52 protein-coding genes and 2 tRNA genes (1 of these 54 only partly in view) are annotated in these 57339 nt (G+C 60.5%); 32 read left to right on the top strand and 22 right to left on the bottom strand.

Annotated features, from left to right (window positions below):
* The 5 genes in view from mltG to LPW29_RS00250 are tightly spaced (at most 35 nt apart) and all read left to right on the top strand, a layout consistent with a single transcriptional unit that may run on beyond the window.
* Positions 1 to 770: the 3' portion of an endolytic transglycosylase MltG gene (gene mltG / locus LPW29_RS00270; RefSeq protein WP_238626346.1), read on the top strand. It extends 238 nt beyond the left edge of the window; only the last 770 of its 1008 coding nucleotides appear in the window; its start codon lies off the left edge, out of view; the stop codon is at positions 768 to 770.
* A 19-nt stretch (positions 771 to 789) separates the two neighbouring features.
* Positions 790 to 1473 carry a dTMP kinase gene (tmk, locus tag LPW29_RS00265; RefSeq protein WP_238626345.1) on the top strand — a complete coding sequence of 228 codons (684 nt, stop codon included), beginning with the start codon at positions 790 to 792 and terminating at the stop codon, positions 1471 to 1473.
* Positions 1470 to 2456 (top strand): DNA polymerase III subunit delta', encoded by a 987-nt coding sequence (holB, locus tag LPW29_RS00260; protein ID WP_238626344.1) that lies wholly within the window; start codon positions 1470 to 1472, stop codon positions 2454 to 2456. The genes tmk and holB overlap by 4 nt, the downstream gene beginning before the upstream one ends.
* A 35-nt stretch (positions 2457 to 2491) precedes the next feature.
* Entirely contained in the window at positions 2492 to 2833 is a 342-nt protein-coding gene (locus LPW29_RS00255; RefSeq protein WP_090255360.1) for a PilZ domain-containing protein, read from the top strand.
* Between the two features lie 11 nt (positions 2834 to 2844).
* Entirely contained in the window at positions 2845 to 3660 is an 816-nt protein-coding gene (locus LPW29_RS00250; protein WP_238626343.1) for a TatD family hydrolase, read from the top strand.
* Between the two features lie 4 nt (positions 3661 to 3664).
* Here the strand turns inward: LPW29_RS00250 and LPW29_RS00245 are convergent, their stop codons facing one another.
* Together LPW29_RS00245 and LPW29_RS00240 are read right to left on the bottom strand one after the other, a co-directional pair.
* The gene (locus tag LPW29_RS00245) at positions 3665 to 4780 is read right to left on the bottom strand and encodes an aminotransferase class V-fold PLP-dependent enzyme (protein ID WP_238626342.1); all 1116 of its coding nucleotides are present in this window, start codon (positions 4778 to 4780) and stop codon (positions 3665 to 3667) included.
* A gap of 8 nt (positions 4781 to 4788) precedes the next feature.
* Positions 4789 to 7629 carry a UvrD-helicase domain-containing protein gene (locus LPW29_RS00240; protein WP_238626341.1) on the bottom strand — a complete coding sequence of 947 codons (2841 nt, stop codon included), beginning with the start codon at positions 7627 to 7629 and terminating at the stop codon, positions 4789 to 4791.
* A 369-nt stretch (positions 7630 to 7998) separates the two neighbouring features.
* Here LPW29_RS00240 and LPW29_RS00235 point away from each other — a divergent pair, with 369 nt between their 5' ends.
* The gene (locus tag LPW29_RS00235) at positions 7999 to 9363 is read left to right on the top strand and encodes a KamA family radical SAM protein (RefSeq protein WP_238626340.1); all 1365 of its coding nucleotides are present in this window, start codon (positions 7999 to 8001) and stop codon (positions 9361 to 9363) included.
* 88 nt (positions 9364 to 9451) lie between these two features.
* A complete protein-coding gene (locus LPW29_RS00230; protein ID WP_238626339.1) occupies positions 9452 to 10804 on the top strand; it encodes an adenosylmethionine--8-amino-7-oxononanoate transaminase in 1353 nt (450 codons plus the stop codon).
* 296 nt (positions 10805 to 11100) lie between these two features.
* Here the strand turns inward: LPW29_RS00230 and LPW29_RS00225 are convergent, their stop codons facing one another.
* A complete protein-coding gene (locus LPW29_RS00225; protein ID WP_238626338.1) occupies positions 11101 to 11877 on the bottom strand; it encodes an SDR family oxidoreductase in 777 nt (258 codons plus the stop codon).
* A 100-nt stretch (positions 11878 to 11977) separates the two neighbouring features.
* On the opposite strand from LPW29_RS00225, the gene LPW29_RS00220 reads away from it, so the two are divergent.
* Positions 11978 to 14302: an NADP-dependent malic enzyme gene (locus tag LPW29_RS00220; RefSeq protein ID WP_090255351.1), complete on the top strand. Its 2325-nt coding sequence runs from the start codon at positions 11978 to 11980 to the stop codon at positions 14300 to 14302.
* A 45-nt stretch (positions 14303 to 14347) separates the two neighbouring features.
* Here LPW29_RS00220 and LPW29_RS00215 read toward each other — a convergent pair whose 3' ends face one another.
* Positions 14348 to 15040: a DJ-1/PfpI family protein gene (locus LPW29_RS00215; protein WP_238626337.1), complete on the bottom strand. Its 693-nt coding sequence runs from the start codon at positions 15038 to 15040 to the stop codon at positions 14348 to 14350.
* A gap of 295 nt (positions 15041 to 15335) precedes the next feature.
* On the opposite strand from LPW29_RS00215, the gene LPW29_RS00210 reads away from it, so the two are divergent.
* The gene (locus LPW29_RS00210) at positions 15336 to 15722 is read left to right on the top strand and encodes a phasin family protein (protein WP_090255347.1); all 387 of its coding nucleotides are present in this window, start codon (positions 15336 to 15338) and stop codon (positions 15720 to 15722) included.
* 108 nt (positions 15723 to 15830) lie between these two features.
* On the opposite strand, the gene LPW29_RS00205 is transcribed toward LPW29_RS00210, so the two are convergent.
* On the bottom strand, positions 15831 to 16295 hold the full coding sequence (locus LPW29_RS00205) for a hypothetical protein (protein ID WP_238626336.1): 465 nt from the start codon (positions 16293 to 16295) through the stop codon (positions 15831 to 15833).
* On the bottom strand, positions 16265 to 16702 hold the full coding sequence (locus tag LPW29_RS00200; RefSeq protein ID WP_370642807.1) for an NAD(P)H-dependent oxidoreductase: 438 nt from the start codon (positions 16700 to 16702) through the stop codon (positions 16265 to 16267). Before LPW29_RS00200 ends, LPW29_RS00205 begins: the two co-directional genes overlap by 31 nt.
* Before the next feature lie 346 nt (positions 16703 to 17048).
* Here LPW29_RS00200 and LPW29_RS00195 point away from each other — a divergent pair, with 346 nt between their 5' ends.
* From LPW29_RS00195 to mnhG, 7 genes are all read left to right on the top strand, one after another.
* The gene (locus tag LPW29_RS00195) at positions 17049 to 19358 is read left to right on the top strand and encodes a putative monovalent cation/H+ antiporter subunit A (RefSeq protein WP_238626334.1); all 2310 of its coding nucleotides are present in this window, start codon (positions 17049 to 17051) and stop codon (positions 19356 to 19358) included.
* Complete coding sequence (locus LPW29_RS00190) at positions 19355 to 19819, top strand: Na+/H+ antiporter subunit B (protein WP_238626333.1); 465 nt, start codon at positions 19355 to 19357, stop codon at positions 19817 to 19819. Before LPW29_RS00195 ends, LPW29_RS00190 begins: the two co-directional genes overlap by 4 nt.
* Positions 19820 to 19969: 150 nt before the next feature.
* Positions 19970 to 20317: a Na+/H+ antiporter subunit C gene (locus LPW29_RS00185; protein ID WP_238626332.1), complete on the top strand. Its 348-nt coding sequence runs from the start codon at positions 19970 to 19972 to the stop codon at positions 20315 to 20317.
* Entirely contained in the window at positions 20314 to 21813 is a 1500-nt protein-coding gene (locus LPW29_RS00180; protein ID WP_238626331.1) for a Na+/H+ antiporter subunit D, read from the top strand. The genes LPW29_RS00185 and LPW29_RS00180 overlap by 4 nt, the downstream gene beginning before the upstream one ends.
* A complete protein-coding gene (locus LPW29_RS00175; RefSeq protein WP_238626330.1) occupies positions 21810 to 22286 on the top strand; it encodes a Na+/H+ antiporter subunit E in 477 nt (158 codons plus the stop codon). Before LPW29_RS00180 ends, LPW29_RS00175 begins: the two co-directional genes overlap by 4 nt.
* Positions 22287 to 22334: 48 nt before the next feature.
* Positions 22335 to 22610: a cation:proton antiporter gene (locus LPW29_RS00170; RefSeq protein ID WP_090255335.1), complete on the top strand. Its 276-nt coding sequence runs from the start codon at positions 22335 to 22337 to the stop codon at positions 22608 to 22610.
* A complete protein-coding gene (gene mnhG, locus LPW29_RS00165; RefSeq protein ID WP_238626329.1) occupies positions 22600 to 22998 on the top strand; it encodes a monovalent cation/H(+) antiporter subunit G in 399 nt (132 codons plus the stop codon). Before LPW29_RS00170 ends, mnhG begins: the two co-directional genes overlap by 11 nt.
* Before the next feature lie 59 nt (positions 22999 to 23057).
* Here the strand turns inward: mnhG and thiD are convergent, their stop codons facing one another.
* Positions 23058 to 23867 (bottom strand): bifunctional hydroxymethylpyrimidine kinase/phosphomethylpyrimidine kinase, encoded by an 810-nt coding sequence (thiD, locus tag LPW29_RS00160; protein WP_238626328.1) that lies wholly within the window; start codon positions 23865 to 23867, stop codon positions 23058 to 23060.
* A 206-nt stretch (positions 23868 to 24073) separates the two neighbouring features.
* Here thiD and LPW29_RS00155 point away from each other — a divergent pair, with 206 nt between their 5' ends.
* Together LPW29_RS00155 and LPW29_RS00150 are read left to right on the top strand one after the other, a co-directional pair.
* Positions 24074 to 25225 carry a transposase gene (locus LPW29_RS00155; protein WP_238626327.1) on the top strand — a complete coding sequence of 384 codons (1152 nt, stop codon included), beginning with the start codon at positions 24074 to 24076 and terminating at the stop codon, positions 25223 to 25225.
* 155 nt (positions 25226 to 25380) lie between these two features.
* Entirely contained in the window at positions 25381 to 25632 is a 252-nt protein-coding gene (locus LPW29_RS00150; protein WP_238626326.1) for a type II toxin-antitoxin system Phd/YefM family antitoxin, read from the top strand.
* A gap of 200 nt (positions 25633 to 25832) precedes the next feature.
* On the opposite strand, the gene LPW29_RS00145 is transcribed toward LPW29_RS00150, so the two are convergent.
* From LPW29_RS00145 to LPW29_RS00125, 5 genes are all read right to left on the bottom strand, one after another.
* Positions 25833 to 25909 (bottom strand) — tRNA-Val (locus LPW29_RS00145).
* Between the two features lie 216 nt (positions 25910 to 26125).
* A complete protein-coding gene (locus tag LPW29_RS00140) occupies positions 26126 to 26746 on the bottom strand; it encodes an ABC-type transport auxiliary lipoprotein family protein (RefSeq protein ID WP_238626325.1) in 621 nt (206 codons plus the stop codon).
* The gene (locus LPW29_RS00135) at positions 26746 to 27684 is read right to left on the bottom strand and encodes an MlaD family protein (protein WP_238626324.1); all 939 of its coding nucleotides are present in this window, start codon (positions 27682 to 27684) and stop codon (positions 26746 to 26748) included. Before LPW29_RS00135 ends, LPW29_RS00140 begins: the two co-directional genes overlap by 1 nt.
* A 2-nt stretch (positions 27685 to 27686) precedes the next feature.
* On the bottom strand, positions 27687 to 28487 hold the full coding sequence (locus LPW29_RS00130; RefSeq protein WP_238626323.1) for an ABC transporter ATP-binding protein: 801 nt from the start codon (positions 28485 to 28487) through the stop codon (positions 27687 to 27689).
* The gene (locus LPW29_RS00125) at positions 28484 to 29602 is read right to left on the bottom strand and encodes an ABC transporter permease (RefSeq protein WP_238626322.1); all 1119 of its coding nucleotides are present in this window, start codon (positions 29600 to 29602) and stop codon (positions 28484 to 28486) included. Before LPW29_RS00125 ends, LPW29_RS00130 begins: the two co-directional genes overlap by 4 nt.
* A 293-nt stretch (positions 29603 to 29895) precedes the next feature.
* Here LPW29_RS00125 and pufA point away from each other — a divergent pair, with 293 nt between their 5' ends.
* The 4 genes from pufA (at position 29896) to LPW29_RS00105 (ending at position 33062) form a co-directional block, all read left to right on the top strand.
* Complete coding sequence (pufA, locus tag LPW29_RS00120) at positions 29896 to 30105, top strand: light-harvesting antenna LH1, alpha subunit (RefSeq protein ID WP_238626321.1); 210 nt, start codon at positions 29896 to 29898, stop codon at positions 30103 to 30105.
* A gap of 57 nt (positions 30106 to 30162) precedes the next feature.
* Positions 30163 to 30300: a light-harvesting antenna LH1, beta subunit gene (gene pufB / locus LPW29_RS00115; protein WP_025281777.1), complete on the top strand. Its 138-nt coding sequence runs from the start codon at positions 30163 to 30165 to the stop codon at positions 30298 to 30300.
* A gap of 397 nt (positions 30301 to 30697) precedes the next feature.
* Complete coding sequence (locus tag LPW29_RS00110; RefSeq protein WP_238626320.1) at positions 30698 to 32191, top strand: SulP family inorganic anion transporter; 1494 nt, start codon at positions 30698 to 30700, stop codon at positions 32189 to 32191.
* Positions 32192 to 32210: 19 nt separating this feature from the next.
* A complete protein-coding gene (locus LPW29_RS00105; protein WP_238626319.1) occupies positions 32211 to 33062 on the top strand; it encodes a universal stress protein in 852 nt (283 codons plus the stop codon).
* Between the two features lie 16 nt (positions 33063 to 33078).
* Here the strand turns inward: LPW29_RS00105 and LPW29_RS00100 are convergent, their stop codons facing one another.
* From LPW29_RS00100 to LPW29_RS00080, 5 genes are all read right to left on the bottom strand, one after another.
* Positions 33079 to 33813, bottom strand: coding sequence for an LrgB family protein (locus LPW29_RS00100; RefSeq protein ID WP_238626318.1), 735 nt, complete (start codon positions 33811 to 33813; stop codon positions 33079 to 33081).
* Positions 33806 to 34174 (bottom strand): CidA/LrgA family protein, encoded by a 369-nt coding sequence (locus LPW29_RS00095; protein ID WP_238626317.1) that lies wholly within the window; start codon positions 34172 to 34174, stop codon positions 33806 to 33808. Before LPW29_RS00095 ends, LPW29_RS00100 begins: the two co-directional genes overlap by 8 nt.
* 168 nt (positions 34175 to 34342) lie before the next feature.
* Entirely contained in the window at positions 34343 to 34774 is a 432-nt protein-coding gene (locus LPW29_RS00090) for a DUF3617 domain-containing protein (protein ID WP_238626316.1), read from the bottom strand.
* 70 nt (positions 34775 to 34844) lie between these two features.
* Positions 34845 to 36143: an ATP-grasp domain-containing protein gene (locus LPW29_RS00085; protein WP_238626315.1), complete on the bottom strand. Its 1299-nt coding sequence runs from the start codon at positions 36141 to 36143 to the stop codon at positions 34845 to 34847.
* Between the two features lie 28 nt (positions 36144 to 36171).
* Positions 36172 to 38187 (bottom strand): CocE/NonD family hydrolase, encoded by a 2016-nt coding sequence (locus LPW29_RS00080; protein WP_238626314.1) that lies wholly within the window; start codon positions 38185 to 38187, stop codon positions 36172 to 36174.
* A 152-nt stretch (positions 38188 to 38339) separates the two neighbouring features.
* Between LPW29_RS00080 and LPW29_RS00075 the strand changes: the two genes are divergently transcribed.
* The 3 genes from LPW29_RS00075 to LPW29_RS00065 all read left to right on the top strand — a co-directional run bounded on the left by LPW29_RS00075 (position 38340) and on the right by LPW29_RS00065 (position 39911).
* The gene (locus LPW29_RS00075; protein WP_238626313.1) at positions 38340 to 38807 is read left to right on the top strand and encodes a CCDC90 family protein; all 468 of its coding nucleotides are present in this window, start codon (positions 38340 to 38342) and stop codon (positions 38805 to 38807) included.
* Between the two features lie 144 nt (positions 38808 to 38951).
* Complete coding sequence (locus LPW29_RS00070; protein ID WP_238626312.1) at positions 38952 to 39428, top strand: SRPBCC family protein; 477 nt, start codon at positions 38952 to 38954, stop codon at positions 39426 to 39428.
* A gap of 24 nt (positions 39429 to 39452) precedes the next feature.
* Positions 39453 to 39911, top strand: coding sequence for a PAS domain-containing protein (locus LPW29_RS00065; RefSeq protein ID WP_238626311.1), 459 nt, complete (start codon positions 39453 to 39455; stop codon positions 39909 to 39911).
* 183 nt (positions 39912 to 40094) lie between these two features.
* Here the strand turns inward: LPW29_RS00065 and LPW29_RS00060 are convergent, their stop codons facing one another.
* The 4 genes from LPW29_RS00060 to LPW29_RS00045 form a co-directional block, all read right to left on the bottom strand.
* Positions 40095 to 42653 carry a hybrid sensor histidine kinase/response regulator gene (locus LPW29_RS00060; RefSeq protein WP_238626310.1) on the bottom strand — a complete coding sequence of 853 codons (2559 nt, stop codon included), beginning with the start codon at positions 42651 to 42653 and terminating at the stop codon, positions 40095 to 40097.
* 55 nt (positions 42654 to 42708) lie between these two features.
* Complete coding sequence (locus LPW29_RS00055; protein WP_238626309.1) at positions 42709 to 44310, bottom strand: GGDEF domain-containing protein; 1602 nt, start codon at positions 44308 to 44310, stop codon at positions 42709 to 42711.
* Positions 44311 to 44321: 11 nt separating this feature from the next.
* Positions 44322 to 45476 carry a substrate-binding domain-containing protein gene (locus LPW29_RS00050; RefSeq protein ID WP_238626308.1) on the bottom strand — a complete coding sequence of 385 codons (1155 nt, stop codon included), beginning with the start codon at positions 45474 to 45476 and terminating at the stop codon, positions 44322 to 44324.
* Between the two features lie 109 nt (positions 45477 to 45585).
* On the bottom strand, positions 45586 to 47037 hold the full coding sequence (locus LPW29_RS00045; protein WP_238626307.1) for a TrkH family potassium uptake protein: 1452 nt from the start codon (positions 47035 to 47037) through the stop codon (positions 45586 to 45588).
* A 240-nt stretch (positions 47038 to 47277) separates the two neighbouring features.
* Between LPW29_RS00045 and LPW29_RS00040 the strand changes: the two genes are divergently transcribed.
* The 7 genes from LPW29_RS00040 (at position 47278) to LPW29_RS00010 (ending at position 56634) form a co-directional block, all read left to right on the top strand.
* Positions 47278 to 47769: a hypothetical protein gene (locus tag LPW29_RS00040; RefSeq protein WP_238626306.1), complete on the top strand. Its 492-nt coding sequence runs from the start codon at positions 47278 to 47280 to the stop codon at positions 47767 to 47769.
* A 58-nt stretch (positions 47770 to 47827) separates the two neighbouring features.
* Positions 47828 to 49264 carry a sodium:solute symporter family protein gene (locus LPW29_RS00035; protein WP_238626305.1) on the top strand — a complete coding sequence of 479 codons (1437 nt, stop codon included), beginning with the start codon at positions 47828 to 47830 and terminating at the stop codon, positions 49262 to 49264.
* A gap of 358 nt (positions 49265 to 49622) precedes the next feature.
* The gene (locus tag LPW29_RS00030) at positions 49623 to 52595 is read left to right on the top strand and encodes an EAL domain-containing protein (RefSeq protein WP_238626304.1); all 2973 of its coding nucleotides are present in this window, start codon (positions 49623 to 49625) and stop codon (positions 52593 to 52595) included.
* 93 nt (positions 52596 to 52688) lie between these two features.
* Positions 52689 to 52779 (top strand) — tRNA-Ser (locus LPW29_RS00025).
* Positions 52780 to 53033: 254 nt separating this feature from the next.
* Positions 53034 to 53342 carry a DUF485 domain-containing protein gene (locus tag LPW29_RS00020; protein ID WP_238626303.1) on the top strand — a complete coding sequence of 103 codons (309 nt, stop codon included), beginning with the start codon at positions 53034 to 53036 and terminating at the stop codon, positions 53340 to 53342.
* Positions 53343 to 53350: 8 nt separating this feature from the next.
* Positions 53351 to 54994, top strand: coding sequence for a cation acetate symporter (locus LPW29_RS00015; RefSeq protein WP_274520296.1), 1644 nt, complete (start codon positions 53351 to 53353; stop codon positions 54992 to 54994).
* Positions 54995 to 55059: 65 nt separating this feature from the next.
* The gene (locus LPW29_RS00010) at positions 55060 to 56634 is read left to right on the top strand and encodes a DUF945 family protein (RefSeq protein ID WP_238626302.1); all 1575 of its coding nucleotides are present in this window, start codon (positions 55060 to 55062) and stop codon (positions 56632 to 56634) included.
* A 106-nt stretch (positions 56635 to 56740) separates the two neighbouring features.
* Here LPW29_RS00010 and rraA read toward each other — a convergent pair whose 3' ends face one another.
* On the bottom strand, positions 56741 to 57232 hold the full coding sequence (gene rraA, locus LPW29_RS00005; RefSeq protein ID WP_238626301.1) for a ribonuclease E activity regulator RraA: 492 nt from the start codon (positions 57230 to 57232) through the stop codon (positions 56741 to 56743).
* Positions 57233 to 57339 lie beyond the last annotated feature (107 nt).

Genomic DNA, 57339 nt, shown 5'->3' with positions numbered 1-57339 from the left:
CTGGTGAATATTTGCTCACCCCGGATATGACGCCACCGGCGCTGTTGGCCCTGTTCATCCAGGGGCGCACCCTGCAGTACAGCCTGACCATTCCCGAGGGCTGGAACTTCCGTCAGATGATGCAAGCCGTCGCTGATCACGCGCACATCGAGAACACTCTGAATCCTGAAGATCATGAGGCCGTCATGGAGCACCTGGGTAAGCCGGGCGCTCATCCTGAGGGCTGGTTCTTCCCGGATACCTATCTCTTTCCTCGTGGCACCACGGATCTGGATTTTCTGCGTCGTGCCCACGAGCGCATGGAACATGCGCTGAATGTTGCCTGGGAGGGCAGGCAGGAAGATCTGCCACTGGAAACGCCGTATGAGGCCCTGATCCTGGCCTCCATTGTGGAGAAGGAGACCGGGCAGGCCGGGGAGCGCTCCAGGGTGGCGGCCGTCTTCGTGGAGCGCTTGCGTCGTGGGATGCGGTTGCAGACCGATCCCACGGTGATCTATGGCATTGAACAGTTTGATGGCCGTATCCGGCGCCGCGATCTGCGCCTGGATACCCCCTACAACACCTATACCCGGGATGGCCTGCCACCCACCCCCATCGCCCTGCCAGGAGCCGCTGCGCTGGAAGCCGTGGCTCATCCGGCGGACTCCAAGGCCTTGTTCTTCGTGTCCAGGGGGGACGGCACCCATCACTTCTCGGAGACTTATCGAGAACATCGCCAGGCCGTGATCAAATACCAGCTGGATGGCGATGCCAGTCGGTATGGCCGCTGATTCAGCAGGATTCATTGCATTGACCACCCAGTTTGATGATTCGACGCAAGCCGTGCCCGCGCGCGGAAAATTCATTTGCCTGGAAGGGATCGAGGGCGTGGGCAAGTCCACCCAGGTGCAGGCACTGGCGGACCACCTGACCCAGCGCGGGATCCCCGTGATGACCACCCGCGAGCCCGGCGGGACAGAGATCAGCGAGGCAGTACGGGGATTGCTGTTATCGCAGGATTACCCGCCCATGCATGAGGATACGGAGCTGTTGCTGGTGTTTGCTGCCCGGGCCGAGCATTTGCAGAAGCGCATCCTGCCCGCGCTTGAGACGGGCACCTGGGTGATCAGTGACCGCTTTACCGATGCCACCTATGCCTACCAGGGTGGGGGACGAGGTATTGAAGTACAGCGTATTGCGGCACTGGAGAGCTGGGTGCAGGGCGACTTCCGCCCAGACCTGACCTTGCTGCTGGATGCGGCGGTGGCCACCGGGCTGGCTCGGGCGGCCAAACGGGGGCAGGGGGACCGGTTTGAGCAGGAGACCCTGGCATTCTTCGAGCGGGTCCGTGGCATCTATCGCTCGCGGGTGCGGATGCAGCCCGAGCGTTACGCCGTCATCGATGCCGAGCAGCCCCTGGAGCAGGTGCGTGCCGATCTGATTGCCCGGGTGGATGCCCTGTTGGATGCCGGGTGGAACCGGGGGGGCGCATGACCGGGGCACCGTATCCCTGGTTGGCGCCGGCCTGGCGGGCACTCAGGGAGCAGGTCGAGGCCGGGCGCCTGGCCCATGGCCTGTTGTTCACGGGCCCTCAGGGCGTGGGTAAGCTGGAAATGGCCCGTCGCCTGGCTCAGGGGCTGTTGTGTACTACCCCGGATTCCGCGGGCGCCCCTTGTGGGCAATGCCATGGTTGTCACATGGTACGCGCCGCCTCTCATCCGGATCTCACCGAGTTGACCATCCCCGAGGGCAAGACCCGGATCCTGGTGGACCAGATTCGAGGCCTGGCTGGCTTCATGGGTCTGAGCCGCAGTCATGGGCGTTACCGGTTGGCCATCATTCATCCGGCCGATGCCATGAATGAAGCCTCGGCCAACAGCCTGCTCAAGACCCTGGAGGAACCGCCGGGGGAGGGCATCCTGATGCTTGTTACAGCCCATCCGGCACGCCTGCCCGCTACCATTCTCAGTCGTTGCCAGCAGATCAAATTGCCCATGCCGGACGTTGCCCTGGCCCGGGAATGGCTCGCCGGATCCGTGCCTGAGGCGTCGGTGGATACATTGTTGGCCCTGGGGCAGGGCTCGCCCCTGCGGGCCCGAAGCCTGGCCGAGGGGGAGGCCGTCGAAGAATGGCAGGCACAGCGGCGCGCCCTTCTGGATCTGCTGGCGGGCAGGCTGGCACTGGGGAGTCTGGTGGATCGACTCAAGGACGTGTCCATGAGCGAATGGGTGACCCGGCAGCAGATCCTGATCAGTGATGTGATCCGTTGGCACATGACAGGTGAGGATGGAGCACAAACCTCGGGCATTGCACCCCGTGAGGATTTGCAGGCCCTGGCAAAGGCGTTAGACTTGCAGGCATCGTTCCAGCTTCAGCAGCAGCTGTTGATCTGGCGCCAGGGGCTGGACTCCAACGTGAACACGGTGATGTTCCTGGAGGACATGCTGATCACCTGGCGGGATCTGGCCCGCTCCTGAACCCTCACGCACCGCGCTCAACCGGGGAGACCGTCGTGGCACCAGGGCAAGGTATCCTCTCGTTGTCCATCAAGGACAAGAACTCGTTGTATTCCGCTTATATGCCGTTTGTGAAGAATGGCGGCCTTTTCATCCCCACGCAAAAGCCCTACAAGCTGGGGGATGAGGTCTTCATGCTGCTCACCCTGATGGAGGAGCGTGAACGTCTGCCGGTGGCAGGCCGGATCATCTGGATCACGCCGCCGCGTGCCCAGGGTAACCGAACTCCCGGCATCGGCGTGCAGTTCAACGAACAGGACAACGGCGCCACCCGCAACAAGATTGAGGGTCTGCTGGGTGGCACCCTGCAGGCCGACCGTCCCACCCATACCATGTAGGATGCCGCACTTTGCTGATCGACTCCCATTGTCACCTGGACCGCATTGACCTCAAGCCCTTTGATGGCGACAGGGACCGCATGATGCAAGCGGCTGCCGAGGCAGGTGTGGATCACATGCTGTGCGTGTGCATCGATATGGACAATTACGCCCAGGTAAAGGAACTGGCCGCCCGTTATGAGCAGGTATCCTGCTCGGTGGGGGTCCATCCCAGTGCGCGGGAGGGGCATGAACCCAGCGAGGAGGAACTGGTGACCATGGCCAATGACCCGGGTGTGGTGGCCATCGGCGAGACGGGGCTGGACTATCACTATAATGAAGGGGATCTGGAGTGGCAGCGGGAGCGTTTCCGTCGCCATATACGTGCCGCCCGGGTCGCCGGCAAGCCGGTGATCATCCATACCCGGGACGCACGTCGGGATACCCTGGATATCCTGCAAGCGGAGGGCGTCCAGGACGCGGGCGGCGTGCTGCACTGTTTTACTGAGGATTGGAACATGGCCCGCGCTGGTCTGGACCTGGGCCTGTATGTGTCGTTTTCCGGTATTGTCACCTTTCGCAATGCCCAGATCCTGCGCGATGTGGCCCGCCAGGTTCCCGATGATCGCCTGCTGGTGGAGACCGATGCGCCCTATCTGGCACCGGTCCCCTACCGGGGCAAGACCAATCACCCGGCCTGGGTGCGTCATGTGGCCGAGTGTGTGGCAGAGGTGCGGGGCGTCACCCTGGAACGCGTGGCGGAACAGACTACAGCCAACTACTGTCGCCTGTTCGGCAAGCCCGAACATGGCATCCCCCGGTCGTTGCCTGGCGCCGGCGGAGGCTGAGAGCTCAGATCCCGCTTGCGCGCTCCACGGCCCGCTCCAGGTCACTGGTGCGGGTATGGAAATGCGGGGAGAACCGGATCCCGCCACCACGCAGTGCGCACAGGACACCTTCTTCCATCAGTCTCTGATAGGTCTGCTGGGCATCCATGCCCTGGCGTCCGAAGGTGACAATGCCCGCCCGACGATCCGCCTGCACCGGTGAATACACGTCAAACTTGCTGGCTCGTAGCAGGTCGATGAGGTATTCCACGTTGCGTGACAGGGCATCGGCCACGAACTCCATGCCTGTCTCCTCGAACAGTGACAGGCTGGCCTCCAGGGCATGGATGCCCAGCATGTTGGGGCTGCCGCATTCAAAGCGCCTGGCGGAGCGGGCCGGCTCCCAGTCCAGGCGATCAAAATTGCCCATGTCTTCCACCATGTGCCAGCCGAACTGTTGTAGCGTGAGTTGATCCCGCAGGCGTTCGGCGCAGTAGAACACGGCAATGCCTTCCGGGCCCAGAAGCCATTTGTGGGCATCGGCTGCCAGGAAATCCGCCTGGCAGGCCTGTACATCCAGGGGTAAGGCGCCCAGTTGCTGAATGGCATCCACGCAAAACAGCACGCCACGATTGTGACAGGCGTTGCCCAGACGGTTCAGGTCCATGCGCAGGCCGTTGGCATATTGCACGGCGCTCACGCTGAGCAGGCGAGTGCGCCGGTCCATGGCGCCCAGCAGGGCGGCCTCAGGGTCAGAAACCTTCGATAGGTCTACCAGACGGGTTTCCACCCCAGAACGTTCCAGGGACTGCCAGACGATGCGGTTGGAGGGAAACTCCTGAAGCGGGCAGACCACGTTCTCTCCCGATTGCCAGGGCAGGCCATGGGCCACCACGGACAGGGCCTCGGAGGTGTTCTTGAGCAGGCCGATGTCGTCCATGGACGGGGCATGGATCAGTCGCTGCAGTCGCTCCCGCAGGCGTTTTTCCACCTTGAGCCACTGCAGGTAATGGCGTGAACCCTGCTGCGTGTTCTCCACGGCAAAACTGGCCACGGCACGCTGGGTTCGCACAGGCCATGGGCCCACAGCGGCATGGTTCAGGTGCAGGATGTCTTTGGCCAGAGGGAATTCCGGGTGCATGTTCATCCTTATAAGGAGGTAGGAGTCGCCAGGCTTTCGATCAGCCCCCGCAGGCTTTTCAGATTGCCTTCAAGGGCCTCGGCGAAGCCAGGACGATATCGACCCTGCAGGCGCTCCTCGGCTTCCCAGGGCGTGCCCATGTCAGCGGGGCGAAACAGATCGTAATAGCCCCACCAGTGCTCTCCAAGCTTGATCTTCAGTCGGGGGTTGACGATGTAGTGACCACGCTGAATACGCAAGAAGAGCCGACGATTGTAGGGGTCGCTTCCCTTGACCTCATTCTTGGCCAGTATCGAGCTGATGTATTCCCGTCGCTTGCGCCTTGGTGGCAACACGCTGTCAGGCAGTCGATTGGCATGGCTGCTGAGTACGGGAGCCGTGAATACTCCTTCCCGCCAGGCTGCCGCAGGCCCCAGATAGCGATAGAACATGGTCCCTACAAGTAAAAGCAGGAAATGCTCCATCAAGTGCTGATCCAGCTTGATCAGCCGTCCCTCCATCTGCACGGACAAACTCTCGGGGACCAGTTGTGCATAGACCGAATCGAGGCGGCGATCCGGGTTCTTGTCGTTGAAAATCGCTTGTTCAAGGGCAAACTGCACCGGCAGAAAACCGTGATTGGCCACGGCATGCTTGTCTGCGCCCCGTTCCAGCAAGGCCTCCACCAAGGCATCGTTCTCCATCCGCGCGGCGACCATCAGTGGTGTGAGATTGAAGCGATCACGATGATCGACGCCGTAGCGATCCACTTCCCTGAGCACAGCTTGCGGCTTGCGGAAGGTATGGGCCTGAAAACGCTTCTGATACAGTTGCTGAACTGCCTTGGCCTCTCCCTGCTGTGCCGGCCGGAAGCCTGCCCGGGTCATGTCATTGAGACTGGGTAAATGGTGGTGCACGAGAGCATATTCGAAGACCTCGAGCCGCCGCTTCTTGTCGGGCTCAGCCATGGCCTGCTCGTGTAACTGTTCAAAACCTTCCCGATCCAGCGGGGTCCAGGGCACCTCCTGCTCTTGCAGCACGCGCTCGCGGATGTCCCGGGCCTGCTCCTCCTTCCCCTGCATCTCCAGGCGATGGGCCTCCTGCTGCCACTCCTGAACACTGGAGCGCTCGGCTTCCATATCGAGTTCGCCGGTGAAACGATCCAGTTGCAAAAGCTGCATCAAGGGGTGCTGCAACTCCGACTCGACGATATAGAGATTGCGCACACCGCGTGTGGTGGCCACATAGAGGGCATTGATGTAGAACTTGAACACCTCGAGCGACTTGTCACGCTTGTCCTTGGCGCGCGCATAGGGGAGCTCATCCCGCTCCAGGTCGGCCGCATCCACGCCTCGGGCGATCTCGCGGAAGGCGTCCGTCTCGGCGCTGATGAAGTTGTAGAGGACGATGCTGTCGTACTCCAGCCCCTTTGCCTCCTGGACCGAGAAGACCAGCGGCGTGTCAAACCACTCCCGGGCGGCGGGTTTCTGTTCGGGATGCATGACCAGCACGGCGCAGCGGGTGGAGTAGGCGGTGCGGCTGTTCAATTCGCGCTTGATGCCCGCATCGTCCGCAAGCAGCTGCAGGCGGCCCGAGCCCGCGCTGACGCAGCGCACCAGAAAGTTGCTCTCCCGGTCCACGGAACCAAACCGGGCATGCTTGAGCTTGAGGATTCGGTTGGCCACCTCGGTCACCACCGCTGTATTGCGGTAATTGGCATGCAGGATGCGGATGACCTCGTGGGGGCCGGAAAGCGCGCGTTCTTCGAAGAACAGGGACTTGACCCGCGCCCAGGAGAAGAAATTGGGGTGGACAATCTGATTGGAGTCGCCACACAGAATGAATTGCCCCGCGTGGCGCAGTAGCTTGAGGATGAGATAGAGTTGGATGTTGGTGAGGTCCTGTACCTCATCGATGATGATGAAGTCGTAACGTGGCTCGGCCTTGTCGAGATACTGGTGGCTGACGATATTGGGGTCATACAGCCCGGCCTCGTCCAGAAAGCGCAGATACCCCTCAAAAAACCCGTAAACCTCGGCCCGCTCCTCCTCGGCGAAGATCGATTGCTTGACACCCAGTTCCAGATATTCCTCACGGCTCAGCCAGGGGTGCTCCTTCACCGGGCCGGTGATCACGCCGCGAATCTCCTCATAGACCTTCTGCGGATCCTTCAGACGGCTCTTGCCACGGTGGCGCTGAAACCACTGCTGGAAGTCGCGCATGGTGGCTTCGCGGCCCGTCGGCACCTGGATGGTCTCCAGCAGTTCCTGGAAAGAGAGGAACTCAACCTCCTGGTCTTCGTTCGTGTAACCGTGGGCGAAATACAGGTCGCGGGCATTGCGCACCAGGAAGGCGGAGAGACTCACGTAGAGGACATCGCCAATGGCCTGCTTCATTTTCTCCAGGGTCAAGGCCGTTTTGCCGCTGCCCGCGGAGCCGACCACCACGAGGGGAGGGTTGAGGTCGTAAACGGCCTCTTGATCCTCGTCGAAGGATATCGCCTTATCGAGAAGGTGGAACCGCTCCCGCTCGGGATGCACGTAGGTGAGCCGTGTCGCTTCCTCGAGCGCGGTTTCCGCCGTCTCCAGTGGCGGAATCCGATCCTCGTCAATGCTGGCACCGGCCAGGAATCGGGAACGATCGTAGGCGTGATTGGGGATGTGCTCCAGGATCAGGCAGACGGTCTCATCCCCATGGCGATGGAAACTGAACAGCAGGCGATCGCTCTTGTTCAGGCGCGCCCGAAACAGGTTGGTGCCCACCTTCTTGACATCGGCTTGGCCAAAACTGTCCGCTTCAAGTAAGGCGCGCAGTTTCTTGAAGCCCTTGATTCGATCGGTTTTCAGTTCGTTATAGATCAGAGTTCGCATGTCTTCCGTCGTCCTGCCTGTTGCAGCCCCCGCGGGTTGTCTGGTTCACCTCGTCAGGCACGTCTTTTCGGGATGTGCCCGGACGCGCTGGCGGTGTTTTAGACTACGCGCCTACAACGAGAGTGGCCATATGGCCGGCGAGGGAAAGCGGTGGTGGAACGGGTACTCTTTTGGGACGGTTTGCGTTTTTAGATGCGTGTTTGTTATATTCGAAAAGCTTTGCCCCCTTAGAATTTTGCCATCTAGGCCGCCTTCATGCGCGGTCTCCTCGGAGAGCAGGGCTGGCACGCCTGCGGCGCCCGTTCTTCGTCACGCTGGATCCAAGATTCCCTTTTGCATCTTGATCTGATCACAGAATCGGAGGCGTCTATGAATTCTGTCCTCAACTTTTATCGACACGAAGAATTGCGGGAGATCGAAGCCCGGGCCTTCAAAGTCTTCACCGACCGTAATCTTGACCAGATTCCGGCCCTGGATCGTCTGTCCGACGAGTGCCGCTTCGAGATGAAGGTGGTGGCCAGTGTTCTGCCGTTTCGTGTAAATGAGTACATCATAGAGGAATTGATCGACTGGGATCAGGTCCCCAATGACCCGATCTACCAATTGACCTTCCCGCAGCGCGACATGCTGGAGCCTGAAGCCTTTGATCGCATGGCCGAGTTGCATCGTCGCGGCGCTGATCGCACCGAGATCGTGGCCTTGGCACGCCAGCTGCGCGATGAATTGAACCCGCATCCGGCGGGGCAGATGGAGATGAACCGCCCGGAACTGGACGGGGAACCGCTGCAGGGTCTGCAGCATAAGTACCGCGAGACGGTGCTGTTCTTCCCCAGCCAGGGGCAGACCTGCCATGCCTACTGCACCTTCTGCTTCCGCTGGGCACAGTTCGTGGGTGACAAGAGTCTGCGCATTGCCTCCAATCAGGCCAGCGACATGCTGGGATATCTGCGTGTCAATCCCGAGGTGAGCGATATCCTGATCACCGGTGGCGACCCGATGGTGATGAAGACCAAGCATCTGGCCCAGTATCTGGAACCGTTGATGGGTCCCGAGTTTGAGCATGTGCAGACTGTGCGCATTGGCACCAAGGCGCTGACCTTCTGGCCCCATCGCTTTGTGAGTGACGCCGATGCCGACGATCTGGTCATGCTGCTGGAACGCCTGGTCAAGGCGGGCAAGCATGTCGCCATCATGGCGCATTACAATCATTGGCGGGAAATGGAAACCCCCATGGCGCGCGAGGCCATCCGTCGTCTGCGTGCCACCGGCGCTGAAATCCGCAGCCAGGGGCCGCTGCTGGCGCATATCAATGACGACCCGGCTGTATGGGCGCGCATCTGGGAGAACCAGGTACGCCTGGGCATCATTCCGTATTACATGTTTGCCGAGCGGGATACCGGTGCGCGTCGCTATTTCGAGGTGCCGTTGGCCCGTGCCTGGGAGATCTACCGGGATGCCATGAAGCAGGTGTCCGGCCTGGGTCGAACGGCCCGCGGACCTTCCATGAGTGCCGGCCCCGGTAAGGTGGAAATCCAGGGTGTGACCGAGATTCACGGTGAGAAGGTGTTCGTGCTGCGCTTCATCCAGGGCCGTAATCCGGAGTGGGTGCAGCGGCCGTTCTTTGCCCGTTATGATGAAGAGGCCACCTGGCTGCATCATCTCAAGCCGGCTTTTGGCGAAGAGAAGTTCTTCTTCGAGGAGGAGTACGAGGCCATGCAGGCGGGGGTGGCCTGATCCTTCGTCGACTTGATTGACTGGAGCAGGTGAGGGCAGGGCCGCGAGCAATCGCGGCCCTTTCTGGTTTTGGCACCATGGTGAGACGATGAATAACGAAAGCATCAAGCAGCGCGATCTGGCAGTGGTCTGGCATCCGTGTACGCAGATGAAGGATCACGAGCATCTCCCGTTGACCCCCATTCGGCGCGGGGAGGGGGTCAGGCTGGAGGATTTTGACGGGAATCATTACATCGATGCCGTCAGCTCCTGGTGGGTGAACCTGTTTGGCCATGCCAATCCAGTGATCAACCAGGCCATCCGGGACCAACTGGATCAACTGGAGCATGTGATCCTGGCTGGTTTCAGTCATGAGCCGGTGGTGAAGCTCTCCGAGCGCCTGGTGGAGATCACGCCCCCGGGCCTGAGTCGCTGTTTTTATGCGGACAGCGGTTCGGCGGCGGTGGAGGTAGCCCTGAAGATGAGCTTTCATTACTGGCTCAACACAGGGCAGGGGGGCAAGACGCGCTTCATCTGCCTGACCAACAGCTACCATGGTGAGACCCTGGGGGCCCTGGCGGTGGGCGATGTGCCGCTGTACAAGGCCACCTATGGTCCGCTGCTCATGGAGCCCATCCCGGTGGCTGCGCCGGACTGCTATGAGCGGGAACCGGGCGAGACCTGCGAGCAGGTGGCGGAGCGTCGCTTTCAGGCCATGGAGGAGACCCTGGCGCGCCATGCTCATGAGACCTGTGCGGTGATCGTCGAGCCGTTGGTGCAGTGTGCCGGCCATATGCGCATGTACCATCCCCGTTATCTGGAGTTGTTGCGTGAGGCCTGTGATCGGCATGGGGTGCACCTGATCGCCGATGAGATTGCGGTGGGTTTCGGGCGCACGGGGACGATGTTTGCCTGTGAGCAAGCAGACATCACGCCAGATTTCATGTGTTTGTCCAAAGGGCTGACCGGGGGGTACCTGCCGTTGTCGGTGGTGCTCACCAACGACACGGTGTATCAGGCCTTTTACGATGACTACACCAAGTTGAATGCCTTTCTGCATTCTCATTCCTACACGGCCAATCCGCTGGCCTGTACGGCGGCACTGGCGACGCTGGATCTGTTCGAGCGGGATGATGTGCTGGGAAACAACCGGCGCCTGGCGCAGGTGATTCGCGAGTCCCTGGCGCCGCTGGCGGATCATCCGCATGTGGCGGATGTGCGTCAGCATGGAATGATCGCGGCGGTGGAGATGGTCAAGGATAAAGCCACCCGGGCGCCGTATCCCTGGCAGGAGCGTCGTGGGCTGATTGCCTATCAGCATGCCCTGAAGCGTGGTGCCTTGCTGCGGCCGTTGGGGAATGTGGCTTACATGATGCCGCCCTATGTGATCACGGAGGATCAAATCCGGTTCCTGGCGCAGGTGATGGCTGAGGGGATTGATCTGGCAACTGCTGCTGATTGAGTGGTTTTGCCTGGTTGCCTCCGTGGGTGGCTTTGTTGGGGGTCGGGGTGGAGGTCACTCTCCGGGGGCAGATTCCTTACAGCGGGACGCCGTGAATACGTCCATGTAGGCTCTGCAGCCGCTTCCTGCGGCTGAAGCCCGCTTACAGGAATCCACCGCCGGAGAGTGACTGGACGCTGTGGGGGCGCTGTTTGCGGTGTGCCGCCGTCTATATTGGTTCGCATAATGTATATTATGTTAAATGCAGAAGCTGCGATATCAGCAAGTGCTGGGAGCGGTGTCCCTCATCAAACCCGCTATACCTGCCGCGTATCCTTCCAAAGCCGGGTCTGGGATTCGTTTTCGATATCCCATTCCTCTTGGGAGAATTGTTTGTCTCCCGTTTCCAGCAGGATCCAGCTCATGAAGTCGGCCACCCGCTCCGGTGGCTGGAGCTGACCTTCGGCCTTCAGGCGTCGGAACCGTTCCACACCCGGGAAACGTTGCGCGTCGGTCTCGCGGATCTGTGTCTGCATGGGGGTATCCACGACGCCCGGGCGAACGCTGCCCACGTGGATGCCCTGACTGACCCACTCCTCACGCAGGCATTGATACAGCATGTAGAGGGCCGCTTTTGAAGCGCAGTAACCGCCCCAACCAGGCAGACTGCGGTGGGCAGCCCCCGACGAGACCTGCAGGATTCGCCCATTCTTGGACAGGTATTGCAGCAGCGCTTGGGTGAGAAATAGCGGGCCTTCCACATTCACTGCCTGCTGGTAACGCCAATCGTCCAGGCTGACCTCATTCAAAGGGCCCACGGGATCCAGTACGGCGGCGTTATGAACCACCGCGTGAATGGTGCCTTGCGCGGCGGCTGCCAGGGTAACTGCGTCACGACCCGCCGGTGTGGCGACATCGGCCACGACCACTTCGATGGCCTCCGGTGCCTTGGCACGCGTTTCTTCCAGGGCCTCTGCCCGACGACCCACGGCGATCACTCGCCCCCCGCGACTCACCAGATCCCAGGTCAGGGCTCTGCCCATCCCGCTGCCCGCCCCGGTGATGACCGTCCAACCCTTTTTTCGTCCTGGCATGGCTGCCCCCTGTCGCGACTTGGATGCGGGAATGTCTGTAAATGCCCATAATACACTCACCATTGATCCACGATCCAAGCCCCGGAGACCCAAGGGAACCATGGATAAGACCTCGCTCGACCAGGCTGCACTCGATTACCACATCTACCCTACCCCCGGAAAGATCTCCGTGGTGCCCACCAAGGGGCTGACCAACCAACGGGATCTGGCCCTGGCCTACTCCCCCGGTGTGGCAGCGGCTTCCCGGGCCATTGCCGCTGATCCCAGCGAGGCCGGCAGACTGACCGCTCGGGCGAACCTGGTGGGCGTGGTCACCAATGGCACCGCAGTACTGGGTCTGGGGGCTGTGGGGCCCTTGGCTGCCAAGCCGGTCATGGAAGGCAAGGCGGTACTTTTCAAGAAATTTGCCAATATCGACGTGTTCGATATCGAGTTGAATGAGAACAACCCGGACAAGCTGGTGGACATTATTGCGGCCATGGAGCCCACCTTTGGGGGAATCAATCTGGAAGACATCAAGGCGCCGGAGTGTTTCTATATCGAAAGCCGTCTACGCGAGCGCATGAATATTCCGGTCTTCCACGACGATCAGCATGGCACCGCCATTGTTGTGGCAGCAGCGGTGATCAATGCCATGCAACTCTCGGGCAAGGATTTGAGCAACGTTAAACTGGTGACGTCCGGCGCCGGTGCCGCCGCCCTCGCCTGCCTGGATCTACTGGTCACCCTGGGGTTGCCTCTGAGCAACATCTGGGTCACTGACATTCATGGTGTGCTCTACAAGGGCCGCCCTGAAGAGATGGATACCATCAAGCAGCGTTATGCCCAGGCCACTGATGCCCGCGGCCTGGGTGAGGTGATGGAGGGTGCCGATATCTTTCTGGGGCTCTCCGCCGGAGGCGTCCTCAAAAAGGACATGGTGGCGCGGATGGCGCCCAACCCATTGATCATGGCCCTGGCCAACCCGGATCCCGAAATTCTTCCCGAGGAGGTTCTGGAGGTGCGCCAGGATGCCATGATGGCTACGGGCCGTTCTGATTATCCCAACCAGGTAAACAATGTCCTGTGTTTCCCCTTCATCTTCCGGGGGGCTCTGGATGTGGGGGCCCGCACCATCACGGATGAGATGAAGGTGGCGGCGGTCAAGGCCCTGGCGGAACTGGCTCGCGCCGAACCTTCCGAGGTGGTGGCCAAGGCTTACGGGGATGAAGGCCTGCGCTTCGGGCCCTCTTATCTGATCCCCAAACCCTTTGATCCCCGACTGATCGTCAAGATCGCCCCCATGGTGGCCAAAGCGGCCATGGATTCGGGGGTGGCCACGGCCCCCATCGAGGAGTTGTGGACCTATCGGGATCACCTGAATAATTTTGTTTATCAGTCCGGTTTTGTCATGAAGCCGGTGTTTGCAGCCGCCAAGGCCGCGCCGCGCCGGGTGATCTACCCGGAGGGCGAGGACGAGCGGGTGCTGCGGGCTGTGCAGACAGTGCTCGAGGAAGGACTGGCGCTGCCGGTGGTCATCGGTCGTCCCGAGGTGATTCAATCACGCATCGAGCGGATTGGCCTGCATTTGACGCCCGGGAAGGATTTCGAACTGATCAACCCCGATTCCGATCCCCGCTTCCGGGACTTCTGGTCGGATTATCACGGCATTATGGGGCGCCGTGGCGTGACACCCGATGTGGCCAAGCACCGCATCCGCAGCAACAACACCCTGATCGGCAGCATGCTGGTGCGCCACGGCGCGGCGGATGCCATGATCTGTGGTCTGGTGGGTCAGCATGCCTATCATCTCAAGCATGTCAGCGATGTCATTGGTCTGGCCCCGGAGGTGCGAAACTTCGCCACCATGAACCTGCTGATGCTGCCTCGTCGCACCCTGTTCATCTGTGATACCTATGTCAACGAGAATCCGGATGCCCAGACCCTGGCAGAGATTACCCTGATGGCTGCCGAAGAGGTGCGCAATTTCGGCCTGACCCCCAAGGTGGCTCTGGTTTCTCATTCCAATTTTGGCAGCGTGGAATCGGAAACCGCTCGCAAGATGAGCCGGGCCCGGGACATCCTGGAGCGCATGGACCCAAACCTGGAGGTGGACGGCGAGATGCATGCCGATGCTGCCCTCAAGGAGGAAATCCGCAGTCGCCTGTTCCAGCATTGTCGCCTCAAGGGCGAGGCCAACCTGCTGGTGATGCCCAATATGGATGCTGCCAACATTGCCTTCAATCTGCTCAAGGCCTCCAGTGGCGAGGGCGTCAGTGTGGGCCCGATCTTGCTCGGGGCTGCCCGTCCGGTGCATATCCTCACCGAAACGGCCTCAGTGCGCCGGCTGGTGAACATGACGGCCCTGGCGGTGGTGGATGCCAATCAGTACGAGAAGCGCGAGGGTGAGCGGCGCTACGACATCTCCCCTCAAAGACCCAGTTAGGATCACCGGGAGTTGAGGGGATTCGGCGGTGGTGCGCTTCAAACCCTACGAGGGGACATCCTGGATCTGCTGCGACCGTTCAGCGGCATCCTTGATGTCCTGCACCATCCTGCGTCGACTGTTTTCCGGGAAAGGATATTCCATGTAACGGGCAGCGGCGCGGGCCACCTCCTGGCCGTGGAAACGTAGCACCAGTTGCAGGGCCATATCGATGCCCGCGGAGATGCCCGCCGAGGTGATCACCGAGCCGGCATCCACCACGAATTCATCCTCCACCACCATGACATCCGGGAAATATTCTCGCATCCATTCCAGTGAGCGCCAGTGGGTGGTGGCGCGCAGCCCTTCCAGCAGACCCGCCTGCCCCAGCAGCATGGATCCGGTGCATACGCCGGCCAGCAGGGACAGCCCATCGGATTGCTCCCGTAACCACTCCATGAGACGAATGTTGCTGATTTCCCGGCGGGCTCCCCGCCCGCCAGGGACCACCAGGATATTCAGGTCCGGGCAATCGTCGAAATCATGATGGGGAACCACCATCATGCCCCCGGCCGTGGTGATCACCTGCTTGTGCTCCGCGATAAGGCGAATATCGAAGGGTGAGTCGGTTTCGGCCCGCCGGGCCTCGTCCAGGCGCGTGGTGGAGAACACCTCGAAAGGACCCGCAAAGTCCAGAACCTCTACCTGGTCATAGACCAGGATGCCGACAAGTGTGCTGGGTGTGCCTTTGTCGTTCATCAGCAGTTTCCTTGACTCTGCCCGTACCAGGATGGATCGAGGCCCGAGCATGACCGAAAAAATTTCGTTGAATCTACTACATTCAGGCAGGTTTTGGCTTCCATTCGATGCCCTGCCCACTTAATTCTAAGGTAAATCATGGGACTGCGGGTGTTGAGGGGGGCTCGAGTGAAAGCGTCGCCTCTGTTTCCTAGCGACTTGCCTTGTTGCGCTGCACAAAAATATGCGCTATGCTGCAACGCAATAAGGTCAGGAATTCACCTCACCTTAAACAAAGAACGACAGGAGATTTGCCATGTATAACGATATCTTTGTCAGTGCCCAAGAGCAGTTTGACAAGCTGGCGGCTCCGGCACGCAAGTTCAACAACGTCACCCTGGACCATATGGCCAAGTTGGTGGACTACCAGATCAGCATGTTCCGCAGCTATTCCGAAGTCGCCATCGAACAGATGCGCGCCATGCAGACCGTCAGCGACTCACAGAGCCTTCAGGCCTATGTGAACGCCCAGGGCGAAGCCGCCAAGTCTCTGAGCGAGAAGGTCGCCAAGGACACCACCGAGCTGGTTGAACTGCAGCGCGGTTATGCCGAAGAAGTGCAGAAGCTGGGTGAAGAGAGCGTTGCCACGGTGTCCAATCTGGATGTGACCAAGAAGGGCACCGCCAGCCGCAAGAGCGCCTGAGCCTCTGAAGGCTGACTGATCCGACGCCTGCCAGGCGTTGGCAGCAAAAAAAACGCCCCCACTCGGGCTTTCCGGGTGGGGGCGTTTTTTTTGCGTCATGACCGCTGGCTAGCGTGCCGGCATCGGACTGCCACTGCTGCGATGCATCTGGAAAAACACGCCTTCCCAGAGAGTGATCAGCGTGTCCTCATCCTTGATGAAAAGAATGCTGCCCCGCTCCATCGGGTTGTCGTGGCAGGTGATGTCGATGCGGGTGATATTGTCATCCAGCAACCCCACCTGACCTGGTTCCATCCCGAAATCTTCTGTAAACCTCTCGACATCAAGTGATTGGTGCTCATAGCTGGGCTTCAGGCACTGCATGTCGTGAAAACGGGCGATGTGACGTGTGTAGACAGCGCGGGCACCCAGCATGCGCTCAGCCTCTTCCGGGGACATTTCGGCGGTCTCCGGTGCGGAAAAGTTGTCCACGTCCCACACGCCATGGTGGCGGGCATCCCCATCGTGACGATCACAGGCCCCCAGGATCAGCAGCAGCCCCATCAACCCCAGGAACTTAAAACGTGGAAACATTTTTTTTTCAGTAACCTGCACGCCCTTGTTTCTCCATTTTGTGAAGCCATTTCTGTCTTGCTGCATCGTTCATCCCCCAGTTCATTGACGGCAACCCCCGGACGGAAGGCCTGCTCAAGAAACCCCTTGAGTAATGCGGGCATGGTACCCATCCAGATCGGATAAATGAACACCAGGTGTTCGGCATTGGCCAGGGCCGTTTGCGCCCGGGCAATGTCGCTGGGAACCGGTCCACCATGAAACTCTGCCTGACTGCGCAGCAAGGGGAACTCCAATTGTGCCACGTTGATGACCTCTATCGCATGTCCTGATGTCGCGGCGCCCTGAAGGTAGGCATCGGCCAGCTTGTGGCAAAAATGTCCGCCCGCCGGGTCTGGATGCCCCTGGATCAACGTGATGTGTTTCACCTGAGCCACGCCCCTGGTTGTCTTGTTGCTGAAGATTAGCAGACACGAGGTGTTCCACGTGGCACTCTTCCGATGGGATGGCAATGGCAGCGCTAAGTCGATGAAAAATAGCCTTCAGGAGTGCTATCCGAGCTTTTGGTTGAGAGTTGCTCCCCAAGTCCCTTATCCTCCGTGAATTTGTTCTCAATCAATTTCTGTATTTTCGCCATAAGTTACTTGTTTTTATGAAGGATTAAGGTTTCTTTTACAACTGACACGTTGATGAGTCGCACCGATGCCAGGGAACATTTGTCCCAGGCCGAGCGTCTCAAGGAACAACTGTCAGGGCGACTTGGGGGAAATGGGGGTGCTGCTTGCCGTCCTATCCGGATTCGTGATTGCTGCGGTTGCACCGTGGGTGCATCGAGGGCTGGGTCGCCACGGGGGCTGGGTGTTGGCCACCTTGCCTGCGACGTTGTTCGTCTACTTCGTTTCTTTTCTGCCTGGCCTGGGAGAGGCCGAAGGTGGACGGGTCATCCTGGAATACGACTGGATTCCCAATCTCGGCATCCAGCTTTCCTTTCTCGTCGACGGCCTCAGCCTGCTCTTTGCCCTCCTGATTTCGGGGATCGGTTTCTTCGTCGTGGCCTACGCCGGGCGTTATCTGGAAGGCCATCGGGACCTGGGGCGCTTTTATGTCCTGATCCTTGCCTTCATGGCCTCCATGCTGGGGCTGGTGCTGTCCAGCAACCTGATCTCCCTGTTCGTGTTCTGGGAGCTCACCAGCATCACGTCCTATCTGCTCATCGGCTACAACCATGAGGACGCCAAGGCCCGCAAGTCGGCCTTGCAGGGGCTGTTCGTCACCGTGGCCGGCGGGCTGGCCCTGCTCACCGGACTGATCATGATGGCCCTGGTGGGGGGCAGCTACGAGCTGCACGAGCTTCTCACCTCCGGGGACATCTTCCGCGAGCATGACTGGTATCTGGGCATCCTGCTCCTGGTGCTGCTGGGGTGCTTCACCAAGTCGGCTCAGTATCCATTCCATTTCTGGTTGCCCAATGCCATGGCGGCACCGACCCCGGTCTCCGCCTACCTGCACTCCGCCACCATGGTCAAGGCCGGAGTGTATCTCATGGCCCGTCTGAACCCGTCCCTGGGCGGTACCGAGGCGTGGATGCTGCTGCTGGGACTGTTTGGAGCCGTCACCATGTTCGTCGGGGTATTCCTGTCGCTACGCTCCACCGGCATCAAGCAGCTCCTGGCCTACTCCACGGTCATGGCCCTGGGCACTCTCACCATGCTCATCGGTGTCGGTAGCGAGACCGCCATGCTGGCGGCGATGGCCTTCCTGCTGGCTCACTCTCTCTACAAGGGGGCGCTGTTCCTGGTGGCGGGCATCCTGGATCATGAGGCGGGCTGCAAAGACATCCTCCAGACCGGGGGGTTGCGCCGGGCGCTGCCGGTGACCACGGCCTTTGCCGGTCTGGCCGCCCTGTCCCTGGCGGGTGTGCTGCCTGCGTTGGGCTTCGTGGCCAAGGAATTGCTGTTCGAAGCAGTGCTGGAGGCACCGGCACTGGCCGGATTGCTCAGTATCCTGGCTGTGGTATCCGCCATGATGGTGGTGGCCGTGGCGGCCATCATCGGCATTCGGCCCTGGTATGGCCCCCGGGCCGATACGCCCAAAAGGCCGGCCCATGAGGCGCCGCCGGCCCTCCTGTCAGGCCCGGTGGTCCTGGCCTCCCTGGGACTCCTGTTCGGGTTGGGTGCCGGGTGGGTGGACCAGGGTCTGATCTCCTGGGCCGCGGCGGCAGTCTATGGCGCGCCGATATCGCCCTATCTGTCGCTCTGGCACGGCTTCAACCTGCCTCTGCTGCTGAGTGGGGTGAGTCTGGCGCTGGGCCTGCTGCTGTATCTCAACTGGGAACGCTTCCGCCGGTTCACCGGGTTCATGGAGGTGGTCAATCGCTACGGACCGGAGGCCGCTTACGAGAAGTCCATGTCCGGCATGGTGTGGCTGTCCGAGTGGCAGACCCGGGTGCTGCAGAACGGGTATCTGCGCTATTACCTGCTCACCATCCTGGTCTCCACGGTGGGCCTGGTCATGGTGACCCTGTTCACGCGTACCGATGTGAACATCGACCTGGATCTATCCGGCATCCTGGTGCACGAGGCCTTCATCGTCGCGGTACTGCTGATGGCGGCCCTGGTGTCGGTGACCACCCGCTCGCGCCTGGGTGCCGTGGCGTCTCTAGGCGCGGTGGGTTTCTGTGTCGCCCTGATCTACGTGCTGTTCAGCGCCGCCGACGTGGGGATTACCCAGGTGCTGGTGGAGACCCTGACCGTCATCATGCTGGTTCTGGTGCTGTTCCGCTTGCCCGGCTTCCTGGGGCTGACGCCAATGGCTTTGCGTATCCGGGATGCCCTCATCGCTCTGGCCGTGGGGACCATGATGGCCGTGCTCAAGCTGGCCGCCAGCACTACTCAATATGCCGACAGCATTTCCGACTATTTCATCCAGGAAAGCCAGCCATCCGGCTACGGCCGTAATATCGTCAACGTCATCCTGGTGGATTTCCGCGCCCTGGATACCCTGGGTGAGATCGTGGTACTGGCCCTGGCTGCTGTCGGGGTCTATGCCATGATCAAGTTCCGTGCGGAGGACAAAAGAGCATGAACTCACAGTTCGCCCTGCAATCGCTGATCCTGCGCACGGCGGCCCATTTTCTGCTGCCGCTGCTCCTGGTCTTCTCTGTGTTCCTTCTCCTGCGTGGCCATAACGAGCCGGGTGGCGGGTTCATTGCCGGCCTGGTGGCGGCCTCCGCCGTTGCCCTGTACATGTTCGCTGTGGATGTCCGCAGTGCCAAGCGGGTATTGCGCTTTGAACCTCGAGATCTGATGGGCTGGGGTCTGCTGGTCGGGGTGATCTCCGGGGTGCCGGCCGTGTTTTTGGGTCAACCCTTCTTTACCTCCCAGTGGCTGGAATTGAAGCTGCCTCTGCTAGGGGAGCTCAAGGTAGGCACTCCATTGTTGTTCGATGTCGGGGTGTATCTGGTGGTGATCGGCGCGGTCCTGCTGATCCTGCTGTCTCTGGCTGAGGCCGAGGGGAAGACTGATCGCCACCACGGTGGTGGGTGACATTGAATCCCCCTTCCAGGGACCTCACGCACTCAAGGCGAATGACATGTTCTTGAAACGTCGTACCCAAAAGACGCGTCCGGAGCGCTTGAGCCCGCGGTCCGCACTCAGGAGTGCGGCTGCGGACGGGTGCTTCGTGGGAGATCGCCCATGGAAACATTGATGGCATTCACCGTGGGTGGCCTGTTCTCCGCCGCCATCTACATGATGCTGCGCCGCTCCATCGTCAAGCTGGTGATCGGTCTGGTGTTGCTATCCAACGCAGCCAACCTGTTGCTGTTCACCCAGGCTGGCTTGTTGCGCGGCGCCCCTCCTCTGGTGCCTGAAGGGGCCACTCAGCCGACGGGCGTGGTGGCAGACCCCCTGGCCCAGGCCCTGATCCTGACCGCTATCGTGATTGGTTTCGGAGTACTGGCCTTTGCGGTGGTGCTGATCCACCGTGCCTATGAGGTGGTCAAGGCCGATGATATGGACCAGATGAAGGATACAGACACATGAGGCTAGAGGTTGCCCTACCCGTCATCATTCCCCTGGTCTTCGGTGCCCTGACACTGACCCTCTGGCGCTGGCGGATCGCCCAGCGGGTGGTCACTGTGACTGGAACCGGTCTCATGCTGCTGTCTGCGCTGTGGTTGCTGGCGGCCACCTGGCAGGACGGTATCCTGGTCATGCACATGGGCAACTGGCAGGCCCCGTTTGGCATCGTGCTGGTATCGGATCTGCTGGGAGCCATCATGGTGTTGCTGGCGGGCATCAGTGGTTTTGCCACGGCGGTCTATTCCCTGACCTCCATGAGCAGGCGCCACGAGGCCTTCGGCTACTATCCGCTGCTGCACCTGCTGCTGGCAGGGGTGAACGGGGCCTTCCTCACGGGCGATATCTTCAACCTCTATGTGTGGTTCGAAGTGATGCTGGTGGCCTCTTTTGCCCTGCTGATCCTGGGGGGCGAGCGTGCGCAGATGGAAGGTGCCATCAAATACGTGACCCTGAACCTGGTCTCCTCGGCCATACTCCTGTCCGCCATCGGTCTCCTCTATGGCCTTACGGGCACCCTGAACATGGCGGATATTGCCGAAAAGCTCAGTGTCGCAGAGGATCCGGGTATTATTACCGTGATTGCCATGCTGTTCCTGGTGTCTTTCGGCATCAAGGCAGGGGCTTTCCCTTTCTTCTTCTGGTTGCCAGCCTCGTATCACACTCCGCAGGTGGCCGTCTCGGCCCTGTTCGCGGCCCTGCTGACCAAGGTGGGCGTCTATGCCCTGTTTCGGGTGTTTACCCTCATCTTCACACAGGACGTGGACTACACTCACGGCATTCTGTTGTGGGTAGCTGCCGCCACCATGCTGACAGGGGTGCTGGGTGCGGCGGCCCAGTATGAATTCCGGCGTATTCTCTCGTTCCACATCATCAGCCAGATCGGTTACATGATCATGGGACTGGCGCTGTTTACGCCCCTGGCGATCGTCGGCGGCGTCTTCTACATCATGCACCACATCCTCGTGAAGGCGAATTTGTTCCTGGTCAGTGGCCTGGTGTACCAGATCAAAGGTACCTACGAGCTCAAGGAGCTGGGTGGCATGTACCGTTCCCATCCCATGCTGGCCCTCCTGTTCCTGGTGCCAGCCCTCTCACTGGCTGGGATGCCGCCATTATCAGGCTTCTTTGCCAAGTTCATCCTTATCCGTGCTGGCGTGGAAGCTGAGGCCTGGTGGATCGTAGGTGTGGCTCTGGTAGTGGGTTTGCTGACCCTATACTCCATGATGAAGATCTGGGCCGAGGTGTTCTGGAAGGCTCAGCCGGAGGAGCATGCCAATCGTTCGGCCCATGGCAGTGCGGGTTCTGGCGTGCTCTATCTGACCATCACCGGGATGGCGGCATTGACGGTGTTCATTGGTCTGGGAGCGGAGCCCATCTACCGTTTGGCGGATGCGGCAGCCCACCAATTGCTAAATCCAAGTCTGTACATTGATGCAGTCCTGGGGGAACGGAAATGATCGGTCCGCTGACCTCGAACATTCTGCTGGCTCTGGTCTGGATGGGGCTTACCGGCAGCTTCACGGGTACCAACCTGTTCATTGGCCTGGTGCTGGGTTATCTGATTCTGGGCTCCGCCCTGCGGGATCAGGCCGATTTTTCCACCTATGCAGGCAAGATTCCCAAGGCGATTCGTTTCATCGGCTTTTTCATCAAGGAACTGATCCGCTCCAATCTCAAGGTGGCTTATGACGTGCTCACGCCGACGTATTACATGAAGCCGGGTGTGATCGCATTTCCGCTGGAGGCAAGGACGGATGGGGAAATCACCGTGGTTGCCAATCTGATTTCCCTGACCCCGGGCACCCTGAGCCTGGATGTATCCAGTGACCGTAAAGTGCTGTATATCCATGTGATGTACTTGGAGGACGAACAATCGGTCATTGAGAATATTCGCTACATGGAATATCGAGCCCTGGAGGTGCTGCGATGAGCCGCCCGGGGTCTGGCAAGCGTTCAAGTATTCGCAGCGAGGACCATCATGCTGGAGTTCTCTATTTTTATTGCCTATACGGTGCTGGGGGTTTCCTTGGTACTGATCTTCTTCCGCCTGGTACTGGGTCCCAGCCTGCCGGACCGGGTGGTGGCCCTGGAAATGCTGGCCACCCTGACGGTGGGCTTTATTGCGGTATACACCTTGTCCAGCGGGGTCACGGCCTTCCTGGATGTGGCTATGGTGTTGGCCCTGACGGCGTTTCTGGCTGCCGTGGGGTTTGCCCGTCTGATTGCCAAGGGGGGTAGCCAGGATGGTGACTGAACTGCTCATGGAGATCCTGATCAGTTTTTTCCTGCTGGCTGGAGTCGGTTTCATTTTCGTGGCGGCACTAGGATTGCTGAGGATGCCGGATCTGCCCATCCGGCTGCATGCCACCACCAAGGCCGGCGCCCTGGGCGGTGGACTTTTAATGATTGCCGTGGGGCTGGAATCCTTCGGAGATGTGGCGGTAGCGGCCAAGGCGGCGGCCATCATCGTGTTTCTGGTGCTCACCGGTCCGGTGGCGGCCCATCTGATCGGGCGTGCCGGTTATTTTGTTGGTGTTCCCATGTGGTCAGGTACCATCAAGGACGAGCTCAAGGGACGGTACGACCACAAGACCCACACCCTGATGTCTCCACCGGGACTGAGCAGAACCCGGGATGAGTAAAATGATTGAATCCTTTTCCGGCCCGCGCAGTGTTCAGCGTAGGTGGCTACACGCTCAGGCTACGGATATCTCACGTTGAAGCCGTGATTGACCGGGCCGGCCCCCTCCCCCAGTCGCCGGGCTGAACGCAAGCCCTCGAACAAGTATTTTTGTGCCTGCAGCACGGCCTCGCGAACCGTGAGCCCGTGGGCCAGGCCGGCCGCCACCGCACTGGCCAGGGTGCAACCCGTGCCATTGTTGCACCGGGTGTCCAGACGGATGCTCGTGAATACCTCCACGCCGTCGGCCGAGGCCAGGCAGTCGCTGATCATCTCACCCTGCTGGTGTCCACCCTTGAGCAGTACGTGCTCAGGTCCCAGTGCCCGCAATGCCATGGCCGCGTGACGCATGGCCTCCAATCCACGAATGGATTGACCCAGTAATACCTCTGCCTCGGGCAGATTGGGGGTAAGGATCTTCGCTCTGGGCAGCAAAACGGATCGCAGGTGGCTGACGGCATCATCACTGATTAACTGATCACCGCTCTTGGCTACCATGACCGGGTCCACGACCACATCCAGGCCTGGAGCCCGGGCCTTCAGTTCGGCCACCACGGCATCAATGACTGCCCGGTCCTGCAGCATACCGGTCTTGATGCAGTCCGCGCCGATGTCCTCTAGCACCACCTGCATCTGCTCACGGACAAACTCCACAGGAACGGGATGCACACCCTGCACCCTCAGGGTGTTCTGAGCTGTCAAGGCGGTGATTGCGGTGCTGGCATATCCGCCCAGCGCCATGATGGTCTTGAGGTCTGCCTGAATACCCGCCCCGCCCCCCGAGTCAGAGCCAGCCACAACCAGTACCCGTGCGTTGCCGAATCGATCCAAAGCAGTGCTCCTCAATAATATTCCTGGGGCCAGAATGGGATCCAAACCGCAAACGTAGACCCCCATGATTGCCCTGGCAAGGTTGACAGTATAGATTTTGTTTGAGTGTTTCAGGACGCAGCTTACGTCTCTATCCTGGTATTGATTTTTTATCATAGGACACCCACTTTGTTGACTCCGACCCACCACCCCACTAAGCTCTCCCCATGACCCAACCCCGCGCCTCCCAAATCTGCCTCGATGACACGCCCTGGTATCACGTGGTGTCCCGCTGCGTGCGCCGGGCGTTTCTCTGTGGCCAGGATTCAGTCACCGGCAACAACTATGAGCATCGGCGCGGGTGGATAGAGGATCGCGCCCTGGGGCTGGCCTCCGTGTTTGCCATTGATGTGGCCGCCTACGCAGTCATGAGCAACCACTACCATCTGGTGCTGCGGGTGGATGCTCAGCGGTCCAGGCACTGGGATGCCAGGGAGGTGCTGTCACGCTGGACGCGCCTGTTCAGCGGCCCGGAGGTGGTGCAGCGCTACCTGTCGGAGGCCCGGGAGACGCTTTCGGCGGCTGAGGTGGCGCGGGCCGAGGAATATGCCGATGAGTACCGCGGCCGGTTGCATGATCTTTCCTGGTTCATGCGGGTCTTGAACGAGTCCATTGCCCGCCGGGCAAACGCGGAAGACAAGGTCCGGGGGCGGTTCTGGGAGGGTCGCTTCAAGAGTCAGGCGCTGCTGGACGAACAGGCGTTGCTGGCGGCCATGAGTTATGTGGATCTGAATCCGGTTCGGGCGGGTGTGTGTGAGGGCCTGGAGGACAGCACGCACACCTCCATCGCTCGAAGATTGAGCCAACCTCAGGAAGAGACCACGGCCACCCAGGTGGGTGAGGCATTGCCCGAGCGCGAGGATGACCGCCCTCCCCTCCTTCACAAAACCAACACAGACGCCCCCACAGACCCTGCCATCATCAGTGGCATCTTCAATAGTGAGGTCCTGCGCGAGGAGCGTGTGCTGCGGTCGTTGCAGCCGGCCCCGCTGATGCCTTTTGACGGCACGGGCCGATTCGAGGCGGGTATTCCCTTCTCATGGCCGGATTATGTGGAACTCACGCAGACCCTGGGCCGCTGCGTTCACCCCACCAAACGGGGACGCATACCGGAAGGCAAACCGAAACTGCTGGCGCGCATGGGTATGGGAACTGAGGCCTTTATCGCGCACTCATTCGATCTGTTCCATTCCTTTGGCTCGGCCATCGGGGCACCGGCGAGCCTGGTGGATCTGGCGGCGCGAAGGCAGTGTCAGTACCTGCGGGGCATCCGGACGGCTCGGGATATGTTTGGGCAGGACCTTTTGGCAGCATCGTGACGACGGGGCACGCAGTAGCCCGTACAGGGAAACGATATGAGTGCCTTCCGCTTTTCACGGCCGAGGGCCGCTCCCGCGGGAATCTCTCCAGGGGTGACCACCCTTCAAAAAGACTAGACTCACTCAGTCTAGCTAAACAAGATGAGGATGCCCGCATGGATACGGTCAATATCCATGAAGCCAAAACCCAGCTCTCCCGACTTTTGGCGCGCGCAGCGATGGGGGAAACCGTGATCATTGCCAAGGCGGGCCACCCCATCGCCAAACTCACGCCCATCGACACTCCACCGGCCAGCAAAGCCCGTCGTCTTGGCTTTCTCAAGGGTGCCTTTCAGATTCCGAACGATTTCGACACCATGGGCAGCGACGAGATCGCCAAGATCTTCGATGGTGACGATCGGTCATGATTCTGTTACTGGATACGCACACCGCCGCCGTCATCTCCAACTGTTCCCGACCGCGGGTGCTGATCGTGATACTCGCCTGATGGACATCCATCTCATCCCCCTCTGCATACGGGATTACAGGGCCAGAATAACGGATTTAGCGCACACAAAAAGGCCCCATCCTTCAGTGGATGGGGCCTTTTTGTGTAAATACAGGAACGTGGTAGGCGCGATTGGACTCGAACCAACGACCCCTACCATGTCAAGGTAGTGCTCTAACCAGCTGAGCTACGCGCCTGTCGTGTTCGAGTGGGGCATTATACAGGCTGCCTGTCGGGTGTCAAATCCTTTTTCAAAAACTTGATTCATAAGCAATTTCTTGAACCAACGCGCCTTCCGCCCCACGCCAGCCTGGCCGACTGCCCCCCCCTTTTCCAGATCGCTGATGGCCGCCCGGTAAAGCCGTAGCCCATCTGTAGCCCATTTTGAAAATCGGGGGTCATCAGGAACCGACTTATTCACCCGGCGCCAACTGCCCCACCACCCAATCCACCACGTCCTGACTCAGGGCCTCCATGGCCTGGTTCATCGCATCCACCACTGCCTCGATATCTTCACTCTCGCTGGGCTGATGGAACTGGAAGCGCCGGTTGGCGAGGATATTGCGGCTGGCATCTTCCATGAGTTGCACATCCATGCGAACAACGGCCTTGGGGTGGCCAGTGGCCTCCGAGACATATTCACTCTGCAGGGCGCCCAGTTGCATCACCAGAGAGACTTGGCTGCGGGCAGGGCTGGAATCACTGATCACCGAAGCCACGCGGCCGTCCTGACGCAGGGCCTCTACCAGATAGGCCGCCACCAGGGACGGCGTGCGGTCTGCCCAGCGGGCACCCCCATAGAAGCTGATCTCCTTGCCGGTAGGCAACACGAGGATGCGGGAAGTGGTCAGCGGGAACGCTGCCTCGGGCGTTTCCACCCTGAGCACCGTGTCCTGCACCACCGCAGGCAACGGATCCTGCTCGGGGGGCGACAGAAGGAACACCCGTTGCGGTGTCTGTTCGGGCAACAGGGTGCAGCCGGACAACCCCAAAAGCCACAGGGACAGCACGAGCACAAGGAAGAGTCGGGACATCACGGGTTGAACTCCTGAATACTGTCCTGACCCAGCAGGAAGCGGGTGGGGTTGTCTTCGAGTCGACGGATCACGCGATTGAGATTGCTCAGGGTGCTTTCAAACTCTCGCAAGGCCGGATCCAGCTCACCAAATGACTGCAATCCCTGACCCAGCGAGTCTTCATGGGTGGCTAACAGGCCCTCCACACGCGTGGTGGTGGCCTCTAATGACTCCATGGTGCTGCGAGCATGCTTCAGTATCGCCTTGCCCTCCCCGCCCAGCAGGGTGTGGGCCTCATCACCCAGTCGTTGCAGGGATACCAGGGTCTGTTCAGCCTGCAGGCTGGCTTGTGAGATGGCCTTCATGGCCTCCACCAGGTCATCGCTCTGGCCCGCCAGGGCAGAGGTCACTTGCTCCACATCATCCAGGATACGCGTGACCGCATCGGCGTTGTGTGTGGAGACCAACCGATTGGCGTTGTGCAGCAACTGCCCCACGGCCTCAATGAGAGTCTCACTTTCATCCAGCAAGGTGTTCAGTGGCGAAGGATCCCCCTCAATCCGCGGCGGACTTGAGCGAGTGCCCTCCAGCTGGGGGCCGTCCGGCGTGCCGCCGTAGAGTTGCACGCTCATGGCGCCAGTGATGTTCACCAGCTTGAGCGTGGCCCGCGTGTCGGCATACACCGGAATCTCGCTGTCCACCCGAACCAGCACCCGTACTTCATTGGGATTATCAGGCGCCAGCCTCAGATTCACCACATCTCCGACACGGATGCCGCTGAACTGCACCATATTCCCCTCGGACAGGCCACTCACCGCCCGTGTGAAAATGATCTCGTAGTAATCATACTCCCGGTCGGAGGTGGCTTTGTGCAGCCACAGTCCGAATGCCAGCGCCCCCAGGAACGTGAGCAGGGTGAATAATCCGATCAGCACATGATGGGCTCGGGGTTCCATGATCAGCGATTCTCCAAAACATCCGCCGCCTTGCGGGCAGCCCGGCCACGAGGGCCATGGAAATAGTCACGAATCCATTCATCATCGGTGTTCTCCACCACCTCCAGACGATCCGCCACCAGCACCTTACGCTGCGAGATCACTGCCACTCGGTCACAACTGGTGTAAAGCGTGTCCAGGTCGTGGGTTACCAGAAACACGCTCAGCCCCAGGGCGTTGCGCAAGGTCATGATGAGCCGATCAAAAGCGGCGGCACCGATGGGGTCGAGCCCGGCAGTGGGTTCGTCTAGAAACAGAACCTCAGGATCCAGAGCCAGGGCCCGGGCCAGCGCGGCCCGCTTGACCATACCACCGGAGAGTTCGGCCGGATATTTAAGCGCAGCCTCACCCGGCAGTCCTGCCAAAGCCAGTTTGATCCGCGCCAGATATTCCGCATCCTTCCGGGACAGGTCCGCATGCTCCATCAACGGCAGGGCGATGTTCTCCTGCAGATTCAGCGAAGTGAATAGGGCGCCCCCCTGAAACAGTACGCCAAAGCGCCGCTCCAGCTGAGAGCGTTCCTGCTCGGGTAGGTTTTGCAGATCCTTCCCGAACACTTCGATGCAACCCGACGAGGGCCGCATGAGCCCGACAATGCTGCGCAGGAGCACCGACTTACCCGTTCCCGACCCGCCCACGACACCCAGGATTTCGCCACGGCGGATATCCAGGTCCAGCCCCTCATGCACCACCAGGCTGCCAAATCGGTTCTGCAGTCCTCGCACGCGGATCAGTGGGGTCTGTCTACCTGGATCGTCCGTCACCAGCCCATCTCCATGAAGAACAAGGCCGCCAGCGCGTCCATGAGAATGACAATAAAGATGGACTGCACAACGCTGGAGGTGGTGTGCTCACCCACGGATTGGGCGCTACCGCTCACCTTGAAACCCTCCAGGCAGCCAATCACGGCGATCAGAAAGGCGAATACCGGGGCCTTGGCCATCCCCACCAGGAAATGCTGGAGAGGAATATCCCGCTCCAGGATAGCGAAGAACTGGTTGAATGGGATATCCAGCGAGAGGCTGCAGACCACCGCTCCGCCCATGATGCCGCTCATCATGCCAATGAAGGTGAGCAGCGGCAGGGTGAACATCATGGCCATGACCCTGGGAACCACCAGCAGCTCCATGGGACTCAGTCCCTGGGTGCGAATGGCATCGATCTCCTCGTTGGCCTTCATGGAGCCAATCTGCGCGGTAAAGGCACTGGCGGTGCGACCTGCCAGGAGGATGGCGGCCAGCAACACGCCAAATTCCCGCAGGAAGGAATAGGCCACCAAGTCTACCGTGTAGATGGTCGCCCCGAACTCCTCAAGCACCGTGGCCCCCAAAAAGGCCACGACGGCACCCACCAGAAAGGTCAGCAGGGCCACAATGGGCACGGCATTGAAGCCTGTCTGGTGAAGATGCGCCACCAGGGCGGTCAAACGCCAGCGATGCGGGCGGGGTAGCAGGTGCAGGATGGTCACCAGCGTCATGCCGATGAAGCCCATGAGCATTCGCTGCTGATGCCACAGCGCCTCTACCCGCTCTCCCGTCCCGGCCAGAAAGTCGTGGATCGGTCGCCACGGGGGGGTGTCAGGTGGGCGGGTAGCTCCCATGGCGCGGGCCACCGTCTCCAGCAGCGCCTGTCGCTCACGGGGCAGATAATCCGCCTCGGAGGCCAATGCCTCCACACGCGCCGCCCCCAGCAATTCCACCAGCAGGGCGGCCCCGGCGGTGTCCAGATCCTCCAGGCCCTCCAGACTCACCGTGCCGTCGCCCCCCTTCCGAGCCGACTGCCTCACCTGGTCTCGCAGGTCACGGTAATGAGCCAGTACCCAGTTGCCCACGATTTGCAGGCGGTCTCCTTGCTGGTCGATGCGGCCGGGCGTGGACATCAGGCTGGACATTCCTGTGTGGGAGTCAGGGGGAGTGTGGGATGCTACATGACCGGCGCCCATGCATGTAACCGCGCTCGCAAGCCCTCTCAGGGAACAAACCTGATCCTGCTCAAGTTTCCCATCCATTCACGAAAGCGGTGTGTTCTGCCTCCTTGACATTAAACCCTGTCAACGTAGACTCACACCCAACACGACAGGCAGCCCGCTGGGACCAGCGACACCTGTCATGAAGTTTTCCATGCTCCGGGTCTTGGCGAGAGGCCTGGTTTTTAACCGAGAGGGTGATATCAATGAGCGAATACAGAGCAAGCAAGCCAAGCAACCCCAAGGACGACTGGAAGCTGTGGTTGGTCGTGAATCCTGGCACCTGGCTGATGCCCATCCTGATGGCCGTGCTGGTTGTCGCCCTGGCCGTGCATGCCTTCGTGTACGCCAACGACAACTACAACCCGCTGACCTATGATGCGTCCGCTGAAGTGGCTGCTGAGGCTTCCGAGTAATTCCGGGCTCTGAGCAAGTTCCAGTCTGACTTTCATCCTAATGAGAGGATATTTATCATGAACGACAGCATTTCCGGTCTGACCGAAGAGCAGGCAAAAGAATTCCACGAGCAGTTCAAGACCACCTTCACCGTGTTCATGGTGCTGGCTGCTGCTGCTCACTTCTTGGTGTACCTGTGGAGACCCTTCTACTAAGAAGGCGTTTTCCGCTGCACCACTGAAGTAGCGGTATCAAGCAGAGGGGGGCTGGCGCTGACCAGCCCCCCTCTGCTTTTTTGTGTCCGCGACTCGATTGCCCCCACCCTCAGGGCTTGACAAGCTGGCCAAAACCCTATGGCCTGTGTATGATCCCTGCCCTTTCCACACTGGCCTCCCCGCAGCGCCCCCCACAGGGCTGCTGATGGCTCGCTTGATTCCGGCCACACTCGGGCACCTGCTTGGGGCCACCGCCCCCGCGATATAACGCCCTTCAACTGCCGCTCCACCCAGCGCACTCCACAGATCCGATGCACGCATACGGGGGTGGATGACGTGATTTGGCAAGATCTAGGGCCAGCCGGCAACGAATTCGCGCAATCAAAGGACATCATTCATGAACCTCACCCGCATCAAGCAGGAATGGTTTTCCAATATACGCAGTGACATGCTCGCCGGCCTGGTGGTCGCCCTGGCCCTGATCCCGGAAGCCATCGCCTTTTCCATCATTGCCGGCGTGGATCCCAAGGTAGGGCTCTATGCCTCGTTCTGCATCGCCGTGGTCATCGCCTTCACCGGTGGGCGGCCTGGCATGATCTCCGCGGCCACCGCGGCCATGGCTCTGCTCATGGTCACGCTTGTCAAGGAACATGGGCTGGAATATCTCCTGGCAGCCACCCTCCTCACCGGTGTGCTGCAGATCATTGCGGGCTATCTGCAGGTGGGGCGCTACATGCGCTTTATTTCCAATTCGGTCATGACCGGGTTCGTCAACGCTCTGGCCATCATGATTTTCCTGGCACAACTTCCCGAGCTCACTGACGTCACCTGGCATGTTTACGTCTTGACCGCGCTGGGGCTGGGCATCATCTATCTGTTTCCCTACCTGACCCGCTCCATCCCTTCACCATTGGTCACCATCGTGGTGCTTACCTTGCTGGCCTGGCTGTTGAACCTGGATATTCGCACGGTCAGCGACATGGGCGAACTGCCCAACACCCTGCCCGTTTTCCTATGGCCCGAGGTTCCTTTGAACCTGGAAACCCTCTGGATCATCCTGCCCTATGCCCTGGCACTCACCGTGGTGGGCCTGCTGGAATCCATGATGACCCAGAACATCGTCGACGATCTCACCGACACCCGTACCGATAAGAACCGTGAGTGCAAGGGCCAGGGGATCTCCAACATCGTCGCCGGCAGCTTTGGCGGCATGGCGGGCTGCGCCATGATTGGGCAGTCTGTGATCAACATCAAATCCGGCGGACGAGGTCGACTGTCCACTTTGATGGCTGGTGTCTATCTGCTCGTGATGGTGGTCTTCCTCAGTCCCATCCTGGCCGTCATCCCCATGGCCGCACTGGTGGCAGTGATGATCATGGTATCCATCGGCACCTTCAGCTGGACCTCCATCAAAAACATGAAGGATCACCCGATGAGCACCAATATCGTCATGATCACCACCGTGGCGGTCACCGTGTTCACCCATAATCTGGCCATCGGCGTGCTCTCCGGTGTGTTGCTGGCGGCCCTCTTCTTTGCCAACAAGGTCAGCCAGTTCATGTTCGTGGGGGCCGACACAGACACCAGCCCGGACGAACACACATTGCACCGGACCTATCGTGTGTATGGGCAGGTCTTCTTTGCCTCCACGGAAAAGTTCATGCAAGCCTTTAATTTCCGGGAGGATCTGGATAAGGTGACCATCGATCTGTCCCGTGCACACTTTTGGGACATCAGTTCCGTGGCCGCACTGGACCGGGTGGTCATCAACTTCCGTCGTGAAGGTGCGGAGGTGGAAATCATCGGCATGAATGAAGCCACGAGCACCATCGTCGACCGTCACGCCGTACATGACAAGCCCGATGCCGCTGACCGGCTCATGGGCCACTAACTGCTGGAGGACGCCCTTTATGAACAAGGTCATTGCCTGTATCGATGGCTCGCGCTCGTCTTTGTCCGTATGTGATTACGCCGCCTGGGCCAGTCGACGCATGGACTCACCGCTCACCCTCCTGCATGTGATCCACAACCCACATGCCGATGCCCAGCGGGACCTGAGTGGAAACCTCAGCCTGGGCGGCCGCGAGGCCCTGCTGGAACAGATGGTGGAAGCTGAGGAGCAGCGCGGCAAACTGCTGCGGGAACAAGGACGGGCCATCCTTTCGGATGCCCTGGAGCGGGTTCGGGCCAACGGTGTAGCCGACCCCGGGAGCCTGTTGCGTAACGATGGCGTCACCGCTGCCCTCGATGATATCCAGAATGAGGCCCGCCTCGTGGTGGTGGGCAAGCAGGGCAAGGATGGCGACATGCTCAAGCAACACGTGGGAAGCCATCTGGAAAGCCTCATCCGCACCCTCAACCGGGGCGTACTGGTCTGCCCGCTGGAATACCGGCAGCCGGAGCGTTTCCTGATTGCCTACGACGGCAGCGCCACGGCGCACACTGCGGTGGAAAAGGTCTCGGAGAGCCCACTGCTCCAGGGACTGGGGGCGCACATACTGATGGTGGGTGAAGACACCCAGGACAACCGCTCGCGCCTGGATAATGCCCGCGGCACGCTGGCCCAGAAAGGCTTCGATGTGCGCGCGGAAATCCGCAGCGGCGATGTCACCGATTCCGTGTGTGCCTACTGCCAGGAACACGACATCCACTTGCTGGCCATGGGGGCCTATGGCCACTCGCGGCTCCGGCGCTGGTTCGTGGGCAGCACCACCACCAACATGATCATGCGGGCTTCGATTCCGTTGATTATTTTGCGGTAAGGGGCTCTCTCGACGGCTAGCCGTCGATCCGGATCGGTAGCCAGTTGACTGAGGCGGGTAGCAGGAAGGCTGTCATGATACCCGCCAAGGTCAGGCCCAGGCCGGCGAATGCGCCGGCCGTGGCGCTGATGCCGAAGGCCTGGGCCGTGCCGAAGCCGTGGGCCGATAATCCCATGGCAAACCCCTTGACCCGATCATCGCGGATGCGCAGCAAGCGGATCATCCAGGGAGCCAGGATGCAGCCGATCGCGCCCGTGAGCAACACCAGGGCCGCCGTGAGCGAAGGCAGGCCACCCAATTTCTCGGACACCCCCATGGCAATGGGCGAGGTGACCGACTTGGGTGCCAGGGAGAGCAATGTGACCCGCTCCGCCCCCATGAAATAGGCTATGGCCACGGCACTCAAGGCCGCCGTCGCCGCCCCCGCCAATCCCGACACCAACAGCGGCCACAGCAGGGCGCGTATCTGCTGACGATTCTCGTAAAGGGGAACGGCCAGTGCCACCGTGGCTGGCCCGAGCAGGAAATGGATGAACTGGGCACCGTCGAAGTAGGTGTCGTAGTCGGTACCGGTGAGCAACAGGATGGTGATGAGGATGCCCATGGAGATCAGCACCGGATGCAGCACGGGGCTGCCCCCCAGGCGTCTGTTGATCCACAGGCTTCCCTGGAACACCACCAGCGTCATGGTCAGCCATAGCAAAGGGCTGGCGGCCAGGAAGGCCCAGATATCCGTGATCTCGTCACCCATCTTCGGCACGTCGACCGCGCAGCCAGATCAGTCGACTGAGCAACAGCATGGTCACGCCCAGCGCCAGGGTGGTGCTCACCACCAGGCCCAGCAGGATCGACAGCCAGTCCTGGGCCACCAGGCCAAAATGGACCATCAGACCTACGCCGGCCGGCACGAACAACAGGGCCAGGTGACCCAATAGCGTGTGACTGGTCTGTCTGAGATGCTCGGGTACGCCACCACGAATCAACAGCGCCCCGAACAGGATCAACATCCCCAGCACCGGCCCCGGGAAGGGCAGATCCAGCCAGAGCACAATCACCTCACCCGCCAGTTGGCAGGTGAGCAGGATGATGATGGCGGTAATCAGCCCGGACAAGGGGTTGCACCATTCATGACTGGAGGTACACGTACGGGCCGTTCGGGAACGGCCCCAGCGGCGTCTCGAACTTCACCGAAGTCGGGTAAAAGGTTGTCCCCTGCATCGCGCGGGCGCTTCTCGAAGCGCCCCTACGACAAACCCCATGCGCATGGGCCGCTCTTCCCCTCATTCGCAGTCGCCGATGCGCTCGCCCGTGATTTCCGTGCGCATGACCAGCGGGCCCATGGGGCTCTCAAGGTTAGCCGTCATCTGGCCTTCCAGGCGATCCCCCATGAACTGCAGTTCAGCACGCATGTCCACTTCCATGCCCTCCTCCGTGCAGACCATGTCATAGGTCATGGTGGTGGAGGTCATGTCCATATTGGTGACTTCACAGTTGTCCTCCACCTGGAGGAAATCCGGCCCCCGGGCCACGTCCTCGGCAGTGATGCATTCCGTGCTGGTATGGGTCTGTTCCGGGAAGGGTGTATCCCCTTCCACGCCGGTCACGTTGGTGAATTCCCACTGCCCGGGTTGCAGATCCAGTTCGTCCGCCTGGGCCGCCAACGGGACCAACAAGACCATGGCGGTGGTCAGCATCAAGGGGCGGATGCGCATGAGCTTTCTCCGAAACATGAATGTCGGGCCATGGTAGCAGCGGGGCCGGACACTGACCACCAAGCCCTGCTCAGGTGATCACCGGATCCGGATCCTTTTCAATATCGAACTGCAACACCGCCAGTGCCTCGTCATACTTGTCCAGCATATCGGTCTGATCGCGCCCACCGATGAAGACATTGGCAATCTCGAAGCTGTACATGTCCTGCCCCTGCAGATCCTTGAGATGCTGCCCGGGCTTGACCGGGATCTTCACGTAGGTACCCGGTTGGCGCTGCCGAAGCTTTTCGATGGCCTTGATACTGGGCACCCGCACCACCTTGCCGCTCTCCACGGTGCGGAACATGAAGTGTCCAGCCACGTTGAATTGCCCCTTGCGCTCCATGGGCTTGGGCTTGCGACCCAGGGCGAGATCCACCATCACCGACAGGTGCGAGACGCCATGCACCTTTTCGAAAATGTCGGTGTGAGCCTGAGACACCCGTGGATTGATTTCCAGGAACCATACCTGGTCGGAGGTCTGATCGTAGAAGAATTCCGCATTGAAGGCCGAATTATCCAGCCCGAACTGCTGCACCACCATGCGGGTCACATCCATCATGCGATGCTGAATCTCCAGCGGCAGTGACGAGGGGTACTCATACCTGGCAAAGGAGGAACTGTCCTGCTCATGTACCGAATCCACCACCCCGTAGATGTGCACACGTCCATTGTGGCTGTACCCCTCCAGGGTACATTGCCAACCGCCGATAGGGCTTTCGGCCACGAAGCTCTCGGGCATTTCGGCAATCTCGGGCGGGGCACCGAAATGTCGCATCAGGTAAAGGAAGGGTTCGCCCATGAACCCCACCTTCTCCCGGCACAGGGGCATCACCGCCTTGAACTGGCGCTCGTCGTTGATCTGGAAGGCGAGATAGGAGCGGAACGACTTGATGGGTTTGATCCAGAACGGCGGTAATAAACCAAGACCTGCATAGGCCTCTTCATCAAAGGGATCAAAGGCCCGGAACTGGGGGATATGCTCCGGGATCACCTTGCGCTGTTCCAGGCGACTCCAATACTTGTTTTCACATTTGAGCACCGACTCCAGAGTGGGCCCGGGCAGGCCAAAGTGCTCGGCGAGGATGGGGGTCATCACCGTACCGGGAAAATCGTAATAGCTGGTGACCGCATCCACCGTGCCACCGAAAGCCTCCATGGTACGAGTGGCCTTATCGATCAGAAACTTGATGTCGTACTGATCCACATTGCGGATATCACTGATATCCAGGGCCGCATGAAACTCGCATTCCTTCGCCTGCGGCAAGCGCTCGAGCTTGTCCCGATTGAAGTCGTCCAGACCAATGATGAAGACATTTTTCTTGGGCACTGTTTGAATTCTCCAAAAAGCGTTGTGTTTACACCAGATCCCGGGGAACGGTCTCGTCCCAAGTCTTGGAAAAGACGCGCACATCCCCCTCATAGGCATCGAGTGTGGCGCGAATGACAAAGCGGGTCCGGGTCGAGGTGAGCACCGTACGCGTGACCGTGCGCACCTCCCAATCGCCGCGGCCGAAGTGGCGTTCGTGGGTCACTTCGCCTCGCAGGGTGTCGTAACGCTCGTTACTGTAGCTATAACGCTCATGGACCTGGCGCCCGAAACTCAGGTCGATATCATCCAGGCGAAGCCGGGGATCATTATTGACCACATCCAGGGCCACCTGGTTGGTGGCCAGGTTATGGATCACGTTCCATTCCCGATGGGCCGGAGCCAGTAAGGTGTTGGGCGGCGTGGGCGCCTGACGGGGCTGGCCCAGGCTGGGCAGGGCCGCGTCATCGGTATCGGAGCGACGCTCCGGCAAACGTAGACGGCAACCCCCGGTATGCAAGGTCAGCCTCACTGGCTCGGGCGCTGGCCACGCCAGAGGCCAATAGGAACTGGAAACGGCAACCCGAATGCGATGTCCGGCCCGGAAACGCTGAGCCACCTCGTTGAGGCGCACCGTGACAGGGTAAGGCCGACCGGGCTCCAACTCAGTTGGGTTTTCGTGGTTCTCGCGGTGGGTGAGGTTCAGGATGCCGAAGGTCACCCGTGTGGCCCGATCATCCGGCGCCAACTCCGAGATGCGCACCGCGACCATGGCCACGGGCTTGTCGGCACTGATTTCCAGATCCATCTCGGCCGCCCCCAGCATCTGTACATCCTCCTCCAAAGGCTGTGTATCAAACACCAGGGCGCCACCATCTTCCAGTCGCTGATCCGAAGGCAGATCGGTGATCTCCGCATAGGAACACCATTTGCCGGCAAACAGACCCACGCTCAGGGGGCTCTGAATGGTCACCGTATCCGACTCGCCCATGTCATCCTCCGCTGGGACAAGACGCCCATTATGGAGATGGTATTCCCGTGAGCGAATGGCCGGACTGGGCCAGTGCGGCTCAGCCACCCAGCCCCCCGTTGTCTCGGGCAACAAGGGGTTGCGACGGTCATGCATCCAGACTCGCAGCATGGGGTCCTGCTCCACCTGCCGGTCGATGCCCTTGAGCCAGTGATCCCACCAGCGCACGCATTCCCCCAGGAAGTCGATGGTGGGTCCTGGCCCCCCCATGTGAGGGTATTTATGGCCCCAGGGGCCCACCAGGCCACGACGCGGCCCCTTCAGATGACGCATGAGACGGAACACGGTATTGGAATAACCATCGGCCCATCCGCTGACCGCCATCACGGGGACCTGGATGGCGTCGTAGTCCTCGCACACCGAGGCATGACGCCAGAAGTCGTCGCGGCGTTGGTGCTGCAGCCAGTTGTGAATCCACAGACCACTGCCCTCAAGCCGCTCCAGCCACATATCGCGCCAGCGCTCCCCCACCACCAAGGGGTCGGGCGGGCAGGAGTTAAAGCCAAACATGGTGGAGGCCCAGGAAAGGTTATCAGTGAGCAGGCAACCGCCCATGTAGTGCACATCGTCAGCATAGCGGTCGTCCGAGGAGCACACGGAGATCACCGCGCCCAGTTCCGGCGGCTGCAATGCGGCCAATTGCAGCCCATTGAAGCCGCCCCAGGACAATCCGAACAACCCCACCTTACCGGAGCACCAGGGTTGAGCAGCAATCCAGCTCAGGATCTCCAGGCCATCATCCAGTTCCTGCTGCAGATACTCGTCGCGAAGGATGCCTTCGGAATCGCCGCTGCCGCGGATGTCCACCCGCACGCCAGCGAAGCCCTGAGCGGCAAAAAAACCATGGATTTCCGCATCCCGCAGCGCCTTATGGTCCCGCTTTCGGTAGGGAATGTATTCCAGTACCGCCGGCACGGGATGCGCCTCAGCATCTTCCGGCAACCAGATCTGCGCTGCCAGTCGGCAGCCGTCCGCCATGGTAATCCAGGTGTTTTCGATCACTCTGACGGGCTGATCGGAATCCGCGGTGCTCATAGAGGTGTCCTTTTGACAGATGGCGTATCGCAGGTCGTGTAATGGGTATCTTACCGTTCCTTCGGGCCCATGGCACTGCAGGCCCTCAGGCGATATGATCAGAGGCATCGACCACAACAGGCAGTCTGATCAGGAGCCAGGGAGGCCCAGCCATGTCCATGCTCGCATTCGATTCACATTCTCACGTCAAGCGCCTGATGGCCGCCGGCTTCACCGAGGCCCAGGCCGAAGCGCAAACGCAGGCCTTACTGGATCTGCTGGAGAATCGGCTTGTCACCAAGGATGACATCCGCCACCTGGCAACCAAGGATGACCTGCACGACCTGGAGTCGTCCCTGCGTCAGGACATAGGAACCCTGGAATCTTCCCTGCGCCAGGACATGACCACCCTGGAATCGTCCCTGCGCCAGGGCATGGCAGCAATGGAATCCTCCCTGCGCCGGGATCTCGCCAGCCGCGAGGATCTGAAGAACATGGATAGCGCGCTGCGAAAGGACATGGAAGGTGTCAAGATCGCCCTGCAGAAGGATATCCAACTGCTTTCCAACCGGCTCACAATCAAGTTGGGCAGCATTATGGTCGCCGGCATCACGATCCTTGCAGCCATGCAATTCATCTGATCCCCAGGAGAGAACTCAGGCAAGACTCTGGTAAGTGTCAATGTCCATGGCGCCGATCGCTGACCTTACAACCTAAGGGGGACGTGTCTATACTCGAAAGAGTTCAATCCACGGAAAAACCGCACAGCAGGAAAGGCGCCGCTTATGGTCAAAGCCCAATCCAGGACACTCATCAAACGTCCGCTGGAGCAGGTATTCAGTTTCATTGTGGATGATTTCATTCGCAACTACCCGCGCTGGTCACCCGAGGTCAAATCCCTGTGTGCACTCACCAGCGGTCCGCTGCGACCGGGTTGGACGGGACGTCAGGTGCGCGTGGACCAGGGGCGGCGTACCGAAACGGAGTTTCGTGTGGTCACACTGGAGCCCGGGGCACGAATCTCCTTTCGCGGCACCACCGACCCGTACCGCATCGACTACGAGTTCAAACCCCGCGATGGGCATACCGAACTCACCTTTACGTTTGAATTGGCCAAGTTGGGTTTCGCGATGCGGCCTTTCGAAAAGCTCATCCGCATTGCTGTACAGGAAGGTACCGACAGAACCGCACGAAACATCAAGGGTCTGGCCGAGACCGAGCTGGAACCCCTCAGCCCGACCCCACCTCCAAGCTGGAATTGATTCTCATACCGGAGCCACCGCACCATGCAGTTCACCGCTGAAAAAGACCCGGGCCTGATCCCGTCCGTGCTGGCCCAGATCCTGGACACCTGCGTCAACGGCGTAACCCTGTCGGACCCGGATCAACCGGACAATCCCATCGTTTATGCAAACTCGGTCTTCGAGCAGCTCACCGGCTACAACCAGGAGGAGATCCTGGGACGCAACTGCCGTTTCCTGCAGGGCGAGGAACATGATCAGCCGGGGCTTGACGAGATCCGCAAGGCCTTGGCTGAGCACCGGCAGGTAGAGGTCACCCTGCGCAATTACCGCAAGGACGGCTCACTGTTTCACAACCGCCTGAACATCCGCCCGCTGTTTGATTCCGAAGGACGCCTGATCTATTACCTGGGGGTGCAGTACGACGTCACCGACCTGATGGAAGCCCAGGCGGAGGTGGCCCGACTGGAAGGTCTGCTGAAGAAAGAATCTGGCCAGGCCTGACCCCTGCGCCAGAGCCCATCGCCGCCGATCGCCATGACTTTGAACTGGGCGGTGTACGCCCGGACCTATCTATTCATGGAGGCCAACCTGACCCGTCTGCCCGTCCCGGACTCAGGCCACCCGGAGATCATCGCCCGGTTCACTCTGGAGTAGAGAGAGGTTTGGAGTCGGGCGTGGCGAAGGTTACTCAAGCCATGTGTCCATCTCCGCCAGAAACCCTTCCATATCCAGCGGCTTGGTAAGATGCCCCTGAAAGCCCGCTTCACTGAGCTTGGCTGAATCCCGTTCCGAGGCATAGGCCGTCAGCGCCAGCACCGGAATGCCGGATGTCTCAGGGTGCTGTTTCAGGCAGTTGAGCACTTCAAAACCATCCATATGAGGCATATTGATATCCATGAGGATCAAATCCGGTTTTTGTGCGCGGGCCAGTTCCAGCCCTGTTCCCGAGGTGTGGGCGCTGATGATCCGGATGCTCCGACGCCGCCGTTTGAGGATCTGCTCCACCAGGTGGAGGTTGGAGGGATTGTCATCCACGTAGAGCACGGTACGGCTCACCTGATCCGTTGCCCCACTCTTCGGATCAGGGGCGCTCAACAGGGGGTGGGCCGACGAGATTTCCAGGATGTCATCGTCGGCCACGGGCAGCTCGATCCAGAAAGTGCTGCCCTCATCCGGAGTACTGGTCACGCCGATCTGCCCCCCCATGGCCTGGACCATGCTGCGGGACAACGACAGTCCGATGCCGGTCCCCTCCATCCCGGTGGCATCCGCCCCCAGCCGGTTGAAGGGCTCGAATAACTGGGCCTGTCGGGCCTCGCTGATTCCAGGACCGGTATCTTCAACACTGATACGCAACGTGGCGTCGGCCTCGTTCAGTTGATAGCCCAGTTGCACACGACCGCCATCCCGATTGTATTTCACCGCATTGGATAACAGGTTGATGAGCACCTGCTTGAGTCGCACCCGATCCGCTCTCATCCGGCGACCCGCGGCCTCTCCCATGTCCACAACGATACCCCGCTGATCCGCCAGGGGCATCACCAGGTGCACACATTCGTCCACCACCTCTTCCAGCCCGAGGTTCTCGGGGGATAAATCCATGCGCCCCGATTCCACCTTGGCCAGATCCAGCACCTGATTGATGAGGGCCAACAGATGCCGTCCTCCCTTGAGGATCTCCTCCAGATTTTCCTTCTGCTCCTCGCTCAGGCTGGGATCGGCTTCCAATAGTTGCGAGAAGCCCAGGATGGCATTCATGGGGGTACGTAACTCGTGGCTCATGGCGGACAGGAATTCCGATTTGGCCCGATTGGCGTGCTCGGCTTCGTCCTTGGCCTGGCGCATGGCCGTCTCGGCACGCTTGATCCCCGAGACATCCACGTGGCTTACCACCACATGTCTGGGATGCTCTGTCTCATGCTGCAGCGACGAGACCCGCAGGATGTAGTAATCATCCCCCATCTGATAGTCCGCCTCGTAGGCATCCCGGCTGCCCGAGAGGACTCCACGGATACCCTCAACGATCGGCCGAACGCCCTCCTCCCCCTCGGCAATGGCCCGATCACAGATCGCCAGGTAGTTCACGCCTTCCGCCACATGGCCGTCATCCCCTCCGTTCCGCCGGGCGAAATCCCGCCAGGCGCGGTTGACCGTAATGATCTCGCCGCGATAATCCAGCACGCAAATACTGGACCGGAGAGAATCAATGATGGACTGGGTAAAAAGTAGATCCTGTTGTTCGCGGTCGCGCAGTGCCTGTTCGGCGCGCTTACGCCGGGTGATGTCCCGATTGACCGCCCGACGCCCCAGGTATTCGCCCCCCTCGCCCACCACCGGCAGGCATTCATGCTCGATCCAGCGTTCCTCACCATTGCGATGATGGATGCGAAACTCCATCTGATGGCGTGGCAGCGAGGCACCATCCGCGGCGATTTCATCCATGTGGGACTGCCAGCGAGCAGCATCCTCGGGGGGCATGATCCGCTTGAGCAGATCCCGGTCCTTGAGGAAATCCTGCCGGGTGTAGCCACTCACGGTCTCGCAGCCGGGGGAAACGTACTTGAGGGTTCCATCGGCGCCATACCAGTAATCCCAATCCGGCGAATAGTCGGCGGCGATACGGTAGCGCCGCTCACTGGCACCGAGGGCCTGCAGGGCGGCCTCCAGACGGGCCTCTGCATCCTTGTGAACGCTCAGATCCACCAACACACAGGCGAAATCAGACTCCCGACCTTCGCGCCCCGGGAGCCGATGCACATGCAGATCCCCCGGAAAGACGCGTCCCTCCTGATGCCTGAGTTCGATGTCCCGGAGCACGGCCTCACCCTCGCGTCCCGCCTCCTGGAGGGTGCGATTCACTTGATCGAGCCCCTGCACATGGAACAGACGCCGTAGCAATTGTCCGCGCATCTGCTGGGTGGATAGGCCGAACTGTTCCACGGCCCGTTGGTTGGCATCCAGGATAATGCCGGCGGGGTCCACCACCAGGGCCGCCAGGGGCAGGCCGTGAAACAGGGCGGAGTAGCAGCCCTGAAGCTTCCATGAAGTCAGCTGACTCTCGCGCAGTTCAGCGTTCTGGGTTTCCAACTCCACCTGATAGGTACGCAGGGTCTCTGTGAGCCGAGCCAGGTCCACCTCGCCTGAAACGAGCATGCGCTCCGCCAGGTCGAAGTCGCCTGTCTTCAGGGCCTGTGCCGCCCGTTCCCTGACGCGCTTGTTCTGCCTGTCATCGGGTTCGTTCATGTGTGGATTGCCTTTTGCTGCCTTGCAGCATTCTGACACCTGCAAGCCCTCGGAGCTAGCTGGACTCGAAGAAATGGTAACGATTCCTGCCCGATGCCTTCGCCTGGTACATGGCCTGATCCGCATGCCGTAAAAGCGTATCCGGGTCGGCCTCATCCTGGGGATAAAACGTCACACCCACGCTGGCGGAAATCTCCAGTTGCTCACCTTCGATCATGACCGGCTCCGCCACCGCCTCCAGTAACCGGGAGAGGGCCTGATCCGCTTCTACCATGGTATGCAGGTTGTTGAAAAGAATGACGAATTCATCTCCACCCAGACGTGCCAGGGTATCGTCGACTCGCAGCAGCTTGCGCAGGCGTGCCGTGATCGCCAACAGCAGTTGATCCCCCATGGCGTGACCATGACGATCGTTGATGGGCTTGAAGCCGTCCAGATCCAGGTAGCAGATCGCCAGGGGCCCCCCATCGCGCCGACTTCGCGCGATGGCCTGCTCCATCCGGTCGGCCAGTAGACGTCGGTTGGGCACCCCGGTCAGCGGATCATAATGGGCAATCCTGTCCAGTTCCATCTGATGCTTGCCGATGCGCTCGATAAGGTCATTGAAAGCGCCAACCACCTGACCGAGTTCATCGTAACGATGCAGGCGGGGAACAGCCAAAGGACTGAATGGACCCGCGGGAGATTGCCGGGTCTGGATAGAGAGATCCCGCATGGGAATGGCAATGGATCGGGTGAGAAACACCAGCAATCCGCCCATCACCAGCAGAATGAGCACAGCAAGCATGGACACGGTACGGATCAGGATGGACGCATCCTGGCCGGCACCCGTCGTACTCATGACAATGCCGATATCCTCCACTACTTGATCCGGCTTGAGATGCCGCCAGGCCACGCGGCATGTATCCAGCATCACAATCTGTTCGGGATCGCCGATGGGAACCTCTTCCAGACGGGCAATTTGCAAGGCCGCCTCCGATGGACCGGGAAACAATTGCCCATCCAGGACCAGCCCCACGCCGGTCAGATTGGCCCGTGCCCGCATCTCCGTGAATACGGAAATCCGGTCCGAGAGCGCCACTAACCCGAGCAACTGTCCCACTGCCCGGCCCGACTCCGGATCCCTAAAACTCCCCTGAGTGACCAGCGCCATGATCGACTCCCCCTCCCCCGTCTCGACCACAACGAGACCGCTGGGGCTGGCCATGGTGGTATCCGCTTGCTGTGCAAGCCATCGCAGCAATGGACCACGATTCCGCAAGGCAAAACCACTCGCGACCCAGGGGACCTTACCCTCTCGGGCGATCACCAGGGCATCAAAAAGGCTGCGCCCCTGGAGGCGATCGTGAACGGTGAGCAGATGCATGGCCGTTTCAGGATCATCAGCATGCACTGCCTGGCGCAAGGCTGGAAATCTCAAAAGCTCGCTGGTCGCCCGCTCAGCGGATTCGATCTCCTTATCCAGGATCAGGGAGGCAATGGCGGCACTGCCATCAAAACTCCGATGCACCTCATGAAGGTTGGCCTGATGAGCCCCCTGAATGGTCAGCATCACCGCCAGGCCGGCAATCAGGATCATGGCCAGCCCCACAGCCAGGACGATGGTCCGGGTCAGGGTGGGGCGACAGAGCTGGGTTCTGAGCGCAGCGAACATCATCTCCGTAAGCCCTAGTGACTCGTCCAATCGGGCACGCCAGAGTAACGGAAGGCCCGCTGCATCAACTGTTCCAGTGCCTCGGGCGGGGTATCACGCGTGACCAGTTGCATCCCTCCTGAGTAAATCTGTGGTACGTCGTGCCCCAGGCCACGCACCTGGAGTGACACGGCCTCGGCCATGGCCACACCCGCGTCATCGTTCAAACGCATGACCGTTGCCGACAGGGCGCCTTCCTGGATGGCACGCAACTCCGCGCTACCGCCGCCCCAGCCGGTCACTTCCACGTCGGTCCGCCCCTCGGCGGCAAGAGTGCGTATCGAGGTGAGGGCCGTATCCGTGGTGCAGGCATAAATAAAGCTCAAATCAGGGTAGCGTGCCAGGGCATCCAGCGTCGCCTTCTCCGCAATATCCACATCCTGATCGGTCAGGTAGGTGTCCCGTAGTCGTGGTGCAGGCACTTCCATGAGGGATCGGGTCAGAAGATCCCCTCGAGCACGGCTGACATAGCCATCCGTGCCATAGAGCACCACAATCTCATCCCCTTCCTCAGCCTGGGCACGAATATGTTCCAGCAAAAGGCGCGAGCCTTGAAGATGATCGAATCCCACATACAAAAGCGGCTGAAGACCATTCCAGGCACGCACGGGTGTGGTGATGTTCTGCAGAATGATGTGGGGTCCGTCGACACCGGGGGTTCGCGCCAGCAATCGGTCAATCAAGGCCGTGTGCGTGGGGGTATCCAGGGTATAGACCAGGAAGTCCGGGCTCTCGGCCAGTGCTGCACGCAACTGCTCCGCCTGCAGGGCAGCCTGATCCCGCGTGGAGCCGCTGAAAAACACCTGCAGATCCAGAGGCAGATCCAGTTCGCGGGCTCGCCTCTCGAAGGCTACCAGGTTACGCCTCCAATAATCGGAAATCTCCAGTCCCGGATAGATCACGGACACCCTCACCGGGGCGTCCGGCCTCTGTTCGGCGGGTATCGGGATGCCAGGCCCAGTCACCCGGCGATCAAAGGCCTCCATCAACGGACGCTGCTCGGCATGCCGTTCCAGAAAGACCTCCATCGGCCAGTATTCGCGCAGATCCTGCGCGCCCGCGGACACCCCGACGCCCAACACCATCAGCGCCAGGCCACATCGCTCCAGGAAGCCTCTGCCCTTCTGCATCGAACACCTATCCCCGCAGGGTGACACGCCCCTATAGTAAAGCAACCCTACGCATTTGACAGACCACCAGGTCGGTCAAAGGGATCGGCTCAAGGCGCCCGACCCCGGCTCAGTGGCGCCAGAAAGCCGGCGTCAGCAGGACCAGCAGGGTAAAGACTTCCAGGCGACCCAGCAGCATGGCAAACATCAGCACCCATTTAGCCAGATCACTGATGGCTGCAAAATTCTCCGCCACCGCACCCAGACCCGGGCCCAGATTGGTGATGGTGGCCGCCACTGCCGAAAAGGCCGTCACCTGATCCAGGCCAGTCGCCATCAAGGTGAGCATCATCAGGGCAAACAGGGCAATGTAGGTAGCGAAAAAGCCCCACACCGCATCGATCACCCGATCCGGCACCGGCTTACCCCCCACCTTGATGGGGACCAGGGCCTGGGGATGCACCAGACGAATCACCTCCCGGTAGCCCTGCTTGATCAGCAACATGAAGCGTATCACCTTGATGCCACCGCCAGTGGACATGGCGCAGCCACCAATGAACGCGGCCATGACGAGAAGCACCGGCAGGAAGATTGGCCAGTTGGCGAAGTCATCCGTGGTGAACCCAGCCGTCGTACCGATGGAAACGGCCTGAAAGACGCCATGATGCAGGGCATCTCCCCACTGGTCGAAATGCTGCTGGATGACCAGGGTAACCACCACGACAACCATCAATATGCCCATGATACCCAGAAACCAGCGAACTTCAGGCTCTTTGAGATAATGGGTCAACGATCGAGTACGCCAGGCCATGAAGTGCATGGCAAAGTTGATGCCGGCAATGAGCATGAAGACCACGCAAATCATGGAGATCACCGGGCTGTCAAAGTGCCCGATGCTGGCGTCATGGGTGGAAAAACCACCGATGGCCACGGTGGAAAAGCTATGGCCGATGGCGTCGAAAGCGTTCATCCCCGCCAACCAGTAGGCCGAAGCACAAGCCACCGTGAGCGTCAGATAGATGTACCAGAGGGCCTTGGCCGTTTCAGCGATGCGAGGGGTGAGCTTGGTGTCCTTGACCGGTCCCGGGGTCTCGGCTCGGTAGAGCTGCATGCCCCCCACCCCGATCATGGGCAGGATGGCAACCGCCAGGACGATGATGCCCATTCCCCCCAGCCACTGCAGTTGCTGTCGATAGAAACGGATGGATTCCGGCAGGTCATCGATACCCACCAAAACCGTGGCGCCGGTGGTCGTGAGCCCGGACATACTCTCAAAGGCTGCATCGGTGAATGACACGGATGGGGCCTGAGACAGTGTGAGCGGCAAGGCGCCGGAAAGGCCCAGCACCGTCCAGAACAGCACCACAATGAGAAAACCATCCCGGGTACGCAGATCCTGACGGGACCGACACACCGGCAGCCAGAGCAACAGCCCCAGGGCCAGCAACACACCGAAAGACACGATAAACGGCAAAAGACCGCCGTCGTCATAGATCAGCGAGACGATGGCGGGAGGCAGCATGGTACCGCTGAAAAGCATCAGTAACAGCCCGACGACGCGCAGCACGGAGGCCCAATGCATGAAAAAACCCGGGTGGTGAACGGGCGCATAATGTACGCCACCGCAGCCGCCCGGGCAAAGGCAGTGGCACCACCGACCGAGGCATTTCGTCCGCCCGACGCGCTTGACCCCGGCTCAACTCACGACTAGGGTAAAAAAGCAAGACATCGTCCCAACCGACTTCAGGCAGGCCTGTTCAGGGCATGCGTGCAACAGCCCTGCCATGGCGTGACGGTCACCCGGTGGCCCAAGGAGCGTGACTTGCCCCGATCCCCTCAACATTTCGGTCCTGCCACGCCCGTCCTCCTGGCGGCCCTCTGTGGTGTGCTGACCCTGCTTCTCCCTCCCCTCCTGGCCAGCGCCCCAAAACCTGACCTGGAGAGCACTTCGGATCTGGCGCGAGCGGGCTATTATCAGCTGCGCTGGTCTCTGGATGAGGGGGAGGTGGATCGTTTCCGCCTGGAGGAGGCCACGGCCGATGATTTCTCCGACGCCCGGATCTTCTATGAGGGAGCCGATGGGGCCACGGTGATCAGTGGCCGCAGCAACGGGACCTTCCATTACCGAGTGCGGGCCCGGATGGAGGATGGGAGTCAGACCGAATGGAGTGACGCGCAACGCGTGAAGGTCAAGCACCATTCCATCGCTCAGGCCTTTGGGATCTTCACCCTGGGAGGCCTGGTCTTTGTGGCCACCGCCGGCATCATCGCCTTCGGCACTCGGGCCAACCGGATCCTCCCCGAGGACTCGTGACCCCGACCCGATTACATTCAGGGGCCGCCCGCTGGCGGGCCCGGCATGAGGAGCGCCTATGAGCATCCAGGAAACCGCCATCCTGGAGCCAGGAATCGCCTGGCTGCTGATTGCCCTGTTCACCGCACTGTATGTGGGGCTGGGCTGGTTTTTTGGCCGTAAGGATAAGGAGCTGGATCAGTTCGTCCTGGCCGGTCGCAAGGTGGGACTGGCTGTGGGAACCGCCACCGCCATGGCCACCTGGGTGACCAGCAACACCACCATGATGGCGCCCCAGCTGGCCTATCAGATGGGTATCTGGGGCATGGTGGGCTATTCCCTGGGTGCGGTCGGGCTGATCCTGTTTGCGCCCCTGGCCAAGCGCATCCGCACCCTCATGCCCCATGGCTACACCAGCGGAGACTTCGTGCGCCTGCGTTATGGCAACCTGGCCTGGCGGGTCTTTCTGGGCATTTCCATATTCTATAGTTTCGGCTGGCTGGTCAGCCTGGGCATGGCAGGCGGCGTGCTGACCCATGCCCTCTCCGGGATTCCCTATTGGCAGGGAATGAGTGTCATCCTGGCCGCCTGTGTGTCCTATACCCTCATTGGCGGTTTCCGGGCGGTCATCGGCACCGACTTCATTCAGTCCATCCTGATCCTCATTGGCCTGGTCATCCTGGCGTGGATGGTCATTGGCCGCATCGGCTTCGATGAGATCCACTTCAGCCTTGAGCGGGAACGCCCCGAACTACTCAGCCTCATGATGCCGGCGGCCATCATGTTCCTGTTCAATAACCTGCTGTTCGGCATGGGGGAAATCTTCCATTCCAATGTCTGGTGGACGCGTGCCTATTCGTTCCGCGAGGGCGTGGGTTTATGGGCCTACCTGCTGGCCGGCCTGTTCTGGGCCCCCATTCCCATTGTTGCTGGCTTCATTGCCCTGGCCGGTCCAGCCCTGGGGACAAACATCCCGGCAGCCGATATGGTGGGACCCATCATTTCCTCCGAGCTGCTGGGCCTGGCAGGGGCCGTCATCGTGCTGATCATGGTGTTTGCCGCCCTGGCTTCCAGCCTGGACTCCCTGCTGGCAGCCACTGCCATGCTGGTGGTACGGGACATCTATTACCGTCACCTGCGTCCTCAGGCCACGGCCGATCATCTGCGCGATGCCACCAAGGTGACCATTCTGCTCCTGGGGGTCGTCACCTGGCTGCTGTGTCTGCCGCGCATCACCACCCTGGCAGAGCTGCTGCACTTTACCGGTGCGTTCGTGGCCAGCACCATCTGGCCCATTGCCGCCGGCCTGTACTGGCGCCGAACCAACCGCTGGGGTGCCACGCTGGCGATGGTGGCCGGTAGCGCGGCCGGCATCACCGCTTATTTCCAGATCGGATTCTACGTGGGGGCACTGGTGGGTGCGGCGGTTTCCATGGTGGTCGTGCTACTGACCACCTGGATCAGGCCCCAGGAATTCGATTGGGAACAGCTTAAAGAAGCCCCACCAACACATTGATCAACCGGGGTGAACCTCATGGCATCTGTCGAATTTCTTTCCATCATCGTCACTGTGGCGACCCTCATCACCACGCTGTGCATCTTTGTCCTGATCGGCCTGGTGATCAGGGACTGGCGCAATGGCACCCTCTGGTAGCAGGACCCTTTCGTTGTATCCCACTGCCCGTGCAGGATCATGGACTGGTCCGAGTGAAACCGTCTTTCATCCAATCCGCGTCATAAGGGCATATCCAGCACGATTCTTGCGTAAATATTCACTCAAAATGGATTTCCTCCAATCCGCGTGAGATGCGACCTCCCCGGGCCTCAAGGGCGGCGCGGGGAGGCCACCAGGCAACCCAGGGAGTAGCCCCCACATGACGCGCATTCCCTTGCGCTACCTAACAGTCCTGATCCTGCTGGTGTTCATCACCCTGAGCAGCCTGCTGGCTTATCGATTCGGCCTCAACGCCGCTGCCAATCATGTGGAAACCTCAGAGTCGCGCCACCTGGAGGCCCTGGCCCAGCGCTTGCGAGATCATGCTCAGGATATGGTGGAATGGGGTGAACGCGCTCGCCTGCAACAAACACTGCAATCCATGAGCGAGGGGCGCGACATCAATCTGGCCGTGATCCTGGACGCGCAAGGACACATCCTGGCCGGGCTGGATGCTCAATACGTGGGGGCCCCCTGGGGCGCCCTTACCCCGCATCGCCTGAATCCGGCCCACTATACCGACCTATCGGTTGCCACCTGGCTCGGGGACACGGACCGTGTCGGAAAAGTTTTCACTAGTGAATCCCGCAATACCCTCCTGGCCCTCTTCCCCATCACCCTGGCATCCGCCGCTTCCGGCGTCGACACGCAACCCCCCTCGGGAGGGGTGATACTGATTCAACTGGACCTGATGCCAGCAAAGGCAGCAGCCCGCGACAACGTGCGCGAACTCGTACTGCAGTTCATGGGCTTCCTGGTCCTGCTAGCGACCCTTGGGCTGTTCTTCTTTCACTGGACGGTGATCAAGCGTGTTGAGCGCCTGGCTCAGGCCACGCGCCAGTTTGCCGAAGGTGACCTGAATACCCGCAGCGGCGTGACCGGAGGTGACGAACTGGCGGATCTGGGGCGCACGTTCGATCAGATGGTCACCCGCATCGCCGAGAGCCAGCAGACCCTGCGGGAGCGTGACCAACGGCTGCTTCGGGCTCAGCGCACGGCCCGCATCGGCACCTGGGAGATGCATTTGCCCGAGCAGTCATTCTTTTGGAGCGACGAGATTTCCCGCCTGCTGGGCGTTGCTCCCACGGAAGGCCATTTCAACTATGAAAGCTTCATGGCACGCATCCATCCGGATGACCTGGAAGCCGCTCGCCAGTCCGACCGCAAGGCCATGGAGGAGGGCATTGCCGGGGAACTGGACTACCGCATCATGGCAGCTGACGGGAACCTGCGCCACGTTCATGAACAGACGCAGGTGATCCGCCGGCCCGATGGGCAGATCCGCGCCGTGATCGGTACCGTGCAAGACATCACCGAGCGCAAGCGGGCCGAGGAAGCCATGTTCAATGCCAAGGAGCGGGCCCAGGTCACGCTGGACTCCATCGGTGATGCCGTGATGACCACGGATGCCGACGGACGCGTGGACTACCTCAACCCGGCGGCCGAGGCGCTCACCGGCTGGCCATTGATGGAAGCCTGTGGCAAGCGCCCGGACGAGATGTTCCAGTTGATCAATGAAACCAGCGGTGCGACGGTTCGCACACCGCTGCACGCCTGCCTGAGGGAGGGTCGCAGCGTCGGGCTGGCCAATCACATGGTGATGATCACCCGGGATGGTCGCACCCGCGCCGTCGAGGACTCCGCGGCACCGATTCGGGACCGCCAGGGGACCACCATTGGAGCCGTACTGGTCTTCCATGATGTCACTCAACCCAGACAGCTGGCCCGCAAGCTCTCCTGGCAGGCCACCCATGACCCCCTCACCGGACTGTTCAACCGGTTTGAATTCGAACGCCGCCTGCAGGTGGCGCTCAAGCAGGCCCGTGAAATCAACGCCCACCACGCCCTGCTCTACATGGACCTGGACCAGTTCAAGGTCGTCAACGACACCTGCGGGCATGTGGCCGGAGACGAATTGCTCAAGCAGTTGGCCTTCACTCTGCTGGCCAAGATCCGTGACTCCGACATGCTGGCCCGCCTGGGCGGTGACGAATTCGGAGTGCTGCTGGAGAACTGCCCGCGCGACAAGGCCCTGGAGATTGCCGATCATCTGCGCCAGACAGTGCGTCAATTCCGGTTCGTATGGCAGGGGCGGGTCTTCGAGGTGGGCATCAGCATCGGCGCGGTCATGCTGGAGTCCACTGCCGAGGACATGAACGCGGTACTCAGCGCCGCCGACATGGCCTGCTTTGCGGCCAAGGAACGCGGTCGTGATCGCATCCACGTCTACCATCCCAATGATCAGGAACTCATCCAGCGACACGGGGAGATGGAGGCCGTCTCCCGGATCAACCAGGCCCTGGCCGACCAGCGATTCCGGCTTTATGTGCAGCCCATCATTCCCGTTGCCAGCCAAAAGCATCCTCCCCATCAGGAGATCCTGCTGCGCATGCTGGATGAGGATGGCCGGGTGATCATGCCGGGTGCCTTTATTCCCGCGGCCGAGCGCTTCGGGCTGATGCCGGCGGTGGATCGCTGGGTGGTGCATCATTTCTTCAGCCAGTTTGCTCACATCCTGAAGGAAGATCCCCGCAACGAGTCCACTTCCGAAGGCACGGTCTACGCCATCAACCTCTCCGGCGCCTCATTGAATGATGAACAACTTCCCGGCTTTGTCATCCAGCAACTGGAGCGCTACCAGATCCCGGCATCGCGCATTTGTTTCGAGATCACCGAAACCGCCGCCATTGCCAACCTGAACCGGGCCGGGCTGTTCATGAATCAGCTCCGCCAGCGGGGATGCCGTTTCGCACTGGATGACTTTGGTACCGGTCTGTCCTCTTTTACCTATCTCAAGCAACTGCCGGTGGATTACCTCAAGATTGACGGCAGTCTGGTCAAGGATATCGCCCGGGACCCCATCGATCGTTCCATGGTGGATGCCATTGCCCGCATCGGGCGGGTCATGGGGCTGCACACCATTGCCGAATTTGTGGAAGACGACGCCGTACTGGCGACCCTGGCCGAACTGGGGGTGGATTTTGCCCAAGGCTACGGCATCGCCCGACCCGCTCCCCTGTCCATGGCAACGCCCTTTAACGGCCCCCCTCACCAGCGATCCGCCCCGACGTCCTCGCATCGCCCCTCTCTGAATGAGATGGCACAATCCCGTTTGCCAAACACGGAGGTTTGATGTATCTTTGCGCACCTTGTCAGGCGCGGTCTGCCGCAGCCCTGAAACAGGCACCCTCAAGGCCCGGACATACCGGCCAGGGTGACGCACTTTGGAGAGGTGGCCGAGCGGTCGAAGGCGCACGCCTGGAAAGTGTGTATACGGTAACCCCGTATCGAGGGTTCGAATCCCTCCCTCTCCGCCAATATTGCATGAAAGAGCCACCGCTGTGCCGGTGGCTCTTTTGTTTGGGCAATACCCGTCAAAACCTTCCCACGCGAAGGCGCGTGCACCCATAAAAAAGCTTGATCCCGCGCAGTTAAAGCGATAATCCCCTGTTGCTGCCTTGCAACACATCCCCCGATGTAAGACTATCCGCCCGTTTGACCATCGTATTTATACCTGGATAAAAAACGATAAGGGTATATCCATTCTTCTCTGCATAAAGCGGGAGCATTTATGGAACAAAGCACCATCGACCGCATCAAGGCGGACCCAAACTTCCAAAGGCTGGTGAAAAAGCGCTCACGCCTGGCTTGGATCCTGAGCTTCGCCATGCTCATCGTGTACTACAGTTTTATCCTGCTGGTGGCCTTCCTGCCCGACGTTCTGGCCATGCAGCCCTTTGGTGACAGCATCATCACCTTGGGCGTACCCATGGGCGTGGGCATCATTCTGTTTGCCTTCCTGCTGACGGGCATTTACGTGTACAAGGCCAACACCGAATTTGACCGGCTTACCGCCGCCGTGAGGGAGCACGCCGAATGAAACCGCTCATGATCCTTATCTTCATAGCCCTGCTGCTCACTTCCGGAACAGCCATGGCCCAGACGGCGGAAGTCACCGAAGCGGTCGGGGGCAGCAGCTGGACTTCCAGCATCATGTTCATTGTCTTCGTGATCGGCACCATGGGTATCACCTACTGGGCCTCGCGCCGCACCAAGACAGCCTCGGATTTCTACACCGCGGGCGGTGGCATCACCGGCTTCCAGAATGGTCTGGCCATCTCCGGTGACTATATGTCGGCCGCCTCGTTCCTGGGCATCACCGCCCTGGTGTATACCTCCGGGTTCGATGGACTGATCTATTCCATCGGCTTCCTGGTGGGCTGGCCGGTGATCATGTTCATCATGTCCGAACGGCTGAGAAACCTGGGCAAGTTCACCTTCTCCGATGTGGTGTCTTTCCGCTTCCAGCAGGTGCCCATCCGGGTGTTTTCAGCCTTTGGGGGCATCACCATCGTCCTGCTTTATCTGATCGCCCAGATGGTGGGAGCCGGCGCACTGGTTCAGACCCTGTTTGGCATGAGCTTTGAGGCCGCTGTCATCATCGTCGGCATCCTGATCATCGGCTACGTGACCTTCGGCGGCATGCTGGCCACCACCTGGGTGCAGATCATCAAGGCCGTGCTGCTGCTCTCTGGCGCCACTTTTATCGCCGGCATGTCCCTTTACTTCTATGGCTTCAGCCTGGAAGGCCTGTTCCAGGCGGCTGCCGACCGTCATGCCTTGGGTGAGGATATCTTTGCGGTGGGCGGCCTGGTCAGCGATCCCATCTCGGCCATCTCACTCGGTATCGCCCTGATGTTCGGTACCGCGGGTCTGCCGCACATCCTGATGCGTTTCTTCACGGTGCCCAGCGCCAAGGAGGCGCGCAAGTCAGTCTTCTTCGCCACCGGCTTCATCGGTTATTTCTACGTGCTGACCTTCATCATTGGCATGGGCGCCATCGCCTTTGTCATGGGCAATCCGGCTTATTTCGATGAGACCGGTCGCATGTTCGGCGGTGATAACATGCCGGCAGTCCATCTGGCCCATGCCCTGGGCGGTGACCTGTTCCTGGGCTTCATCTCTGCGGTGGCTTTCGCCACCATCCTGGCGGTGGTGGCCGGTCTCACCCTGGCGGGTGCCTCGGCCATCTCCAACGACCTGTATGCCAACGTGATCAACAAGAACGCCACCAACCAGCAGGAGATGCGCGTCTCCCGGGTGGCCACGATCATCCTGGGCATCATCGCCGTGCTGCTGGGGATTGCCTTCCAGAATCAGAACATCGCCTTCCTGGTGGGGCTGGCCTTCACCATCGCCGCTTCCACCACCTTCCCGGTGCTGATCCTGTCCATGTACTGGCATGACATGACCACCCGCGGTGCGGTGATCGGTGGCTCCCTGGGTCTGATCTCTGCCGTGATCATGGTGGTGCTGAGCCCCAACGTGTGGGTGCAGGTACTGGGCAATGAAGAGGCGATCGTGCCTTACAGCAACCCTGCCCTGTTCACGGTGACCATTGCCTTCCTGGGCATCTGGATCTTCTCCAAGCTGGACCGCTCCAAGCGGGCCGCCGAGGACCGTCGCCGGTTCGAGGCCCAGTACATCCGCTCCCAGACGGGTATCGGCATCAACAAGGCCGCAGAGCATTGATGCTCCTGGCGTGACCCCAGGGGTCACGCCAACCGGCGGGCGGGGCATGGCATACTGAGAGGGCCATGCCCCTGCCCACCACCTATCAGCTGTTCATCCATCTGCATCGTCCCTGCCGCATCCAGGGGGCGCCCCCTCCGCCAGGCCTGGACCAAAGCCATCAGGAGCGTTTGATGTCAGCGACTTCCTCCAGCACCCCCTCGCCCAGGCACCGCCGCAAGGCCCTGCTCATCCTCGCCCTGCTGCTTGCGTTGGCGGTGATCGTTGTAGGCGCCAACCATCAGGTGCACCGGGCGGCTGAAGATCAGGTGGAGAGCACACTCCAGAGATGGCGGGACCAGCCCCCGGACGTCCCCGGCGTGCATCTGCGCTGGGCTGACTATGATCGCGACAGCGGCGATCTGCAGTACCGCATTCGTTATATCCCTGAGGAAAACAGCGTCCCCTGGCAGATGCTGGCAGATCTGCAGGGAACCGATAGCCCCACACTGGAGACCTCTGGCACTGCCCAGATCACTACACGCGGCCTGATGGGCCTGCTGGGCACCATCGCCCGTGTGGAGGGTGGTCTCATGGTCTCCGACACCTGGCGGTCCCTCCTGCCGGATTTTGAAGGCGATGAGTGGCTTCGCTATCACATGAACCTGGACAGCCGTGGGCGACATCACCTGGCCCTGGCTGGCCGGGGCTACGAAGGTCGCATTCTGGATGACCGGGGCGAAGGCACCGGCGAGACCGCCTGGCAACCCTGGTCTCTTGAGGCCCGCCTGGCCAGCGAAGACCGCCTTGCAGATCTTGATGCCTCGCTGCCACGGCTGTGGCTTCGGGAGGAAAACAGCGCACTGGATGCCCTGGTGGAAGATCTGAATCTGCATCTGGAAGACATCACCCTGGACCAGGGCCTGACAATGATCGGCGCATCCGCGCTTTCCATGCAACAGCTCTCCGTAGAGGATCCAGGTGGCACGCTGGTGCTGAGAGACATGGCGCTGAACTGGAACAACCACCGCGAAGACGATCGGCTCCGCGACTGGATGGATCTCTCCCTGGGGTACATGAGCCTGAATGGCGACCGGATCCTGGATCAGGCGCGCCTGCAAATCAACTCGGATCTGAGCTTTGAAGCCTTGCAGGATCTCATGGCCGTGAGTGACACCCTGAACCTGGAGGATGATCTCAGCCTGAGCGAAGCGAAACGACTGGAGCAGGCCATGACCTCCCTGCTTCGCCGTGGCGGCGAGATCAAGCTGGAGCGCTTATCACTCACGCAGGAGGCCCACGGCACCATCGAAGGTCATGCCACCCTGGGTCTTGACGAGAATGCGGAATTCAATCCAGGAGGCGGCCTCCACCAGTGGGATACGCTCTATGGCGATGTCCGGTTCACCCTTGATGAACCCCTGATTCAGGCGCTCATGGCACGCTCCATCCGCGCCCAGTGGCCCCATATCAATGAGGCACAGCTGGACAAGAGGGTAAAGGCACAATGGCGGGAATGGTCGGCCATCCTGGGCATGATGCCCTTCGTGACCGAATGGGAAGATCAGCGGATCACCCTGGCACTGGAACTGGAGGCCGGCGTGCTCAAGGCAGAGGGCCGCCAGGTCATGAACCTGAGGGACCTGATGGGGATGTTCTAGCCAGCGACCTAACTGAGAACCACCGTCTTGTTGCCATGAATCAGCACCCGATCCTCCAGGTGGTGGCGAAAACGACGGGGCATGCAAGACCAGGCAAGGCCTCAACTCAGCCAGGGCGCACCACAATACCATCTTCATCCGCGAACAGCAGATCCCCCGGTCGGAATTCCACGCCCGCAAAGCGCACGGGGATATTCTCCTGACCCACACCCATCTTCCTGCTCTTGAGTGGATGGGTGGCCATGGCCTTCACCCCCAGGGACAACTCGCCACAGGCCCGGGAATCCCGGATACAGCCGTACATCACCACCCCGGCCCAGCCGTTCTTCACCGCCAGGATGGCCAGCTGATCGCCCAGCATGGCACAGCGCATGGAGCCACCGGCATCCACCACCAGCACCTTGCCCCGACCATCGGTGCCCAGCATCTCCCGCACCTTGGAGTTGTCCTCAAAGCACTTCAAGGTCACGATCTCGCCGGAGAAGGCCTTCTCCCCGCCAAAATCCCGAAAGATCGGCTCACACACCTGGATATCACCATCCTCGTGCTCATCACACAGATCCGCCGTACCCTGGAAATTCAATCGCTCGGATGTCATCTACACACTCCTGATTCTTTAACGTCAAAGCACCCAGGTTCAGCTAAGGAAGCTCCCTTCTCCCCCATGGGGGAGAAGGGCTGGGGATGAGGGGGGTGGGGGGGGGG

Origin of the sequence: Ectothiorhodospira sp. 9100, assembly GCF_022227565.1 — a bacterium.
Classification (GTDB): Bacteria; Pseudomonadota; Gammaproteobacteria; order Ectothiorhodospirales; family Ectothiorhodospiraceae; genus Ectothiorhodospira; species Ectothiorhodospira marina.
The sequence above is the reverse complement of the archived record's forward strand: the minus strand, read 5'-3'. Positions and strand labels throughout refer to the sequence as shown.

Excerpts from the sequence above, each read along its gene's own strand:
- holB (WP_238626344.1), top strand. The coding sequence starts at position 1,470 with ATGACCGGGGCACCGTATCCCTGGTTGGCGCCGGCCTGGCGGGCACTC.
- LPW29_RS00245 (WP_238626342.1), bottom strand. The coding sequence starts at position 4,780 with ATGCACCCGGAATTCCCTCTGGCCAAAGACATCCTGCACCTGAACCAT.
- LPW29_RS00240 (WP_238626341.1), bottom strand. The coding sequence starts at position 7,629 with ATGCGAACTCTGATCTATAACGAACTGAAAACCGATCGAATCAAGGGC.
- LPW29_RS00235 (WP_238626340.1), top strand. The coding sequence starts at position 7,999 with ATGAATTCTGTCCTCAACTTTTATCGACACGAAGAATTGCGGGAGATC.
- LPW29_RS00230 (WP_238626339.1), top strand. The coding sequence starts at position 9,452 with ATGAATAACGAAAGCATCAAGCAGCGCGATCTGGCAGTGGTCTGGCAT.
- LPW29_RS00225 (WP_238626338.1), bottom strand. The coding sequence starts at position 11,877 with ATGCCAGGACGAAAAAAGGGTTGGACGGTCATCACCGGGGCGGGCAGC.
- LPW29_RS00220 (WP_090255351.1), top strand. The coding sequence starts at position 11,978 with ATGGATAAGACCTCGCTCGACCAGGCTGCACTCGATTACCACATCTAC.
- LPW29_RS00215 (WP_238626337.1), bottom strand. The coding sequence starts at position 15,040 with ATGAACGACAAAGGCACACCCAGCACACTTGTCGGCATCCTGGTCTAT.
- LPW29_RS00210 (WP_090255347.1), top strand. The coding sequence starts at position 15,336 with ATGTATAACGATATCTTTGTCAGTGCCCAAGAGCAGTTTGACAAGCTG.
- LPW29_RS00205 (WP_238626336.1), bottom strand. The coding sequence starts at position 16,295 with ATGTTTCCACGTTTTAAGTTCCTGGGGTTGATGGGGCTGCTGCTGATC.
- LPW29_RS00190 (WP_238626333.1), top strand. The coding sequence starts at position 19,355 with ATGAACTCACAGTTCGCCCTGCAATCGCTGATCCTGCGCACGGCGGCC.
- LPW29_RS00185 (WP_238626332.1), top strand. The coding sequence starts at position 19,970 with ATGGAAACATTGATGGCATTCACCGTGGGTGGCCTGTTCTCCGCCGCC.
- LPW29_RS00180 (WP_238626331.1), top strand. The coding sequence starts at position 20,314 with ATGAGGCTAGAGGTTGCCCTACCCGTCATCATTCCCCTGGTCTTCGGT.
- LPW29_RS00175 (WP_238626330.1), top strand. The coding sequence starts at position 21,810 with ATGATCGGTCCGCTGACCTCGAACATTCTGCTGGCTCTGGTCTGGATG.
- LPW29_RS00170 (WP_090255335.1), top strand. The coding sequence starts at position 22,335 with ATGCTGGAGTTCTCTATTTTTATTGCCTATACGGTGCTGGGGGTTTCC.
- mnhG (WP_238626329.1), top strand. The coding sequence starts at position 22,600 with ATGGTGACTGAACTGCTCATGGAGATCCTGATCAGTTTTTTCCTGCTG.
- LPW29_RS00155 (WP_238626327.1), top strand. The coding sequence starts at position 24,074 with ATGACCCAACCCCGCGCCTCCCAAATCTGCCTCGATGACACGCCCTGG.
- LPW29_RS00150 (WP_238626326.1), top strand. The coding sequence starts at position 25,381 with ATGGATACGGTCAATATCCATGAAGCCAAAACCCAGCTCTCCCGACTT.
- LPW29_RS00140 (WP_238626325.1), bottom strand. The coding sequence starts at position 26,746 with ATGTCCCGACTCTTCCTTGTGCTCGTGCTGTCCCTGTGGCTTTTGGGG.
- LPW29_RS00135 (WP_238626324.1), bottom strand. The coding sequence starts at position 27,684 with ATGGAACCCCGAGCCCATCATGTGCTGATCGGATTATTCACCCTGCTC.
- LPW29_RS00125 (WP_238626322.1), bottom strand. The coding sequence starts at position 29,602 with ATGTCCACGCCCGGCCGCATCGACCAGCAAGGAGACCGCCTGCAAATC.
- pufA (WP_238626321.1), top strand. The coding sequence starts at position 29,896 with ATGAGCGAATACAGAGCAAGCAAGCCAAGCAACCCCAAGGACGACTGG.
- pufB (WP_025281777.1), top strand. The coding sequence starts at position 30,163 with ATGAACGACAGCATTTCCGGTCTGACCGAAGAGCAGGCAAAAGAATTC.
- LPW29_RS00110 (WP_238626320.1), top strand. The coding sequence starts at position 30,698 with ATGAACCTCACCCGCATCAAGCAGGAATGGTTTTCCAATATACGCAGT.
- LPW29_RS00105 (WP_238626319.1), top strand. The coding sequence starts at position 32,211 with ATGAACAAGGTCATTGCCTGTATCGATGGCTCGCGCTCGTCTTTGTCC.
- LPW29_RS00100 (WP_238626318.1), bottom strand. The coding sequence starts at position 33,813 with ATGGGTGACGAGATCACGGATATCTGGGCCTTCCTGGCCGCCAGCCCT.
- LPW29_RS00090 (WP_238626316.1), bottom strand. The coding sequence starts at position 34,774 with ATGCGCATCCGCCCCTTGATGCTGACCACCGCCATGGTCTTGTTGGTC.
- LPW29_RS00080 (WP_238626314.1), bottom strand. The coding sequence starts at position 38,187 with ATGAGCACCGCGGATTCCGATCAGCCCGTCAGAGTGATCGAAAACACC.
- LPW29_RS00075 (WP_238626313.1), top strand. The coding sequence starts at position 38,340 with ATGTCCATGCTCGCATTCGATTCACATTCTCACGTCAAGCGCCTGATG.
- LPW29_RS00070 (WP_238626312.1), top strand. The coding sequence starts at position 38,952 with ATGGTCAAAGCCCAATCCAGGACACTCATCAAACGTCCGCTGGAGCAG.
- LPW29_RS00065 (WP_238626311.1), top strand. The coding sequence starts at position 39,453 with ATGCAGTTCACCGCTGAAAAAGACCCGGGCCTGATCCCGTCCGTGCTG.
- LPW29_RS00060 (WP_238626310.1), bottom strand. The coding sequence starts at position 42,653 with ATGAACGAACCCGATGACAGGCAGAACAAGCGCGTCAGGGAACGGGCG.
- LPW29_RS00055 (WP_238626309.1), bottom strand. The coding sequence starts at position 44,310 with ATGATGTTCGCTGCGCTCAGAACCCAGCTCTGTCGCCCCACCCTGACC.
- LPW29_RS00050 (WP_238626308.1), bottom strand. The coding sequence starts at position 45,476 with ATGCAGAAGGGCAGAGGCTTCCTGGAGCGATGTGGCCTGGCGCTGATG.
- LPW29_RS00045 (WP_238626307.1), bottom strand. The coding sequence starts at position 47,037 with ATGCATTGGGCCTCCGTGCTGCGCGTCGTCGGGCTGTTACTGATGCTT.
- LPW29_RS00035 (WP_238626305.1), top strand. The coding sequence starts at position 47,828 with ATGAGCATCCAGGAAACCGCCATCCTGGAGCCAGGAATCGCCTGGCTG.
- LPW29_RS00030 (WP_238626304.1), top strand. The coding sequence starts at position 49,623 with ATGACGCGCATTCCCTTGCGCTACCTAACAGTCCTGATCCTGCTGGTG.
- LPW29_RS00020 (WP_238626303.1), top strand. The coding sequence starts at position 53,034 with ATGGAACAAAGCACCATCGACCGCATCAAGGCGGACCCAAACTTCCAA.
- LPW29_RS00015 (WP_274520296.1), top strand. The coding sequence starts at position 53,351 with ATGATCCTTATCTTCATAGCCCTGCTGCTCACTTCCGGAACAGCCATG.
- LPW29_RS00010 (WP_238626302.1), top strand. The coding sequence starts at position 55,060 with ATGCCCCTGCCCACCACCTATCAGCTGTTCATCCATCTGCATCGTCCC.
- rraA (WP_238626301.1), bottom strand. The coding sequence starts at position 57,232 with ATGACATCCGAGCGATTGAATTTCCAGGGTACGGCGGATCTGTGTGAT.